Annotated in this window: 45 protein-coding genes and 3 tRNA genes (1 of these 48 running past the window's edge); 27 read left to right on the top strand and 21 right to left on the bottom strand. The window is 43.1% G+C overall.

Annotated features, from left to right (window positions below; genetic code table 11):
• The 13 genes from tuf to E0F88_RS21795 form a co-directional block, all read left to right on the top strand.
• A protein-coding gene (tuf, locus tag E0F88_RS21855; protein WP_131960416.1) for an elongation factor Tu crosses the window boundary here: on the top strand, positions 1 to 1,016 show its 3' portion. The gene continues 172 nt to the left of window position 1, outside the view; the window shows 1,016 of its 1,188 coding nt (coding positions 173–1,188); the start codon falls outside the window, past its left edge; it ends in the stop codon at positions 1,014 to 1,016.
• 101 nt (positions 1,017 to 1,117) lie between these two features.
• Positions 1,118 to 1,188 (top strand) — tRNA-Trp (locus tag E0F88_RS21850).
• A 19-nt stretch (positions 1,189 to 1,207) separates the two neighbouring features.
• Complete coding sequence (gene secE / locus E0F88_RS21845) at positions 1,208 to 1,399, top strand: preprotein translocase subunit SecE (RefSeq protein ID WP_131960415.1); 192 nt, start codon at positions 1,208 to 1,210, stop codon at positions 1,397 to 1,399.
• Positions 1,400 to 1,435: 36 nt separating this feature from the next.
• Positions 1,436 to 1,990 carry a transcription termination/antitermination protein NusG gene (gene nusG / locus E0F88_RS21840; RefSeq protein ID WP_131960414.1) on the top strand — a complete coding sequence of 185 codons (555 nt, stop codon included), beginning with the start codon at positions 1,436 to 1,438 and terminating at the stop codon, positions 1,988 to 1,990.
• Between the two features lie 78 nt (positions 1,991 to 2,068).
• Positions 2,069 to 2,518: a 50S ribosomal protein L11 gene (gene rplK / locus E0F88_RS21835; RefSeq protein WP_131960413.1), complete on the top strand. Its 450-nt coding sequence runs from the start codon at positions 2,069 to 2,071 to the stop codon at positions 2,516 to 2,518.
• A gap of 30 nt (positions 2,519 to 2,548) precedes the next feature.
• Positions 2,549 to 3,247, top strand: coding sequence for a 50S ribosomal protein L1 (gene rplA / locus E0F88_RS21830; protein ID WP_131960412.1), 699 nt, complete (start codon positions 2,549 to 2,551; stop codon positions 3,245 to 3,247).
• Between the two features lies 1 nt (position 3,248).
• Positions 3,249 to 3,779, top strand: a complete 531-nt coding sequence (rplJ, locus tag E0F88_RS21825; RefSeq protein WP_131960411.1) for a 50S ribosomal protein L10 — start codon at positions 3,249 to 3,251, stop codon at positions 3,777 to 3,779.
• A gap of 89 nt (positions 3,780 to 3,868) precedes the next feature.
• On the top strand, positions 3,869 to 4,252 hold the full coding sequence (rplL, locus tag E0F88_RS21820; RefSeq protein WP_131960410.1) for a 50S ribosomal protein L7/L12: 384 nt from the start codon (positions 3,869 to 3,871) through the stop codon (positions 4,250 to 4,252).
• Positions 4,253 to 4,589: 337 nt separating this feature from the next.
• Positions 4,590 to 8,453, top strand: coding sequence for a DNA-directed RNA polymerase subunit beta (gene rpoB, locus E0F88_RS21815; RefSeq protein WP_131960409.1), 3,864 nt, complete (start codon positions 4,590 to 4,592; stop codon positions 8,451 to 8,453).
• A gap of 80 nt (positions 8,454 to 8,533) precedes the next feature.
• Entirely contained in the window at positions 8,534 to 12,856 is a 4,323-nt protein-coding gene (gene rpoC / locus E0F88_RS21810) for a DNA-directed RNA polymerase subunit beta' (protein ID WP_131960408.1), read from the top strand.
• Positions 12,857 to 13,000: 144 nt separating this feature from the next.
• Positions 13,001 to 13,330, top strand: coding sequence for a DUF3467 domain-containing protein (locus tag E0F88_RS21805; RefSeq protein ID WP_131960407.1), 330 nt, complete (start codon positions 13,001 to 13,003; stop codon positions 13,328 to 13,330).
• A 73-nt stretch (positions 13,331 to 13,403) separates the two neighbouring features.
• On the top strand, positions 13,404 to 14,453 hold the full coding sequence (locus E0F88_RS21800) for a glutaminyl-peptide cyclotransferase (RefSeq protein WP_131960406.1): 1,050 nt from the start codon (positions 13,404 to 13,406) through the stop codon (positions 14,451 to 14,453).
• Between the two features lie 15 nt (positions 14,454 to 14,468).
• Positions 14,469 to 14,876: a Dabb family protein gene (locus E0F88_RS21795; RefSeq protein ID WP_131960405.1), complete on the top strand. Its 408-nt coding sequence runs from the start codon at positions 14,469 to 14,471 to the stop codon at positions 14,874 to 14,876.
• Between the two features lie 80 nt (positions 14,877 to 14,956).
• Here the strand turns inward: E0F88_RS21795 and E0F88_RS21790 are convergent, their stop codons facing one another.
• Entirely contained in the window at positions 14,957 to 16,399 is a 1,443-nt protein-coding gene (locus tag E0F88_RS21790) for a M20/M25/M40 family metallo-hydrolase (RefSeq protein ID WP_131960404.1), read from the bottom strand.
• 312 nt (positions 16,400 to 16,711) lie between these two features.
• Between E0F88_RS21790 and E0F88_RS21785 the strand changes: the two genes are divergently transcribed.
• The 4 genes from E0F88_RS21785 (at position 16,712) to E0F88_RS21770 (ending at position 21,048) form a co-directional block, all read left to right on the top strand.
• On the top strand, positions 16,712 to 17,173 hold the full coding sequence (locus tag E0F88_RS21785) for a (2Fe-2S)-binding protein (protein ID WP_131960403.1): 462 nt from the start codon (positions 16,712 to 16,714) through the stop codon (positions 17,171 to 17,173).
• Between the two features lie 2 nt (positions 17,174 to 17,175).
• Entirely contained in the window at positions 17,176 to 19,320 is a 2,145-nt protein-coding gene (locus E0F88_RS21780; RefSeq protein WP_131960402.1) for a xanthine dehydrogenase family protein molybdopterin-binding subunit, read from the top strand.
• Between the two features lie 119 nt (positions 19,321 to 19,439).
• Positions 19,440 to 20,408: a hypothetical protein gene (locus E0F88_RS21775; protein WP_131960401.1), complete on the top strand. Its 969-nt coding sequence runs from the start codon at positions 19,440 to 19,442 to the stop codon at positions 20,406 to 20,408.
• Positions 20,409 to 20,412: 4 nt separating this feature from the next.
• A complete protein-coding gene (locus E0F88_RS21770) occupies positions 20,413 to 21,048 on the top strand; it encodes a bifunctional 4-hydroxy-2-oxoglutarate aldolase/2-dehydro-3-deoxy-phosphogluconate aldolase (protein ID WP_131960400.1) in 636 nt (211 codons plus the stop codon).
• Positions 21,049 to 21,051: 3 nt separating this feature from the next.
• On the opposite strand, the gene E0F88_RS21765 is transcribed toward E0F88_RS21770, so the two are convergent.
• Complete coding sequence (locus tag E0F88_RS21765; RefSeq protein ID WP_131960399.1) at positions 21,052 to 23,229, bottom strand: c-type cytochrome; 2,178 nt, start codon at positions 23,227 to 23,229, stop codon at positions 21,052 to 21,054.
• 536 nt (positions 23,230 to 23,765) lie between these two features.
• On the opposite strand from E0F88_RS21765, the gene E0F88_RS21760 reads away from it, so the two are divergent.
• The gene (locus E0F88_RS21760) at positions 23,766 to 24,395 is read left to right on the top strand and encodes a LuxR C-terminal-related transcriptional regulator (protein ID WP_131960398.1); all 630 of its coding nucleotides are present in this window, start codon (positions 23,766 to 23,768) and stop codon (positions 24,393 to 24,395) included.
• 89 nt (positions 24,396 to 24,484) lie between these two features.
• On the opposite strand, the gene E0F88_RS21755 is transcribed toward E0F88_RS21760, so the two are convergent.
• The 4 genes from E0F88_RS21755 to E0F88_RS21740 form a co-directional block, all read right to left on the bottom strand.
• A complete protein-coding gene (locus tag E0F88_RS21755; protein WP_229213866.1) occupies positions 24,485 to 25,117 on the bottom strand; it encodes a response regulator transcription factor in 633 nt (210 codons plus the stop codon).
• A gap of 114 nt (positions 25,118 to 25,231) precedes the next feature.
• Positions 25,232 to 26,197 (bottom strand): nucleoside hydrolase, encoded by a 966-nt coding sequence (locus E0F88_RS21750; protein ID WP_131960397.1) that lies wholly within the window; start codon positions 26,195 to 26,197, stop codon positions 25,232 to 25,234.
• A 175-nt stretch (positions 26,198 to 26,372) separates the two neighbouring features.
• On the bottom strand, positions 26,373 to 27,575 hold the full coding sequence (locus E0F88_RS21745; RefSeq protein ID WP_131960396.1) for a T9SS type A sorting domain-containing protein: 1,203 nt from the start codon (positions 27,573 to 27,575) through the stop codon (positions 26,373 to 26,375).
• 30 nt (positions 27,576 to 27,605) lie between these two features.
• Positions 27,606 to 29,237 carry a DUF8202 domain-containing protein gene (locus tag E0F88_RS21740; RefSeq protein WP_131960395.1) on the bottom strand — a complete coding sequence of 544 codons (1,632 nt, stop codon included), beginning with the start codon at positions 29,235 to 29,237 and terminating at the stop codon, positions 27,606 to 27,608.
• Positions 29,238 to 29,671: 434 nt separating this feature from the next.
• Between E0F88_RS21740 and xth the strand changes: the two genes are divergently transcribed.
• The 4 genes from xth (at position 29,672) to E0F88_RS21720 (ending at position 32,584) form a co-directional block, all read left to right on the top strand.
• On the top strand, positions 29,672 to 30,463 hold the full coding sequence (gene xth / locus E0F88_RS21735) for an exodeoxyribonuclease III (RefSeq protein WP_131960394.1): 792 nt from the start codon (positions 29,672 to 29,674) through the stop codon (positions 30,461 to 30,463).
• A 584-nt stretch (positions 30,464 to 31,047) separates the two neighbouring features.
• Positions 31,048 to 31,266, top strand: coding sequence for a helix-turn-helix domain-containing protein (locus E0F88_RS21730; protein WP_229213865.1), 219 nt, complete (start codon positions 31,048 to 31,050; stop codon positions 31,264 to 31,266).
• Positions 31,266 to 31,595 (top strand): HipA N-terminal domain-containing protein, encoded by a 330-nt coding sequence (locus tag E0F88_RS21725; RefSeq protein ID WP_131960393.1) that lies wholly within the window; start codon positions 31,266 to 31,268, stop codon positions 31,593 to 31,595. The genes E0F88_RS21730 and E0F88_RS21725 overlap by 1 nt, the downstream gene beginning before the upstream one ends.
• Positions 31,592 to 32,584: a type II toxin-antitoxin system HipA family toxin gene (locus E0F88_RS21720; RefSeq protein ID WP_131960392.1), complete on the top strand. Its 993-nt coding sequence runs from the start codon at positions 31,592 to 31,594 to the stop codon at positions 32,582 to 32,584. The genes E0F88_RS21725 and E0F88_RS21720 overlap by 4 nt, the downstream gene beginning before the upstream one ends.
• 438 nt (positions 32,585 to 33,022) lie before the next feature.
• On the opposite strand, the gene E0F88_RS21715 is transcribed toward E0F88_RS21720, so the two are convergent.
• The 8 genes from E0F88_RS21715 to E0F88_RS21680 form a co-directional block, all read right to left on the bottom strand.
• Positions 33,023 to 34,243, bottom strand: coding sequence for a site-specific integrase (locus E0F88_RS21715; RefSeq protein WP_131960391.1), 1,221 nt, complete (start codon positions 34,241 to 34,243; stop codon positions 33,023 to 33,025).
• Positions 34,244 to 34,493: 250 nt separating this feature from the next.
• A tRNA-His gene (locus E0F88_RS21710) sits at positions 34,494 to 34,569 on the bottom strand.
• Positions 34,570 to 34,688: 119 nt separating this feature from the next.
• Entirely contained in the window at positions 34,689 to 35,294 is a 606-nt protein-coding gene (locus E0F88_RS21705; protein WP_131960390.1) for a superoxide dismutase, read from the bottom strand.
• Between the two features lie 64 nt (positions 35,295 to 35,358).
• Positions 35,359 to 35,811 carry a nucleoside deaminase gene (locus E0F88_RS21700; protein WP_181956106.1) on the bottom strand — a complete coding sequence of 151 codons (453 nt, stop codon included), beginning with the start codon at positions 35,809 to 35,811 and terminating at the stop codon, positions 35,359 to 35,361.
• A gap of 90 nt (positions 35,812 to 35,901) precedes the next feature.
• A complete protein-coding gene (locus tag E0F88_RS21695; protein ID WP_131960389.1) occupies positions 35,902 to 40,524 on the bottom strand; it encodes an Ig-like domain-containing protein in 4,623 nt (1,540 codons plus the stop codon).
• 77 nt (positions 40,525 to 40,601) lie between these two features.
• Entirely contained in the window at positions 40,602 to 43,658 is a 3,057-nt protein-coding gene (locus tag E0F88_RS21690; protein ID WP_131960388.1) for a serine hydrolase domain-containing protein, read from the bottom strand.
• A gap of 186 nt (positions 43,659 to 43,844) precedes the next feature.
• Positions 43,845 to 44,555, bottom strand: coding sequence for an ATP-binding cassette domain-containing protein (locus E0F88_RS21685; RefSeq protein ID WP_131960387.1), 711 nt, complete (start codon positions 44,553 to 44,555; stop codon positions 43,845 to 43,847).
• Between the two features lie 68 nt (positions 44,556 to 44,623).
• Positions 44,624 to 45,739: an acyltransferase family protein gene (locus E0F88_RS21680; RefSeq protein WP_131960386.1), complete on the bottom strand. Its 1,116-nt coding sequence runs from the start codon at positions 45,737 to 45,739 to the stop codon at positions 44,624 to 44,626.
• Between the two features lie 287 nt (positions 45,740 to 46,026).
• On the opposite strand from E0F88_RS21680, the gene E0F88_RS21675 reads away from it, so the two are divergent.
• A complete protein-coding gene (locus E0F88_RS21675; RefSeq protein ID WP_131960385.1) occupies positions 46,027 to 46,431 on the top strand; it encodes a hypothetical protein in 405 nt (134 codons plus the stop codon).
• A gap of 212 nt (positions 46,432 to 46,643) precedes the next feature.
• Here E0F88_RS21675 and E0F88_RS21670 read toward each other — a convergent pair whose 3' ends face one another.
• The 5 genes from E0F88_RS21670 to asnS form a co-directional block, all read right to left on the bottom strand.
• Positions 46,644 to 48,326, bottom strand: a complete 1,683-nt coding sequence (locus E0F88_RS21670) for a complex I subunit 4 family protein (RefSeq protein WP_131960384.1) — start codon at positions 48,324 to 48,326, stop codon at positions 46,644 to 46,646.
• 63 nt (positions 48,327 to 48,389) lie between these two features.
• The gene (nuoL, locus tag E0F88_RS21665) at positions 48,390 to 50,342 is read right to left on the bottom strand and encodes an NADH-quinone oxidoreductase subunit L (RefSeq protein ID WP_131960383.1); all 1,953 of its coding nucleotides are present in this window, start codon (positions 50,340 to 50,342) and stop codon (positions 48,390 to 48,392) included.
• 62 nt (positions 50,343 to 50,404) lie between these two features.
• Positions 50,405 to 51,616, bottom strand: coding sequence for a serine hydrolase domain-containing protein (locus E0F88_RS21660; RefSeq protein WP_131960382.1), 1,212 nt, complete (start codon positions 51,614 to 51,616; stop codon positions 50,405 to 50,407).
• A 98-nt stretch (positions 51,617 to 51,714) separates the two neighbouring features.
• On the bottom strand, positions 51,715 to 52,848 hold the full coding sequence (locus E0F88_RS21655; protein ID WP_131960381.1) for a T9SS type A sorting domain-containing protein: 1,134 nt from the start codon (positions 52,846 to 52,848) through the stop codon (positions 51,715 to 51,717).
• Positions 52,849 to 52,935: 87 nt separating this feature from the next.
• Positions 52,936 to 54,372, bottom strand: coding sequence for an asparagine--tRNA ligase (gene asnS, locus E0F88_RS21650; RefSeq protein WP_131960380.1), 1,437 nt, complete (start codon positions 54,370 to 54,372; stop codon positions 52,936 to 52,938).
• A gap of 266 nt (positions 54,373 to 54,638) precedes the next feature.
• Between asnS and E0F88_RS21645 the strand changes: the two genes are divergently transcribed.
• The 3 genes from E0F88_RS21645 (at position 54,639) to E0F88_RS21635 (ending at position 56,348) form a co-directional block, all read left to right on the top strand.
• The gene (locus E0F88_RS21645) at positions 54,639 to 55,277 is read left to right on the top strand and encodes a hypothetical protein (RefSeq protein WP_131960379.1); all 639 of its coding nucleotides are present in this window, start codon (positions 54,639 to 54,641) and stop codon (positions 55,275 to 55,277) included.
• 88 nt (positions 55,278 to 55,365) lie between these two features.
• Complete coding sequence (locus tag E0F88_RS21640; protein WP_131960378.1) at positions 55,366 to 56,145, top strand: enoyl-CoA hydratase/isomerase family protein; 780 nt, start codon at positions 55,366 to 55,368, stop codon at positions 56,143 to 56,145.
• A 129-nt stretch (positions 56,146 to 56,274) separates the two neighbouring features.
• Positions 56,275 to 56,348: transfer RNA gene (locus tag E0F88_RS21635), tRNA-Arg, on the top strand.
• A 171-nt stretch (positions 56,349 to 56,519) separates the two neighbouring features.
• Here the strand turns inward: E0F88_RS21635 and E0F88_RS21630 are convergent.
• Positions 56,520 to 56,732: a hypothetical protein gene (locus E0F88_RS21630; protein ID WP_131960377.1), complete on the bottom strand. Its 213-nt coding sequence runs from the start codon at positions 56,730 to 56,732 to the stop codon at positions 56,520 to 56,522.
• A gap of 334 nt (positions 56,733 to 57,066) precedes the next feature.
• On the opposite strand from E0F88_RS21630, the gene E0F88_RS21625 reads away from it, so the two are divergent.
• The gene (locus tag E0F88_RS21625) at positions 57,067 to 57,381 is read left to right on the top strand and encodes a GNAT family N-acetyltransferase (RefSeq protein WP_131960376.1); all 315 of its coding nucleotides are present in this window, start codon (positions 57,067 to 57,069) and stop codon (positions 57,379 to 57,381) included.
• Positions 57,382 to 57,388: 7 nt separating this feature from the next.
• Here E0F88_RS21625 and E0F88_RS21620 read toward each other — a convergent pair.
• A partial coding sequence (locus tag E0F88_RS21620; protein ID WP_181956071.1) for a transposase occupies positions 57,389 to 57,671 on the bottom strand: 283 nt, incomplete at its 5' end.

Raw genomic sequence — 57,671 nt, 5'->3', positions numbered from 1 at the left:
AACGTGGTATCACAATTAATACATCCCACGTTGAGTATTCGACAGCAAACCGTCACTATGCTCACGTTGACTGTCCAGGTCACGCGGATTATGTAAAGAACATGGTTACTGGTGCTGCCCAGATGGACGGTGCTATCATCGTAGTTGCTGCTACTGATGGACCAATGCCACAAACTCGTGAGCACATTCTTTTGGCACGCCAGGTTGGTGTTCCTCAGCTTGTTGTATTCATGAACAAAGTGGATATGGTTGATGATCCTGAACTTCTTGAACTTGTTGAAATGGAAATCCGTGAGCTTTTGAGCTTCTACGATTACGATGGAGACAACATTCCTGTAATCCAAGGCTCTGCTTTGGGTGGTTTGAATGGCGAAGAAAAATGGGTTAAAACTATTGAAGAATTGATGGATGCTGTTGACAGCTACATTCCAATTCCTCCACGTATGACTGATCTTCCTTTCCTTATGCCTGTTGAAGACGTATTCTCGATCACTGGTCGCGGTACTGTTGCAACTGGTCGTATCGAACGTGGAGTAATCAACTCTGGTGAGCCTGTTGATATCTTGGGTATGGGTGCAGAAGGTCTTAAATCAACCGTAACTGGTGTTGAGATGTTCCGTAAAATCCTTGACCGTGGAGAAGCTGGTGATAACGTAGGTCTTTTGCTTCGTGGTATCAACAAAGAAGATATCCGTCGTGGAATGGTAATCTGCAAGCCAGGTTCAGTTAAGCCTCACGCTACTTTCAAAGGCGAGGTTTATGTACTTTCGAAAGAAGAAGGTGGACGTCACACTCCATTCTTTAACAAATACCGTCCTCAGTTCTACTTCCGTACCACGGACGTAACTGGCGAAATTACACTTCCTGCTGGTGTTGAAATGGTTATGCCAGGTGACAACATCACTATCGACGTGAAATTGATCAGCAAGATTGCTATGGAAAAAGGTCTTCGTTTCGCGATTCGTGAAGGTGGACGTACCGTAGGTGCAGGTCAGGTAACTGAAATTATCGACTAATCACGATAGTTAATATTAAAACAAGTGCATTCTTAAGAATGCACTTGTTTTTTATAAATTAATCGTATCTTTGCAGCCCGAAAGAATGGTTCGCGGGAAATACGGGTGTAGTTCAAGGGTAGAATAGCGGTCTCCAAAACCGTTGATGGGAGTTCGAATCTCTCCACCCGTGCATAATGTAAAAAAGAAAAATGGAAAAGTTTACTTCTTTTTTGAAAGCATCCTGGGAAGAAATGACTCAGCATGTAACCTGGCCTCCCTTTAACGAGCTGCAGGCCAACACAACTTTAGTGTTAGTGGGATCCCTGATTTTTGCCTTTGTGGTAGGAATAATGGACCTTGTTTTTGAAAATGCACTAAGGCTGTTTTATCAGTCTTTCTAAGGCTATTATTATTGTAGTGGTAATCCCCAGAATGGTATGAGTAGTCTAAATTGGTTTGTATTGAGAGCTGTGTCGGGACAAGAGAAGAAAATCAAGTCCTACATTGAAAATGAAATAACACGGCAAAAACTCACTGAATTCGTTCCGCAAATTCTGATTCCTTCGGAGAAGATTTACGAAATGCGTAATGGAAAGAAAAGAGTTCGGGAAAAGAACTTCTTCCCTGGATACATTATCATTTCAGCAGACCTTTCAAAAGGAGAAGTTTTGCACATTATTACCAGCATACCCGGTGTAATCGGATTTTTAGGAAATTCAGAAGGAAATTCCAAAGTGCCGGTTCCTTTGCGTCAGTCGGAAATCAACAGAATCTTAGGACGCGTTGATGAAGCAGAACATCACGAAGAAGCACCAAGCATGTCCTTTATAAAAGGAGAAACTGTTAAAGTGGTCGATGGCCCTTTCAGTGGATTTATCGGACTTGTTGAAGAGGTATTTGATGAGAAGAAAAAACTCAATGTAGTTGTAAAAATATTCGGGCGTAATACACCCGTGGAACTCAGTTACGCACAAGTAGAAAAAGATAGTTAATCGAAACAACGGGCAGGGTAAGCTTCCACTTGCATGTGAGCCGTTAGATCAATTAATGAATCGACAAATTCCAAAACAATGGCAAAAGAAATAGGTGGATACGTCAAACTACAGGTAAAAGGTGGCTCTGCCAATCCTTCACCTCCGATTGGTCCTGCATTAGGATCTAAGGGTTTGAATATCATGGAGTTTTGTAAGCAATTCAATGGCCGTACCCAGGATAAACCTGGTGTGGTATTGCCGGTAGTTATTACTTACTACAAGGATAAGTCTTTTGACTTCGTCATTAAGACCCCCCCGGCCGCGATTTTGCTTCTGGAAGCATCAAAAGTAAAAGTTGGTTCGGCTCAGCCAAACCGTCTTAAAGTAGGTTCTGTAACATGGGATCAGGTTCGTACGATCGCTGAAACTAAAATGCCGGATCTAAACTGCTTTACAATTGATTCAGCCATGAAGATGATTGCGGGAACGGCTCGTAGTATGGGTATTACCGTAGCTGGCAAAGCCCCGTGGGAAGAAAACAACTGAGCGTTTAAAAACGCCTAAGAAACAAAGAACATGGGAAAATTGACCAAAAAGCAAAAGGAAGCTCTTTCGAAATTCGACGCAAACCAAGTCTACTCTCTTGAGCAGGCAGCGGATGTACTTAAAACGATTTCCTATACTAAATTTGATTCTTCTGTGGATATCGATGTCCGTCTGGGCGTAGATCCACGTAAAGCTGATCAAATGGTACGTGGCGTGGTAACATTGCCACACGGAACCGGAAAAGAAGTTCGTGTATTGGTATTGTGTACTCCCGATAAGGAGGCAGATGCGAAAGCAGCAGGAGCAGATTATGTTGGACTTGACGAATATATCACTAAGATAGAGCAAGGCTGGACAGACATCGACGTAATCATCACTATGCCGTCAGTAATGGCGAAAGTGGGTAGGTTAGGTAAAGTATTAGGTCCTCGTGGTCTGATGCCGAACCCTAAATCAGGTACAGTGACACCAGATGTTGCTAAAGCTGTAAAAGAAGTAAAAGCTGGTAAAATTGATTTCAAGGTTGACAAAACCGGTATCATTCATACCAGTGTAGGTAAAGTTTCTTTCGGAACAGATCAGCTTGCACAGAACGCAGTTGAGGTAATCAACACGTTGATCCGCCTTAAGCCTTCGTCTGCAAAAGGTACCTATGTAAAGAGCATTCACTTGTCAAGTACGATGAGCCCGGGTGTTACTATAGATAAAAACACGATTCCAGGATTATAATATGACACGGGAAGAGAAAGCAGTAATTATTGACGAGTTAAGTCAGAAATTCTCGAACACGCCATACTTTTACATTACCAGTGCCAACGGAATGTCTGTTGGAGAGGTAAACATACTTAGAGGCCTTTGCTTCGAAAAAGGTATCGAGTATCGTGTAGTTAAGAATACCCTGATTAAGAAAGCACTAGAAACATTAGATACGGATTATTCATCATTTGATGAAGTTCTTAAAGGATTTTCCGGTATCATGTTTCACCCGGAGTCAGGTAAAGTTCCTGCACAGTTAATTAAAGAATTCAAGAAAAAATCAGGCAGCGACAAGCTTAAATTCAAAGGAGCTTCTGTTGATTCATCTGTTTTTGTTGGTGAAAGCCAGCTTGACGTTCTGATCGCTCTTAAATCCAAACAAGAAATGGTTGGAGAGATCATCGGACTGTTGCAATCACCTGCCAAAAATGTTATCGGCGCCCTTCAGAGCGGTGGAAACAAATTGGCTGGTATTCTCAAAACTTTATCTGAGAAAGAAGACTAATATAAATAGCCAGGCTGAGCTCTCCGGGTTGATAAAAAATGGAGCTTTTAAAATCATCTTATTGTATAATCACAAAATCGAAAATAAAAATGGCAGATTTGAAAGCTTTCGCGGAACAGCTTGTTAACCTTACGGTTAAAGAAGTGAACGAATTGGCTACAATTCTTAAGGACGAATATGGTATCGAACCAGCAGCTGCAGGTGCAGTAATGGTTGCAGGTCCGGCTGGTGGAAGCGGTGACGCTCCGGCAGTAGAAGAAAAAACGTCTTTTGATGTAATTTTGAAAGCAGCAGGTGCCAGCAAATTGGCAGTTGTGAAATTGGTTAAAGACCTTACAGGTCTTGGACTGAAAGAAGCGAAAGAACTAGTTGACGGCGCTCCAAAACCAGTTAAAGAAGGTGTTACTAAGGACGAAGCAGAAGCTTTGAAAAAACAACTTGAAGAAGCTGGTGCTGAAGTTGAAGTGAAGTAATTTGCTTTGCAACAACAACATCCTATAATTCTAAGGAAATAGGCCTGACATTCGTCAGGTCTTTTCCTATTTTGTGTATAAACCAAACAAATTGCATTTCTCATCGTTAGGTTTATATGCGTCAGGACGGACCAATATCGTTCTGGCTAATTTCTTCACACCGAAGAACTTGCCTGAAACACTTCTTTACTCGTAGGAAAGAAGAACAGGGGCGGTACTTCCTAATGTTCTACGAGGCATACGATTAAGGTTTTAAACCAATTAGTACGATTGCGTGTTGTAGAGAGTTACACCGTCGCTTTATTTTTCGTTCTACTAACCCAAATCAGACATAGCCTTGGCTACAATTAAAGCAACACCCAGAAAAAATTTCTCCAGGATTAATCAGATCATCGATTATCCGGATTTGCTAGGAATTCAGGTACAGTCGTTCCGGGATTTCTTCAGTCTTGATACATCGGTAGAAGATCGTTCTGACGAAGGATTGTACAAAGTTTTCGCAGAAAACTTTCCAATTGCAGATTCACGTGACAATTTCGTTCTTGAGTTCATTGATTATCTTCTTGAACCACCGAAATACTCGGTTGATGAATCTATCGATCGCGGATTAACCTATGCGGTTCCGCTAAAAGCAAAATTACGTTTGATATGTAATGATGCGGATCACGAAGAATTTGAAACCATTGAACAAGAGGTATTTTTAGGAAATATCCCATACATGACCGAGCGTGGGTCATTTGTAATCAATGGTGCTGAGCGTGTAATTGTTTCTCAGCTGCACCGCTCGCCGGGTGTGTTCTTCTCAATGAGCAAGCACACAAACGGCTCTAAATTGTATTCTGCACGTATCATTCCTTTCAAGGGTTCATGGATTGAATTCTCGACGGATGTGAATAATGTCATGTATGCATACATCGACCGTAAGAAAAAATTCCCGGTTACAACGTTGTTAAGAGCCATTGGTTTTGGTTCTGATAAAGATATTCTTGACCTTTTTGGTTTATCCGAGGAAATCGGAGCGACGCCTGCTAACCTGAAAAAGGCAGTTGGACGTCGTTTGGCAGCAAGGGTGCTTCGTACCTGGACTGAGGATTTCGTGGATGAAGATACCGGTGAGGTTGTTTCTATTCAGCGTAACGAAGTATTGCTTGAGCGTGATTCCACAATTTCTCCTGAAGATATTGAGGTAATTCTTGAATCAGGTCAGAAATCAGTTATTCTGCACAAAGAGGATATGAATGTGGCGGATTATAATATCATTTATAATACGTTGCAAAAAGATAGCTCTAACTCGGATAAAGAAGCGGTTGAGCAGATTTACCGTCAGCTTCGTAATGCAGAAGCACCTGATGAACAAACAGCAAGGGATGTTATTCAAAGCTTGTTCTTCAGTGACAAACGTTATGACCTGGGAGATGTTGGCCGTTACAGGATCAACAAAAAATTAGGTTCTGACACAAGTCTTGACGTTCGTGTTCTGACAACAGGTGATATCGTTTCAATCGTTAAGTATCTGATCGGTCTGATCAATGCAAAAGCAGTTGTCGATGATATAGATCACTTGTCAAACCGTCGTGTTCGTACCGTTGGTGAACAACTTTATGCTCAGTTCGGTGTGGGTCTTGCACGTATGGCGCGTACCATCAAGGAACGTATGAACGTACGTGATAACGAAGATTTCAAGCCTGTTGATCTGATCAATGCGCGTACGCTTTCTTCTGTTATCAACTCTTTCTTCGGTACCAACCAGCTTTCTCAGTTTATGGATCAAACGAATCCATTGGCTGAAATTACCCACAAAAGACGTATGTCTGCGCTTGGGCCTGGTGGTCTTTCCCGTGAAAGAGCTGGTTTCGAGGTTCGTGACGTTCACTACACGCACTACGGTCGTCTTTGCACAATCGAAACGCCGGAGGGACCAAACATTGGTTTGATTTCTTCGCTTTGCGTATTTGCAAAAGTTAACGGAATGGGTTTCATTGAAACTCCATATCGGGTAATCGATGGTTCAGGTAAGCTTACAAATGAGCTGATCTACATGACAGCGGAAGAAGAAGATTCCAAATATATCGCTCAGGCAAATGCTTCTGTTGATAAAGAAGGAAACTTTACCGTTGAAAAAATCAAGACACGTTTTGAAGGTGACTTCCCGATGGTGGATCCTTCTCAGGCATCTTATATGGACGTTGCTGCTAACCAGATTGTATCTGTGGCGGCATCTCTGATTCCGTTCCTTGAACATGATGATGCTAACCGGGCCCTGATGGGATCGAACATGCAGCGTCAGGGTGTTCCTTTGCTTCGTCCGCAGGCACCGATTGTTGGAACAGGTCTTGAAAAGCGTGTTGCAATGGATTCACGTGCTTTGGTTGTTGCCGAAGGTGACGGAACAATTGAATACGTTGATGCGAAGAAAATTGTTGTTAAGTATGACAGGACGGACGACGAACGTCTGGTTAGTTTTATCGAAGACAGCGTTTCTTATGATCTTGTTAAATTCCGTCGTACCAACCAGGATACATGCTTAAACCTGCAGCCAATGGTTCTTAAAGGCCAGAAGGTTTCTAAGGGAGAAGCACTATGCCAGGGTTATGGTACAGAAGGTGGAGAACTTGCATTGGGTCGTAACCTTTTGGTTGCTTTTATGCCTTGGCAGGGATACAATTTTGAGGATGCGATTGTAATCTCAGAAAAAGTGGTTCGTGATGATATCTTTACTTCTATTCACATTGAAGAATTTGAATTGGAAGTTCGTGATACAAAACGCGGAGAAGAAGAACTTACTGCTGAGATTCCTAACGTAAGTGAGGAAACTGTTAAGAACCTTGACGAAAATGGTATTGTTCAGGTTGGAACGGAAGTAAAAGAAGGTGATATTCTGATTGGTAAAATCACTCCAAAAGGAGAATCTGATCCAACTCCTGAAGAAAAACTTCTTCGTGCAATCTTTGGAGATAAGGCAGGTGATGTGAAAGATGCTTCGAAAAAAGCACCGCCATCTATGAAAGGTGTGGTTATTGATACTAAACTTTTCTCCCGTCCTACAAAAGAAGAACGTGCGAAACACAAAGACGAACTACGTGTTTTGATGAAAAAATACAGCCGTGACCTGACAGCACTTCGCGGACGTATCATCGAAAAACTGGTAGCGCTTGTAGATGGTAAAACATCTCAGGGTGTTAAACATAAATTTGGTGATGAGTTGATCTCAAAAGGAATGAAGTTTAATGTGAGAAATATCTCAGAAAACTTGTTCCCTGCAAATAACCCATACCGTGACGAAAGCCAGTACGCCGTTGTTGAGGAAGTAAACCTTATCGGTGATGTACTGACTGATTCATGGACGGAGGATGCAGTTACCAACAGCCAGGTTTCATTAGTTTTGAAAAACTTCCTGAACTCCCGCAGTGAATTGATGGGCCGTTTCAAACGCGATCGTTTCGCGCTTGAAGTTGGAGATGAACTTCCTGCAGGTATCGTTAAACTTGCGAAAGTATATATCGCTAAGAAACGTAAACTGAAAGTTGGGGATAAAATGGCGGGTCGTCACGGTAACAAAGGGGTTGTTGCCCGTATTGTTCGTGATGAAGACATGCCATTCCTTGAGGACGGAACACCAATGAACATCGTGTTGAACCCGCTTGGGGTACCTTCACGTATGAACATCGGACAGATCTATGAAACCATTCTTGCATGGGCTGGTCAGAAACTGGGTCGCCGTTATGCTACACCGATTTTCGATGGAGCTACGGAGGCAGAAGTTGCAGCTGAATTGAAAGAAGCCGGTTTGCCGGATTGGGGACGTACTTATCTGTACAATGGTTTGAGCGGAGAGCGTTTTGATCAGCCAATTACAGTTGGTTTGATGTACATGATGAAACTGGGTCACTTGGTTGACGACAAAATGCACGCGCGTTCTATCGGGCCATACTCACTTATTACACAGCAACCGCTTGGTGGTAAAGCACAGTTCGGTGGTCAGCGTTTTGGAGAAATGGAAGTGTGGGCTCTTGAAGCATTTGGTGCATCTCACATTCTTCAGGAAATCCTTACCGTGAAATCGGATGATGTTGTTGGACGTGCCAAAGCATACGAAGCAATCGTGAAAGGTGAAAACCTTCCGAAACCAAATATTCCGGAGTCATTCAACGTACTTGTTCACGAACTTCGTGGATTAGCATTGGAGATTACGCTGGACTAATTTTTAGTCGTGGCGCCGAAAGGCGCCAGAAATGAAATCTTTTTTTGAGTTTCGACTAACAGACAAACGACTTTTTAATTATGTCTTTCAAAAAGAACAAAAAACTTAATAGTGATTTTTCCAGAATGACGATCAGTCTGGCTTCACCTGAGTCTATCCTTGAGAGCTCTTTCGGTGAAGTTACCCAGCCTGAAACCATCAACTACCGGACCTACAAACCGGAGATGGGTGGTTTATTCTGTGAGCGTATTTTCGGTCCGGTAAAGGACTGGGAATGTCATTGTGGGAAATACAAACGTATCCGTTATAAAGGTATCATCTGCGACCGTTGTGGTGTAGAAGTTACTGAGAAAAAGGTGCGTCGTGAGCGCATGGGACACATTGAACTTGTAGTTCCTGTGGCACATATCTGGTACTTCCGTAGCTTACCTAACAAAATCGGGTATCTGCTGGGATTGTCTACCAAAAAACTGGATCAGATCATTTACTACGAGCGATACGCTGTAGTTCAGGCTGGTGTTAAAGAAGAAGATGGTGTTGGTTACCTGGACTTCCTTACAGAAGACGAGTATCTTGACATCGTTGACAAATTGCCTCGCGAAAACCAATTGCTTCCTGACACGGATCCAAACAAGTTTATTGCGAAAATGGGAGCGGACGCTCTTGAAATGCTTCTTAGCCGGATAAAACTGGATGAGCTTTCATACGAACTTCGTCACCAGGCGGCAACGGATACTTCACAGCAGCGTAAAGCGGAAGCGCTTAAACGTCTGAAAGTGGTTGAAGCTTTCCGTGACGCAAATACGCGTATCGAAAACCGTCCTCAGTGGATGGTGATCAAAATGGTACCTGTTATTCCACCGGAACTTCGTCCGTTAGTACCTCTTGATGGTGGTCGTTTTGCAACTTCTGATTTAAATGACCTGTATCGCCGCGTTATCATCCGGAATAACCGTTTGAAACGTCTGATCGAGATCAAAGCACCGGAAGTTATTTTGCGTAACGAAAAACGTATGTTGCAGGAAGCGGTAGATTCGCTTTTTGATAACAGCCGTAAAGTGAATGCGGTACGTTCTGAAGGAAACCGTGCCTTGAAATCACTTTCAGATATGCTTAAAGGTAAGCAAGGACGTTTCCGTCAAAACTTGCTTGGTAAGCGTGTAGATTATTCTGGTCGTTCTGTAATTGTTGTAGGACCTGAATTGAAACTGCACGAGTGCGGTTTGCCGAAAGATATGGCAGCTGAATTATTTAAGCCGTTTATCATTCGCAAGCTTATCGAACGCGGAATTGTTAAAACTGTAAAATCAGCCAAGAAAATCGTAGATCGTAAAGATCCTGTGATTTGGGATATTCTGGAAAACGTGTTAAAAGGACATCCTGTTCTTCTTAACCGGGCTCCGACTCTTCACCGTTTGGGTATCCAGGCATTCCAGCCTAAGCTGATCGAAGGAAAAGCAATTCAGTTGCACCCACTTGTGTGTACTGCATTTAACGCTGACTTTGACGGTGACCAGATGGCCGTTCACGTTCCATTGGGTCAGGAAGCAGTTCTTGAAGCATCTATGCTGATGTTGTCTTCGCATAACATCCTTAACCCTGCCAACGGTGCACCGATTACGGTACCATCACAAGACATGGTTTTGGGTCTGTATTATGTTACAAAAGGCAGAGTAAGTACGCCGGAATATCCGATCGATGGAGAAGGAATGATTTTCTACGGTCCTGATGAGGTAATCATCGCGATCAACGAAGGCAAGCTTTCGAAACATGCGAACATCAAATGCCGTTTGCGTGTTAGAAACGATGACGGAACTTTTGAAATTAAATTGGTTGACACTGTTGCCGGACGTATTCTGTTTAACCAGGCCGTTCCTTCTGCAGTAGGTTATATCAATGAATTGCTTACGAAGAAAAAACTTCAGCAAATCATTGGTCTGGTATTCAAGCTGGCGGGTGTTGCCCGTTGTGCTCAATTCCTTGATGAGATCAAAGAACTTGGTTTCCAAATGGCCTTCAAAGGTGGTTTGTCAATGGGATTGAACGATGTAATGGTACCGGACGAAAAAGTGAAACTGATCGAGCAGGCGAAAGTAGACGTTGAAAACGTCTGGAGTAACTACCTGATGGGTCTTATCACTGAAAACGAACGTTACAACCAGGTTATCGATATCTGGACACGTGTTAACTCACGTATCACAGAAACGTTGATGAAACAACTGGAAACGGATCAGGGTGGATTTAACTCCATCTACATGATGATGCACTCAGGTGCCCGTGGATCACGTGAACAGATTCGTCAGCTGGGTGGAATGAGGGGGCTTATGGCTAAACCTCAGAAAAACATCGCGGGTGGTGCAGGTGAAATTATTGAAAACCCGATTCTTTCCAACTTTAAGGAGGGGCTTGACGTTCTTGAATACTTTATCTCAACACACGGTGCGCGTAAAGGTCTTGCGGATACAGCCTTGAAAACGGCTGATGCAGGTTACCTGACACGTCGTCTTCATGATGTTGCCCAGGATGTGGTTGTGATCGAAAACGATTGTGGTTCACTTCGTGGTATTGCTATCTCTGCTTTGAAAGACAACGAGGATATCGTTGAACCTTTATCTGAGCGTATCCTTGGCCGTGTAAGTGTTCATGATGTATTTGATCCTTTATCAGGTGAAATCATTCTTACTTCCGGACAGGAAATTACAGAAGAGATCGCTTCTTATATTGATGAAACAAGTATCGAAACAGTTGAAATTCGTTCAGTATTAACTTGCGAAACACGTAATGGTGTTTGTGCGAAATGTTACGGACGTTCACTTGCTTCGGCACATATGGTTAACATTGGTGAAGCTGTGGGTGTAATTGCATCTCAGTCAATTGGTGAGCCAGGTACGCAGCTTACACTCCGTACATTCCACGTCGGTGGTACTGCATCCAACATTTCTGTTGATGCAAACATCAAGGCGAAATTTGACGGAACAATTCAGTTTGAAGAATTACGTTTGGTTGATTCTGTTAATTCGGAAGGCGATCCGATTACAGTTGTAATGGGTCGTTCAGGAGAGGTTAAAATTGTTAATGTAGAAACTGGTCAGCTTTTGATCTCAAACAACGTTCCTTACGGTGCTCAGCTTCTTGTAAAAGACGGTCAGAAAGTTACCAAAGGAACTGAACTTTGTACATGGGATCCATATCACGCAGTTATTCTTTCTGAATTTACCGGTGTCGTTTCTTTCGATGCTATTGAAGAAGGAATTACATACCGTGAAGAATTTGATGAGCAAACAGGTTTCCAGGAATCAGTAATCATTGAAACACGTGATAAAACCAAAAACCCTGCATTGGTGGTAAAAGGTAAAAGCACGTTGTTGAAAGATCAGACTGAAAAAGGATATAACCTTCCGGTTGGGGCTCGTTTGGTGGTGAAAAATGGTACAGCAATTAAAGCCGGTCAGCCATTGGCAAAAATCCCTCGTGTTGTTGGGAAAACCCGCGATATTACGGGAGGTCTGCCACGTGTAACGGAATTATTCGAAGCACGTAATCCATCTAACCCTGCAACGGTTTCTGAAATCGATGGTGTTGTATCTTATGGTGGTGTTAAACGTGGTAACCGCGAGATTCATATCGAATCAAGAGATGGTACACAACGGCGTTACATGGTTGCTCTTTCGAAACACATTCTGGTTCAGGATGGTGACTTTGTGAAAGCGGGTGATCCGTTATCCGATGGAGCGATTACGCCAGCTGATATCCTGTCTATCAAAGGGCCAACAGCGGTTCAGGAATATCTTGTGAATGAAATTCAGGAGGTATACCGGCTGCAAGGTGTGAAGATTAACGATAAGCATATCGAGTGTATCGTACGCCAGATGATGCAGAAAGTTGAAATTCTTGATGCAGGTGATACAAACTTCCTGGAAATGCAGCCCGTTGACCGTGTTGTGTTCCGTGAAGAAAATGATAAAATTCTTGACTTGAAGGTGGTTGAAGATGCTGGTAGCTCCGAGACACTGAAACCAGGTATGATCATTTCTGTTCGCCGTCTGCGTGACGAGAATTCAAGCCTGAAACGTCGTGACCTTAAACTGGTGACTGCACGTGATGCTCAGGCAGCTGTTGCGAAACCTACTTTGATGGGTATCACACAAGCTTCTTTGGGTACCGAAAGTTTTGTTTCTGCGGCTTCGTTCCAGGAAACAACCAAAGTACTTTCCGAAGCAGCTGTTCGTGGTAAACGCGACGAACTGAAAGGTCTGAAAGAAAACGTGATCGTTGGTCACTTGATCCCGGCCGGAACAGGTATGCGTCAATACGAAAACCTGATCGTTGGTTCGAAAGAAGAATTCGATGCATTAGCTGAATCCCGTGAAAAACAATCACGTAAAAAACGTGAATTGGCATAATCGGAATTTAAAATGATAAAAAGAGCCGGTTCTGCGCAAGTGGGACCGGCTCTTTGTTTTACATGCTGTATAATTTTAGTATTTTCAGCCTTCAAATAAAACAATCGTCGGTTTCTGAAAGTACCGAAAACTCAAAACCTACAAATGGAAGATACTAGTAAAGAAAACGAACAACAGATTAACGTTGAGCTATCAGAAGAAATGGCGGAGGGGGTTTATTCCAATCTGGCCATGATCGCCCACTCTAACAGTGAATTTATTTTAGACTTCATCAGGCTGATGCCCGGAGTTCCAAGAGCGAAAGTGAAAGCAAGAATCATCATTACGCCTGAACATGCTAAACGTCTTATTGCAGCGTTGAAGGATAATATAAATAAATATGAAGACCAGTATGGTCCGATTCAAAGCTCACAGGATAGTGAACCTACATTTAACTTCCCAATTAGTTTTGGCGGACCGGGCGGAGAGGCCTAATACATTATTGTACTACAATCCTGATATTTAGATCAGGATTTTTAGTTTATAATCATCAACTCAATCTGATCTTTTGAAAAATATTTTTCCAATCCTGCTTTTAGCGATCATTTGCTTTCATTGCAAGCAGGAGAAAAAGGCAGAAAATTCGCAGGTTACCGAAGAAATTCCGGCAACGGCTGCGTTAGCGAAATCCCGTTATACTGTCGGCGATTCAGTTGGGATCGGCTTTGCCGGTCAGGCAACCAAAGTAAATGTAAGTCTGGATGGTCAGCTCCTTTTAAAAGAGCAAAACGGAACCGATACGCTTCGAATTGCTACTTTAACAGAAAAAACAGGATGGCATCAAATTGTTGTCAGCGGAATCAACGCGAAACAAGCTTTTTTTTCCGACACAATCGCTATGGAATTATTATCAGACGTCGTTCCTCAGGAAATCAAATTTACCGTTCTCGGTCAATTTCCTCATTTAAAAACCAGTTTTACCGAAGGACTTGAATTCTACAAAGGCGAGCTTTATGAAGGAACGGGTGAGAACGGGAAATCTCAGTTGCTCAAAATTGACCTGAAAACAGGTGCAGCTTTGAAATCGCTTAATCTTGATAAGCAATATTTTGGAGAGGGAATAACGATAGTTAATGATAAAATCTATCAGCTGACCTGGCAATCCGGGGTGTGTTTCCAATATAATCTGGACTTTTCGCCCGATAAAACTTTTACTTATTACTTTCAGGGTTGGGGATTGACACACAGAGACACAACACTGATGATGAGTGACGGATCCAATAAAATACATTTCTATAATACGGATTACGAGAAAATCGACGACCTCGAAGTATATGACCATAACGGTCCCGTGAGAAATATAAATGAGCTGGAATATGTAAACGGCTTTCTTTACGCCAACATTTTTGAAACAACCAAAATCATCAAAATCGATCTGAAAACGGGGAAAGTTGTTGGATTTCTAAATATGGATAGTATGATACCGGCCGGGATTGATGCAAGAAAGGACGTTTTAAACGGAATTGCTTACCACCCGGCAGAGCAGGCATTTTATTTGACAGGCAAGAACTGGCCATTAATGTTTAAAGTAAAAATTAACGACTCCCGAATATTATAATCAAATACTAATACTATGGACAACACGCGTCGCAAATTTATTTCAGGCTCACTTGCGTTGGCAGCCGGAACAGTCGCTTCGGTAGCGGTTCCGCTTCAACCCGAAAAAAGTAAAACTCCATTGGTCCATCATGTGTTTTTCTGGCTTAAAAATCCGGGTTCCACTGCGGATCGCGACGGGATCGTTGAAGGTTTGAAAACGTTGAGAAAGATCGGGGCGATTAAAGAACTTCGAATCGGTGTGGTCGCCAGTACGGAGAAAAGGGATGTCGTTGACAATAGCTGGGCCGTATCCGAACTGATGTTTTTCGAAGACCTTGCTGGTCAGGCTATTTACCAGGATCATCCTATTCACCAGAAGTTTATCAAAGACTGCAGTCATCTTTGGGATAAAGTAATCGTTTACGATGCCATGGATGTGTAGTTTTTAAAGCTATACCTTTTACATATAATATGCCGGAGGTAACGAATCTTGCTTCCGGCAAATTTTTTACTCCAGTTATATTAAAGTCTCCAGTCCTTCAAAAACTGATAATAAAAGCCAATCCCCTTTTTGTAATCTTCAACACTGATACGCTCGTTAATTCCGTGAAAACCCTGGGGATCAGTAAACGGAATAAACCGGAAAACCTGATTCGTAAGTCCGCTGAAATGGCGCGCATCTGTGGCGCCTAAGACAAGATAAGGAGCCACAATTAAGTCTTTGCTCAGCGAATTCAACGTGTTTTGTATAGACTTAAAGGTTGGATGTCTCACGTCCGCAACTTGTTTTGGCTCACTGCTCCCAGGCCTGGCAGTTATCTCAATTTTATCATTAGCTATAATCTTTTTGACATAACCAATCACATCTGCTTCCGTAGTCCCTGGCTGAGTTCTAAAATTAACCGTAGCAAAAGCCTGGCCCGGAACGACGTTCTCTTTTATTCCGGAATTAAAAATCGTGGTTGCCGTAGTGGTTCGGATCACAGCGCTCCCAGTTGCCGATTTTGAATAAGTGCTGAAAATTAGCGGCTTGAAAATAGATCGGTTTGCCATTGCCATTTTGCTGATAAACGGCATTTCGGGACCCACATAGTCAAGAAAAGAATTTAAAACGTAGCCCATTTCAGGCGGAAAAGGATTCTCTTTTAGTTTTACGATTGCTTTTGCCATGTCATCCAGGGCGGTTTCTTTTTCTGGCATAGAAGAATGCCCTCCCGGAATGGTAATCTGCAAGTCTAAGGTTACGTAGCCCTTTTCTGCAATTCCAATTACTGCAACCGGTTTTGTAACGCCAGGTATCTTGTTGGTTGTGATAATTCCACCCTCATCAAGTATCATCGAGGGTTTGATGTTCCTTTCTTTAAAAAGCTTGGCTATGGCAACAGCTCCGCGTTTTCCGGAAGCCTCTTCGTCATGGCCGAAAGCAAAATAGATATCTGTCCAAGGTACATATCCTTCGTTTATCAAGGCTTCTACACTTTCCAAAATGGCCATCAGGCTTCCTTTGTCGTCAATAGCTCCCCTGCCGTAAACAAAACCGTCTTTAACCTGTCCGGAAAAAGGTGCCGCAGCCCAACTTTTCAAAGTTCCTTCTTCAACCGGAACAACATCCTGATGAGCAAGCATCAGTAGGGGGTTCGCTACGGTCTTACCTTTCCAATGCAGAATGAGGCTGTATTTATTTACTCTTTCGACTTCAACGGTTTTAAATGTTTTAGGAAATGCTTTTGTCAAAAATTTTTGGAAGCTCAAAAATGAGGTGCTATCCAGTTTATTTGTATCGTCATAGGAAACGGTTTTGAATCGAATTGCCTCCTGAAGCCTGGTTATACTTGAATCTCCGACCTGCAGATATGACTTAGGTGACACAGTAAGTTGGTTGCTTTTAAATGTCAGGGTTTTGAACAATATAAAACCAAGAAACAGTAAAAACAGAACACCTATGGCGGACAGGACTTTTTTCATAATTAGCAGAATAGAATCGGAGAGAAAATTAAATCTTAATATGCGAAATTTATTCTTGAACTAATAATATCCCGGTCACTTTCAAGCATTTATATTCGATATATTTTTCTGGCTATATCGATGTTATGGTTTGATTATCAGATAAATACAAACTTAAAATTTGTTTGTTTAGCGATGATTATCTGTAATATTTTGTAAATTCGGCATCGAACTGTTTTATGGATTTCACAACTCCATATTTTGACCTGAATCATTGAGTATTCAGCCCGTATTCTAAGATTTCTAAATCTTTTCAAGAAACAATTATTCACCATGGCGTTATTTAAATTAACAGTTAACAATCGTGCGCTGCAGGCAGAGGTGGAGGGAGATACTCCGCTTTTGTGGGTATTGCGTGACAATCTGGGTCTTGTCGGAACCAAGTACGGATGTGGAATTGCCCAGTGCGGAGCATGTACGGTTCATCTGGATGGCAAAGCGGTTCGCTCCTGTGTGCTCCCAGTCTCGGCAATCGGAAAAGGAAAAGTTACAACCATTGAAGGTTTGTCGGAAAAAGGAGACCATCCGGTACAAAAAGCCTGGGATGAAGTGGATGTGGCACAGTGTGGTTATTGCCAGGCTGGCCAGATCATGACCGCCGCCGCTTTACTAAAAGAAAAGCCAAAACCAACAGATGAGGAAATCCTGTCGACCATGAGCGGTAATATTTGCCGCTGTGGAACTTACCACCGTATACGTGAAGCAGTAAAAACCGCGGCCTCTAAAACCAAATAATCATGGAAACATTAGATAATACATCGCGGCGAAGTTTTATGAAACTGGCTGCTACGGCTGGTGGTGGTTTGTTTTTAGGTTTTAATTGGACAAATTCTTCAGCCTTGCCAGTTGTTGTCAGCACGAAACAAGTCGCGGCAGGTTCGGTGAATTTCAATAGTTATCTTTCCATTGGGACTGATAATTTCATCACAATCATATCGCCAAATCCTGAAATCGGGCAGGGCATTAAAACGGCCTTTCCTATGGTTGTGGCCGAGGAACTCGATGCGGACTGGAAACTGGTAAAAACGGTTCAGGGCAATCTGGATCCCGGTGCTTTTGAGCGCCAGGTGACAGGAGGAAGCGGCGCCGTGCCTCACTCATGGGACCGTTTGCGGAAGGCGGGAGCCACTGCCCGTTACCTGCTTGTTGAAGCTGCGGCAAATCGCTGGAAAGTGCCTGCCTCGGAATGTACTACAAGTGATGGTAAGGTTTATCATAAAGCTTCCGGCAAATCATTGAGTTATGGTGAGCTGGCGGAAGAGGCTTCCAAACTCACCGCTCCAAAAGAAGTTAAACTCAAAGACGAAAAGGATTACAAGCTGATCGGGCATTCGGTCCGTAACGTGGATAACCACAATATTGCTACCGGCAAGCCGCTTTTTGGCCTGGATTTTTACAGGGAAGGTATGTTATTTTCCATCATTCAGAGGCCAAAAGCTTTTGGAATGAAACTAAAATCTGTCGATTCTGCGGCAGCGAAAGCGATGCCGGGAATTGTGGATGTCGTGACATTTGATAATAGCGTTGCCGTCGTCGGAAAATCTACCTGGCAGGTAAAAAAAGCTCGCGAAGCGCTAAAAATTGAGTATGAAAAAGAAGCTGACCTGGAAAGTACTTCTGATCATAACAGGATTTTTCAGGATTTGTTGGATAATGGCAAAGCAACTGTTAGGCGTAAAAATGGGGACGTAGAAGCTGCTTTCAAAAATGCTGCGAAAATAGTGAAAGCGGAATATCAGTGTCCGTTCCTGCCGCACAGCCCGCTGGAACCAATGAACTTCTTTGCCCATGTTCGTGAAGATGGCGTTGAACTTATTGGTCCTACCCAAACGCCTGATCGTGCCCGTGGTGAAGTTGCTAAGCTGACCGGTTTTCCACAGGAAAAGGTAACAGTAGAGATTACCAGGCAGGGCGGAGGTTTTGGTCGCCGGCTTGCAGCAGATTACGTAATGGAAGCAGCCAAGGTTTCCAAACTGGTAAAAGCACCTGTGAAAGTAATCTGGACGCGGGAAGATGATATGACCGGAGGAACATACAGGCCTGCGGTGCGCTACCGTTTTGAGGCTGCCCTTGACAAGGACGGACAGATGATCGGGTATAAACTGCGGGGTGTGGGAATGAATGCGGGTAACACAACAAGAGAGGATAATTTTCCTTCCGGTTCGGTTGATAACCTGTTAATTGATTCGGTAGATCATAAATCGCCGATCACAACCGGTCCATGGCGTGCACCGATCACCAATTTTTTGGCATACGCAGAGCAATCGTTTTTAGATGAAGTGGCGGAAGCAGCAGGAAAAGACCCTATACAGTTTCGTTTGGAGCTCTTAGAAAAAGCAAAAAAAGCGCCTGCCGGTGACGTGAAATATGATGTGGATCGAATGATCGCAGTAATTAAACTAGCTGCCGAGAAAAGCAATTGGGGTAAGAAAAAAGGTGTTTCGCAGGGATTCAGTGTTTATTTTTCTCACCGTTCATATGTGGCACAGGTGGGTGAAGTGATTGTGGAAAAGGGAAAACCTGCTTTAAAAAATGTAATCGTTGCAGTCGATTGCGGAATTGTAATCAACAAAAGCGGTTCATTGCAGCAGGTTAGAGGAGGCGTTGTGGATGGCCTTGGTCACGCAATGTATGGGAATCTAACTTTTAAAAACGGAGTGCCCGACCAAAGTAATTTCAATGGTTTTCGCTTGATCCGTATGAATGAAATCCCGGAAGTGGATGTACACTTTGTCAATAACGGTATTTCTCCAACAGGTTTGGGCGAACCGGCTCTGCCTCCAACAGGCGGAGCAGTTGCCAATGCTTTTTACAAAGCGACAAAACAGCGTTTAAGAAATCAGCCATTTATGGAAGATGCCGCGTTTAAAAGCATTTCATAAAGATTAGGCCGTGATAATGAAAATGGGAAATGTGCGTCGACATGTTTCCCATTTTTTTTAAGTATAAAATGAATTTTGCTGTTTTGTAATTGGTATAAGTGATTTGAAATAACATAGTGATGAAGAAACTATTGGCAACCGGTTTGCTGCTTTATTTATGCTGCGGAATGATTTCGTCTGCTGACTTTCCGATGGCCAGGATTTCAAACGGGCTTATTGAGGCGGATTTATATCTGCCAGATGCGGAATCAGGTTATTACCGGGGAACAAGATTCGACTGGGCGGGCGTCATTCCGAAGCTGGAATTTAAGGGACATAATTTCTTCGGGCAATGGTTTTCTAAATATGATCCTAAATTACATGACGCCATCATGGGGCCTGTTGAGGAATTTACCGCAATCGGATTCGAGGAAGCCCAGGTAGGAGCAGAGTTTCTAAAAATAGGCGTGGGGACGTTGGTCAGACCGGACGAAAAGGTTTATTCTTTTTCTAAAACCTATGAAATAAAAAATCCCGGAAAATGGAAGATAAAGAAACGTAAAGACAGAATTGAATTCACACATGAGATTTCAGATGCCGCCGGATATGCCTATCAATATCGTAAAACCGTAAAATTGAAGAAAGGAAAACCAGAGCTGGTGCTTGAACATACGATAAAAAATACGGGAAGAAAGGCGATTGAGACGAATGTTTACAATCACAACTTTTTCATGATTGACAACGAACCGACAAACCAGAACATAAAAACCACTTTCCCATTTAAGGTTGTTGCTGAGGGTAAGAATTTTGGAAACATTGCCGTAGTTGATAAAGAATCTATAACTTATGCGAGAACCCTGGAACAAGGCGAGAATGTGTTTAGCAGCGGTTTGCAGGGATTTGGAAAAACGAAGAAGGATTACAATATTTTTATCGACAACCAAAAAAGTGGAGCTGGCGTAAGGATTACGGGTGATCAGCCATTAGAGAAAATTGTGTTCTGGGCATGTCATACCACTTCCTGTCCTGAACCTTACATTAAACTTTCTGTTAAACCCGGTGAAAAGATCAGCTGGATAATCAATTATGAATTTAGTGTAACGAATTAAAATTATGAGCGGGAATATATTTCGTTGGGAACTTTTTAAAAAAGCCCCAATTGTCGGCATTGTCAGGAATTTGTCCCTGGAAGAGGTAAAACACATTCTTCCTGTCTTCAGGGAAGCCGGACTAACCACCATTGAGATTACCATGAACACGCCCGGTGCTGAGAATATCATTCGATATGCGTTGGAAAATGAGCAGGATGGATTGAATATTGGTGCAGGAACTGTCTGTACAAAGGATGACCTGGAACCGGCTTTGGATGCCGGAGCACAGTTTATCGTAACGCCGATTTTGAATAAAAAAGTAATCAAGTATTGTGTCAAAAAGGGCATTCCCATTTTCCCCGGCGCATTCACTCCTTCTGAGATTTATAATGCCTGGACGCTGGGTGCGGATATGGTAAAAATTTATCCTGCGACTTCGCTCGGTCCGGATTATATCAAAGATCTGAAAGCGCCAATGGGCCAGTTAAAACTCCTGCCGACGGGTGGAGTTGGGTTGGAAAACATGTCTGGCTTTTTAAAGGCCGGAGCCAATGGATTAGGGATTGGCGGACAATTGTTTGACAAAAAGCTGATTCAGGACAAAAACTGGGCCGGACTAAAAGATCATTTCCGTCAGTTTGTTGAGAAATTGAGTTAATTTTCAGTCCGGAATCTGATTCAGCGTGTACCAGGTTTCCGACGACCAAAGCGATTGCCCTGACTGGCTTTGCATGTTGTCGGGAAGGCGGAAATAGACCACACGGCCTTTTTTCAGGTTTGGTAATTCCAGTAATAACTTTTTCCGGTCATTTGAAATTGTCATTTTACTAATACTCAGCGTTTCCTGGTCCATTTTTGGGCCGCCGTATTTTTCTGTGGGCAAGTACCACCATTGCTGAATCGTAAATTCTCCCTCCGGAACTTTGTACCCGGCTTGCAGCGGCTGTGTGAATTCTATTTCAAAACCATTTCTTTTAGCTCGGACAGCCAGCATTTCAAACGCCGTTTTACCATTGGATTTCAATTTTTGTAAACCAAAAAGCTTTTCATTCCAGCTCCATCCGCCTCCGACCATGCCCACTTCTCCTACGTAGAGTGCGCCATCCGGACCGAAACGCATACGGTTCACACCCGCTTCCAATCCCTGGCTGAAACGAAAAACAGCTCCCTGGTATTCGCCTTTTACTTTTTCGAGAAAATCCCGCTGAATTCCTCCATAAGTTACATCTCCATGAAGCAGCTGACCTTTGTAAAGGCCTTCTTTTAATAAGACCGGTTCAGAAGGAGAGTTGCCGATTTCGTTTTCAGGAAGCCAGATTGCCGGAGGCGACATCGCAGGTCTTTGTTTAGGATCTGTTACATCCCATCCCATACCCAGATATTCTCCTTGTTTGATATGAATCAGTTTATTGGCAGGAAGCCATTGGCCCTGATTATCGGTCAGGAAAATTTCGTTATCCGGTCCCAGGCCAATGCCATTGGGCGTACGAAGGCCATAATTGACTATCTCAAAGGTACCGCTGCGACTAACTTTTAATGTTTTACCACGATCTGTAAGTTGTTTCTCTCCTGGTTTTAATCTCATGGCCATAGAAAGTGTAACATAAAAATAGCCGTCTTTATATACCAGCCCGAAAGCAAATTCATGAAAGTCGGCCGATACAGTCCAGGTATTACAAACTGACTTATATTCATCAATGATCTCATCGCCGTCGCGGTCAATAAGATGTGTCAGCTCCTGTTTTTGAAGGACATATATTTCACCATCCACAACTTCGATTCCGAGTGGTTCAGCAAGTCCGGTAGCAATCCGTTTTACTTTTATTTTACTACTCTTTTCCAGCCCGTCCACGATATACACACCACCTACCTGATCCCAGGTTGTCAGCAGTAAACGTCCGTCAGGCAAAAACGCCAGTCCGCCAACTTTGGGTTGAAACTGATCATTGTGCAGCGTCGTTAAGTCAAAAGCCGGATGAACGCCTGTCAAAGCTGCTCCATATCCCGGTTTTGTTGTTCTTTGGGGCGACTCATCTTTTTTCTGCACCGCAGCGACCTTAACCGGCGTTTTTGGAGTGAGCGTCAAAACGTAAGTTGTAATGGTTTTAAGCTCATCATCAGAAAGCAATGGGTGCGGGTTCATCACGCCGTTACCCCATGTGCCGGAGCCGCCTTCTCTAATCTTTTTGGTCAAATAGTAAACGGCATTTTTGTCGTTTTGATAACGTTTTGCTACTTGTTGAAAAGCGGGTCCCACGGCATTTTTATCCAGCTCGTGGCAGGTAAAGCAGTCACTTTTATCCATTAATTCCTGGCCTATATGCGCATAGATTTTCCGAAAAACGGGTGGGAATTGTTCAGGCAGAGGTTGGTACGAGGTTAGGTGCTTTGTAATGGTATTGGCGCCCAGGGCAATCGAATTTTCGGAAGATCTTAAAGAGATGGTAACGCCGTGCGGTACCTGGCTTGTTTTAAATACCCTTTCCAGGCCGGGATTGCCTTTTTTATCTGGTACAAACTCCGGACGTTCTTCTATTAAAATGGTATCACCGGAAGTAAGGGTCAATGCATATTTGAGATAAATCTGATTTTTATCAAAATAGTAGCCTCTGTTAAAGATTTTAATAAAAATATTCCTGCCGTTTTGTTCCGCAGTCCATTTGTAAGTTTTGGTAGAATCTGAAAAATAGTTAGCGCCCCAGGACGTAGGCTGAACATCTTTTTTACCGGTAAACGGAGCTCCGTCCATGGAAATACCGCCTTTCCAGACTTTACGCAGCGTGCAGCCTTGTAAGTCATAAGCAATATAACATGAAGTATCCAAGGCAATAGTAAGCATGCGCGGTTGTTTATCCAAAACCGAACGAAATGCCCAGATTTCAAGAGGACGAATTATTGTTTCCGGTTGCTGAGAAACGGCCGCAATTGTAAAACAGAAAATCAGAAAAACTATGATTGCTTTTTGCACAGAAATATTTGCCTTAAAGTCTTGATTGAGAAGAGACGCGCGATATCCGGATGCTTTTGCATACTTATCTAAAGAGATTGGAATCTCAAACTTTTACTCTTTTATAAGCCGGGATACGAGAGCTGCGTATAGACGATGCGTAACTATCTGAGAAAGTACCAATAGTGCAATTCTTCGAATTTGTAGAGATAATTCTATGATATGTTTAATTTTTCAAGTGTGAATTTTAAATTTTTTTAAAGACATTAAAATTTATTGTTGCCCAAAAAAAGATCCTTGGTCTACTTTTGTATTGTAATTGCCTCCCTGCCAGGGTAGTTAATAGAAGTATCTTTCTAAAAACACTTCATTAGAAGGCAGTAGATTTATCTGAACACACTTTCAAAAGTAGATTTATTATCACCTGAATGACAATTGTTCTCATTGACCAGCATCCTGTCCTGCGAAAGGGCATGGCATTATTTCTTGAAGCATCTTTTAAAAATCTTAAAATTATTCAATGTGATAATCTTTCCGCCTTTCACGACTTCCACAAAGATGAAAATCCTTCGCTGATCATTCTGGGCCAGGCGGAAAACGGTTCCGGTATTGATCTGAATTTAATAAAGACAGTCAGAAGGAGAAGACCAAATGCGGAAATGATGATCTATTCGGGTGATCTGCAGTATCATGCGGCGATTGCCGGTCTGGCTTCGGGGGTAAAAGGATACATGCTTAAGAGAAATCCCCTCGAAGAATTTCTAACATGCATCAACAGCGTTCTGGCAGGAAGGCGATATATCTGCCGGGAAATCATGGAAACCCTGGTTGACGAATGTCTGGATCTGGCAACGGAAGAAAACATGTATGGTTCTCTTACCGACGCTGAATATACAATTGCAGACTATCTTGCGAAAGGTCTTAAGACCAGCGAAATCGCCCGAAAAATCGGACGGGCAGAATCTACTGTAAGTTATTGTAAATCAAATATATTCAAAAAGCTTGGGGTAAAAGACGTTGTGCATCTAAAAAATGCCATGATGCAAACCTGGTCCTAGCATAATAAAATTCTGACAACGTTGAGTTAAATGCTTTCAGCCTCCGGGCTCTGTCCGGAGGGTTGATTCGTTATGACACATTATATTATTTAGCGGTTAAGTTCGAAATACGTGGTCAGTTCCACTATATTACTTACGCCCAGTTTTTCAAAAATCTTTGCTTTGTAAATGCTGATTGACGAAGGAGAAAGGTGTAAATGTTCGCTGATTGCTTTGGTCGACTGTCCTTTGACGAGCAATCCTGCAATCTCCACTTCCTTGTCGGAAAGCTTGCTAGAAATCGAGTCAGGGCTATTTTTTGAATTAAATAAAATTCCAAAAGCATTTTGTAACACCGAAGGGCTGGCATAAATCCTGTTATTCATCACGCTGTCTATCGCAGTTTTAAAGTCGCCATTCGGCGCAGATTTTGATATGTAACCATTGGCGCCTGCTTTAAGAAACGGAAGTGCGTAAAGCTGCTCATCATAGCCTGAACAGACGAGAATAGGAATGTTTGCCTGTTTCATGCGGATTGAATTGATCATGCCTACCTTATCTCCGCCGGGCAGGTTTATGTCCATAATCAACAGGTCAAACTGTTGCTTTTCGAGCATCTGAAGTGTCTTGTCGAAATCATCTACCATTGAAATTACCGCGTCAGGTAAGTGACTCAAAAGTATATGATGTATACCCATTTGAACCAGTGGATGGTCTTCTGCTATTAAGATGTTTTTCCCCACGGCCTGATTTTTAACGAGTTTGTGTGGCTTAGAATTTAACGCTTTATCCAAATATAAAGAAAGCTAAGTGTAATTAGTAATAATTCTAATGCAAAACATTTATAATTTTCTACACTAACGGCTTTGCATAAGGTGATCAATTCTCTGGCTGATTTCCTGAACCGGCGATTTGATAGTCAAATACCCATGGTTATAACTACGCACATTTTCGTTCCATAGATTACTTCCGTCCGGAGAAACAACACAGTTTCCGTTTTTAACAACGGAAAAGTAGGTTTCCGGTCCTTCAATTGCCTCTAAAACTGAGATTTGGTCCCAGCTTGCGCGTCCTTTAAACTGATTGTAAAGTTCATAGGCACGGTAAACGGGGCTGGATGGATTTGTGTTTGTTTTGAGAGAGGCACCTCCTGTAACAATTTGATTCCCAACTTCCCATCCGGCAAAAGTAACCGGAAGTTTCCAGGCTGCCAGGCAGGCGACTGTCGAAGCCGGATCGGGCCTGTAAAAATTTGCCTCTTTACCTGACGGAAACTGTCCGCCCATACATGACCAGGCCTTTACTTTGAGGGCAACCAATGCTTTGCCGCTAAGTTTACTGATTGCATCAGGAGGCGAGCTAAGTAATTTATTCAAACTGGTAAGATGTCCTATGGTGACGATTACAACGCTGTGATCGGGCTGGCCGGCGAGTAATCGGCGGTAAACTGCAGTACCGTTTTCGGCAACGGCATTGGAAGTTATGGTATGTGGAAATTCGGAAGCTATCTTTTGAGTATATTTTGAAAAGCTTTTTAGCGAATCGTTTTGACTGACGCCGATCGGAATGTCCTTTCTTCCGAAATACGTATTGATCGCATCTGTACATGCCGCGCTATACAAATCATCACTGGTAACAATTATTCCTAAAATACGTGCTTTCCCCTCGCGTTCGTAAGCGTGCAGCATGGCCAGAGCGCCGACATCATCTACGTCCGAGTCCATGTCCGTGTCCAGTATTACCATTACAGGTTTTTGAGCCAGTACGTGCAGATAGCTTATCAGCATCAAAACACAGAACAGCCAAAGGGAAAATCTTTTCATGAAAAGGGGTAACAATGTTGAAAGGTGCTGATTGTAAAAAGCGGGATTTTGTTGTAACTACTGAATACTTATTCGTCAGAAAAGTTAATTTTTTAAATTTGGAAAAAGAAAATCCTGCAAATCATGGACTTGCAGGATTAATAAGAGAAGCGTTACTTTTTCATAACATTGAGGTTTATTTACTGATTACAACCTTGTGTGTGCTAAGCGAACCGTCGGTTTTGGTTATCTTGACGATATAAATTCCATTTTGAAGATAACCTACCCTGATGCCCGCGGAGGAAATGGGGTTGCTTTTCCCGAGTATGGATTGATAAACCGTAATACCGCCTGCATTGGAAATAGTTACTTCTCTCACATTTTTCAGATCGGTTTCTTTTAGAAAAAGGACGTCCGATACCGGGTTTGGATATAAAGCTAAATACGATTCGAAACGGGCACTTTTTATGTTGCTGTAAGCAAACTTTGTGTCCTTGTCAACCATCTTTAAACGGTAGTAATTTATGCCGTCAAGTGGCGAAGCATCTGTAAACGAATACTGCAGCTGGGTTTTGCTTTCTCCGGTGGCAGCTTTTTCACCTATTGTAAGCCAGTCTTTGGTATCCGCACTGCGTTCAATATCAAAATAATCTGCGTTGGTTTCTTCTGCAGTTGCCCAATTCAGGTTTGCAGTTTTACCTTCTTCAGCAACCGAAAAAGATACCAGTTTCACAGGCAGCGCAGAATTTACGCACAACTCGACCGGTTCACTGGTGTCGGCGCAACCGCCTCCAATGGCCGAAATGTTTGTTCCGGCGGTAAGTGTCGGAGAGGCGTTTCCGTATGCAGTGTTGTAATTCACAACATAAATTTTGTACGTACCGGGCTGGGACGGACTGGTGATCGAAGTGGACGTGCCGCTCGATATGATTGCATCTGCCTCACTCGTTAACACATAGCGTGTTTGGTATCCTGCAGATGTATTTTGCCCGATCGCTGTAAACGATATGAGGCTTCCGGTGGATATACAGCCTCCTGATACGCAAAACCCCACTGGCACGGCTCCTATTGAAACACAGGTGCCATTTGCTGTACTTATGTTTGTACCGCGCGTAAATGCTGGTGGGAAAGCATCACTGTAATTGACGGTATAAATTTTATACGAACCGTCGACAGTCGGAGCAGAGAATCCGCTAACAACCGCAGCGATGATCGTTCCGTCATTTTTGGTAAGAATATTTTTTGTTGTATATCCGGCTGTAAGATTATTTCCTGTTATAGAAAAACCGATTGGTGTCCCAGGGCTCAGGCACTGTGCGAAACCGTTGAGCGCAAAGCTCATGATGACCGCCAAAAGTGCTAACCGATTCCAAAGCACCCATATTTTAGAGTGTATCATATTCGATGATATTAAGTGATTCGAGATCGGTTAAGGATTTAGTGTAATGCTACCTGCTGCTGGTTCGCAGCATGTAGCCGGTACGACATTCACTGTTACCGAAGTGGCAGCCGATGTTGTGCAGGCATCTTTGATAATTACCTGATAAACACCTGGAGCTAACCCGCTCTTCACATTACTCGCCTGGTAAGTAGCACCGTTGTCAAAGCTGTAGGTTTGACCAGCCACCGGGTTGCTAATTGTGACGGTACCTGAAACGACGGCACAGGTTGGCTGCGTTACAGTAGTTACCGCAGTTGCAAGTGGTACACAGCCGGCAAAGGTGAAGTAGGTAGTGCCGGTAGCCCACTGAATGGGTACGGAATAATAATCAACACCGTTTACAGTTACAATTGTGGTGTTAAGAGCAATAATTGAAGCCGAAGCCGTTGTTGCCGTGCTGCTTCTCAGCACATAAGGTGTTGAATATGCAGCCAGTTCACTCACCGGATACAACAAGGTTACCGCTTGTGAGATCGAGCCTGCATTTTCCAGTTTCCACCATTTGCTGAAGCGGTTGTTAATGTTTGTAATACCTGATACCCCGGTAGTTCCGGTAGCGTTGTCGTCTCCCCAGATAATATACCTTCTGTCAAAGCCTACTGCACCTGCGTTGAGTGCATTACTGGCCTGAGGTAAACCATTTAAGCTCATCATCACCTGCGGACCCGGGTTCGAACTCAGGCTTTGTTTCTGAAGCAGCTGAGAAATATCGTCGCGTCCTACACCGGCTATGTTATGTCCGTAACCAGCTACTGTGTACGGAATAGTTACACCATCCGATGAAACATAATCGTAAGGAAGGGTTTTGCCATATTTGATGGCAAGGTAAGTTTCAACCTGCTGACGCTGAAGGGTAGTGAGATCTTCTTCATAAACAATCAATTCAAACATATCCCCGTTCCATGGCTGGGTATTGCCGATACTGCTGCCTATTCTCAAATCTTTTCCCAACAAACTGTAAGATGGGATACCACTGTTCGTCGTTACAACGGATGTTCCGCTTTTAAAAATCTGATGGTTAAAGGCCGGAATTGCCGTTGTGCCTGTTCTGAACGTCCAAAGTGAATTGGTGTTATAATCTCCCGGAGTCATGGCATGGCTTATTCTGCCGCCAAAGGCATTTCCCATATCATAATAGACAACATTGCCATTTGGGAAATGGACGTTTAGCCTCACGGCACTGTTATCCGATGAGCCCCATAAAACGCTGGTCAGTGAGCTGCTGTTTCCCAGAATCTTAGCGGCTATAAACGTAGAGTTCGCACTTACAGCATCAGCTCCAAAAACGGTGTTGTTGATAAAAAGATCGGTGGAGCCGTTAAAATTAACGACCGGGTTGAAATTCGCCAGTTTGTTCACTTCATCATAGTATGTGGCTGCACCCGTAAAGTTCTTGCTGCCTGGCTGAGACGTCCAGCTGTTGATGGTGCTTCCGTTGGTGGTTGAGTTGCTGATACTATTTGCTTTGAGCCAAACCATTGCTCCGGTTACACCTCCGGGCGACTGAGCCTGACTGGACGCTGAATGAATCAACAGGATTGCCATGAGCAAATGGTAAAACATAAAAGGGGTGATCAGCCGTTTTGCGCGGCCGCGAGTTTTGATAAAAATTTGTTTCATAATCGGTTTTTGTACTTTGGAAATAATTAAAAATGGTTGGATCAGGCATGGCGGTCCAGTATAGATCCTGGTGGATTTATAAGGTTGACGTCATAGGTTTTTAATAGATACGGAACTTACTCTGACTGTAAAATCACACTCAGTTTGATGTAAATTGTGTTTGACTGGTAATTGAGTATAAGAAAGATTAATTAAAAGGTTGGCCGCAAAGGTATGCGTAAGACGCTTACGAAAGCTAACTGGTATACGTAGAAATATATCTGGATCAGCGTAGATTTTAATTACGGTTAGCCATATATGTAAAGAGGTTATCGAAATGAAAAAACTCCTTTTTTTATGATCAGATGAAAGTTTTTGAATAGCCTTGGAGCCTTAGAACTTTGAGTATGATTCTTTTAAATAAATCATTGATAAAACCATAGCCAATTTCAACCATGAGAATCGCAACATACAATGTAAACGGAGTGAACGGACGCCTGCCGGTGTTACTTCGCTGGCTTGAGCAAACAGCTCCGGATATCGTTTGTTTACAGGAATTGAAAGCGCCACAGGAAAAATTTCCTGAAAAGGCGATTTTGGAAGCCGGTTATCACGCGATCTGGAACGGACAGAAAAGCTGGAACGGCGTAGCGATTCTTTCCCGGCTGGACAATATACAGGAAGTACGCCGTACACTTCCCGGCGATGAGGAAGATACGCATAGCCGGTATATTGAAGCAATAATTGACGGGATTTTGGTTGGCTGTCTTTATCTGCCAAACGGTAATCCTGCGCCGGGACCGAAGTTTGATTACAAGCTCAGCTGGTTTGAACGGTTTAAAACACACGCAGCTTATCTGCTTTCCGAGGAAGTGCCGGTGGTGCTGGCCGGCGATTATAACGTGATGCCCACGGAACTGGATGTTTACAAACCCGAACGCTGGCTAGATGATGCGCTATTCCGCCCCGAGACAAGGGAAGCCTATAAAACACTGGTCGATCAGGGCTGGACTGATGCGCTGAGGAAACTCTATCCTGATGAAGTAATTTATACCTTTTGGGATTACTTCCGCAATGCCTACGGCCGAAACGCCGGTTTACGTATCGACCATTTCCTGCTCAGCCCTCAAATCGCTCCTCGCCTGAAAGCAGCCGGCGTAGACCGCGACGTCCGCGGCTGGGAAAAATCAAGCGACCATGCACCGGTTTGGGTGGAGTTATCTGCGCTGGTATGGAATTCATCATAGCTAAACTCAGAGAATACATATTGAGTAATCAAGAGAAAAGCACCTATACTAGCAGCCAACCCAAAAATCATAATGAACGAAATTGCCTTGTTCTTCAATACATTACGCCAGGCAACCTTAATGTAATTTTGTATCATAGCAACGTGAATTTAATCAGACAATAAGCTTGTGCTCTATCTAAATCACAAAAACTCAAATGTACAACTTATTAATTAGTTAATAAACTAATTAATAAGTTGAATTAATGTTGCACTATTGTTACTAAAATTAAAAAATGTAAATTTTTTAATTTACAAATCAGTACTTTAACCTTCTAAGACATCTTATGCATCGTCCTGTATAAAAGCTTGCGGCGGTTTTAATTACAGCTCATAGATCAGCGGAGATGAGTTCTTCCACTAAGCTGTGAAACCCTATCCCCGAAGGAGCTAAAATTAAAAGGGATTTATAATACCTTTTTTATAGAAATTTCATGAGTTGTAAGAAGTTACTAACAGTTTCGGAATTTTATTGCCGATTTTGATGTATAGCTATTAATGTAAAGTGTATTTTACCTAAAACGGCAGTTTAATTCCCATTTATTTATGGATATAGAAATGCAGCAAAAAGAGAATATTGGAAGGATTATTCAAAAAAGACGTAAATCCAGGCATATCATCCAGGCAGACTTGGCGGATATTGCCGGAATTTCGCCAAGAACCCTGCGAAACATAGAAAAAGGCCTGGCCAATCCTGAACTTGAAACCCTCATGCGCATTTGTAATGTTCTTGGCATGGTCATTAAATTAGAAATAGTTAAGTGATGGGAAGAAAGGCCGAAATCTACAATAACGGAATACTGGCTGGCACTCTTGAGAGAACAGATTCTCAGCAATATGTTTTTACATATGACAATGCCTACTTCGAGGATTCCAACCAATTTGCTATAAGTCTATCGCTACCAAAAACACATCAACAATATTATTCTGATGTTCTCTTTCCTTTCTTCTACGGATTGCTTTCCGAAGGGGTCAACAAACAGACTCAATGCCGCCTACTACGTATCGATGAAAATGACCATTTCGGTCTTTTATTAGCAACAGCAAAATCAGATACAATAGGATCAATAACAGTTAACGAAATTTTATCATGAATTGCTCTGGATGTTTTAAAGAGGTAGCCGTTGATGGGTACTGTAAAAAGTGTCTTAAAGAATTATTTGATGGCGAGAAGGTGAGTCACATCCTGCCATTTCATTCTCCTTACACGGAAGATTCAGACCTTTTCAACGATTTGACCAAAAAAATGTCGATATCAGGAGTTCAGGTGAAATACTCACTGAAACTGGCAAAAAGCCAACTGATTCTCACGGACAAAGGAGGTCAATTTTTACTGAAGCCTATTCCAATAGGTCAGTTTAAACATCTGGATCAAGCCCCTGCCAATGAGCATTTGACGATGCAACTAGCAAGGCAACTTTTCAGGATCGCAGTCCCGCCCAACGCGATTATTTATTTCAAGGATCGAACACCAGCTTACCTGGTAAAAAGATTTGACGTTAAGCCAGACGGCAGCAAGTTCCAACAAGAAGACTTCGCACAAATTGCCCAAGTCACAGAGATTACACATGGAAGAAATTTCAAATATGATCTTTCCTATGAAGAAATAGGCGCATTAATGAAAATCCACGTTTCATTATATCCGGTAGAAATTGAAAAATTCTTCAGATTGATACTGTTCAACTATATTTTTTCAAACGGTGATGCACACGTCAAGAATTTTTCTGTTATTCAAATTGAAACAGGTGACTACGTTTTCACACCGGCCTACGATTTGCTTTGCACCCGCATACATTCGCCTAGTGAGTCAGACATGGCGCTCATGCTTTTGAAAGATCGCTTTTCGGACGCCTATGATGCCCAAGGCTTTTATACTTACGATGACTTCTTACAGTTTGGGAAGGTCTTAGGAATCAAAGAGAGCCGGATTATTAAAATCATTTCGGAGTTTAACGGAAAAGAAGAAAAAATCGATTTTCTGATTGATAGTTCTTATTTAAACGAACCAATAAAGGCTGAATACAAATCATACTATAAAGACAAAATTAAACGAATTAATATGGAATGGCCGCGGAAATCATGATATGGTAAAAACCCGCGTATGGGAAAATACGATTTATATTATTAATATGTTTTACGACAGCTGGACGTTGAACCGAGAATATCTCAGCCAACGAATGAGCGTCAAGCCATACGGTGTCTTCTCCAAATTTTACTTCTATTTGAGTTTGTCCGTCCTGGCTTTGATATATTTCTATTTGATTTTTCATTTTCTGGATTTAGAATTCAAGTTTACAATAAATTTATAATTCTTCTGGAGCCAGTAGCAGCCGAGGCTGATTGGTCAACACGTTGCGCTCAGAAGTCTTTATATTTCAGAGAAAGTCTTCGATTCTTTCTCTGCCACCTCCCACGATAAAAAACGGCTCATGAAAGCCATTAAGGTATGAGCAAGATATTTGTAATTATAACACTACCAATGTATCGCAGGCATACTAGCGCCGCCTGCGATACATTGGTCTTAGGTGTTTCTCAACCGCTCCTTTAGCGCTTTCATATCCTCACTGATCTTCACATCCAGAATCTTAGCATAAACCATCGTCTGCTTCAAAGATCGGTGTCCAAGCATTTTTGACACTGTCTCAATTGGAACTTTGTTACTAAGTGTAACTGTCGTCGCAAAAGTGTGACGTGCGATATGAAAAGTGAGCGTTTTTGAAATTCCGCATAAAGTCGCAATTTCTTTGAGGTAGGCATTCATCTTCTGGTTGCTTAAAACCGGAAGCACAACTCCCCGGTTACTACACAACGGATCATCTTCGTATTTCTTCATTATTTCCAAAGCTGTCGGAAGCAGTGGAATTCTGGTGGCTGAATCCGTTTTCTGTCTAGTGGTATCGATCCAAAGATCCCCATCCATTCCTGTAACGATATCGCTACGCTTTAACTGCTTTACATCAACATAAGCAAGGCCGGTATAACAGCAGAAAAGAAAGATGTCACGAACATTGTTGAGGCGATCCATTTCAAATTCCTTTTCCGTCAGGCGTTGGAGCTCTGCCCGCGACAACGGATTTTTTACAACTTCCTTTTTAGTCAGTTTGAATCCCTGGAAAGGGTCTTTTTTCAACCATTTATTATTAACACAGATGAGCACAATCTTTTTCAGATTCGACATATACTTAATGGCCGAGTTGTGATTACAACCGCGTGCGCTGCGAAGCCAGAAAGAGAACTCGGAGATGAATTCAAAATCAAGGTCGCTGATCCGTCGGTCATCCATTTTGTATTTCCACTGGATAAATGAGCGCGTATGCTCGAGCGCAGTTTTGTATCTGCTTAGTGTAAGCGGAGCAAATTCTTTTCCAACAAGTGCTGCCATCTGCTCATTGTGGTACTGGAAAACTTCCAGAATGGTTCTTGTTTCAGTACTCTTTCCCAAAAGAACATTTTTGAGTGCTTCCGCGGTGACTTTTATGTCATCTTCGATAAGCATCTTTTTAGCCTGATGAACCTTTGCTGCTAGCATGTCCAGATAGGCATTAAGCGTTCTGGTGTCTTCCTTGTTGCCGGTCGCTCTTCCAGCTATGGAATTCCAATGTTTGGTATTCCATAGCTTTTTTGTGGATAGCTCTGCAACTTTTCCCTGGACTGTGATCCGCAGATACACATATCTGATATTTCCCTTTTGATTTTTGGCGGGCTTTAAATAAAAAAGCAGGCCGAAACTCTTTTCCAACATAACACAAGCGTTTAAGATGAATAAATATCGAGCCGCCGCGCTTGTAAAACAAGATGTTTATCTCTTGAACATCTTGTAAATCAATGACTTAACCCCACTTCAGTGAGTCTTTTTTCAAAAATGAGCGAACTACACGAATTACTCACTGAAACATTGAGAATTTTTGCATATTTTGGGATATCCCGGAAAGCAAAAATGCCCGTAAATCATTGATTTACAGGCATTTTGTTGATTTTAAAAACTTCTAAATGGGAGGGAGACGGGTCTCGAACCCGCGACCTCTAGAACCACAATCTAGCGCTCTAACCGACTGAGCTACAACCTCCGTTTTTGCCTATTCGGGCAACCCTGTTCGGGGATACAAAAGTATGAAAAGGTTTGAAGCTTGCAAGACTATTTTCTAGTTTTTTTACAAACTTCAAACCTTTTTATATTTTAAACCTGATTATTTGCCCGCAACATAAAGAGCATCAGCAGCTTTCCAGTCTACTACGTTCCAGTATGCGTCTATATAATCAGGACGTTTGTTTTGGTATTTCAGGTAATAAGCGTGTTCCCACACGTCAAGACCGATGATCGGAGTACCTTTTACTTCGGCAATGTCCATCAGAGGATTGTCCTGATTTGGCGTTGAAGTGATCGCAACACCATCGCCTGTTTTGATAAGCCACGCCCAACCGGATCCAAAACGTCCGATTGAAGCTTTTTTGAACTCATCCTTAAATGCAGAAAAAGAACCGAATTTAGCATCGATTGCTTTTGCCAGTTCTCCTGTTGGTTCTCCGCCGCCAGAAGCAGAAAGTGACTTCCAGAAAAAGCTGTGGTTCCAGTGTCCACCTCCGTTGTTACGAACGGGAGCCGGAGCTTTGCTGATATTCGCTATTAATTCCTCTATGCTTTTACCTTCCAGTTCAGTACCTGCAACAGCGGCATTCAAATTGGTAACATATGCCTGATGATGGCGATCATGATGTATTTCCATTGTCAATGCATCGAAGTGCGGCTCCAGTGCATTATTGGCGTAGGGTAACGGGTCCAGTGTAAATGCCATTTTAATTTAAGGTTTAATGGTTATTGAATGTAATAGATTAGTTTGCTAACAGCAGAACAGGACTTTATGTTCTTAATGTCTTAAAAAATTTGAGAAGCAGTGTTCTCGATTCTTCACCCAGAATTCCGGTTGTCAGCTGTGTTTTAGGATGTAAAATTCCTGTGCCAAGTCTGGAAAATCCTCTCTTTTCGTCTGTTGCTCCAATCACCACTCTTTTCATTTGTGACCAGTAAAGTGCTCCTGCGCACATCACACAAGGTTCGAGGGTGACATACAAGGTGCAATCCTGCAGGTATTTTGCTCCCAGGTAATCTGAAGCGGCGGTGATGGCCAGCATCTCCGCATGGGCAGTTACGTCATGCAGTTTTTCGGTTTGATTGTAGCCTTTTCCAATGATACGTTCACCGATCACCACTACTGCGCCGACAGGAATTTCGCCGTCTTCGAATGCAAGCTGTGCCAAACGCATGGCTTCCGCCATGAAGTATTGATCAGCGATATCAGCTTGTATGTCCATGTTTTTATTTGAAATAAGATTACAAAAATGGGATATTCATTGCCTCCGCAACAAATATCCCATTTTATATTCCGGTTAACGATATTGTTATTAACGCTTCATTACTTTATTCACAGAACGAAGATTTCCGTTTTGTACCCGCAGCAGATATAATCCGGACGGGTATTTAGAGAAATCCAGCTCGGTTGTTTTCTGACGAATAACCTGTTCAAATACCGGACGGCCTGTCAAATCAATCACCTCGACTTTTGCATCCTTTGGAGATAAGGCCCCTGAAATTTCAACGGTACAAAGCGTTTCAGCTATGGTTGGATAAACAGTTACCCAATTCGTCACAACAGGCTCAACAGCCAGGATTGGATCTACCTGAACTCTTGCGGATCCGGCACCTTTACCTATACCACAACCGTTGGTTGCAGAAGTGATCGTATATGTAGTCGTCGCTTTTGGTGTTATTTTAAATGTATAAGAAGCAGTCGTGGCGGTAATCAGCGAATCTTTCACACCATTGTTAAGGCTAAACGTCCATGGCGATTTTCCCGTAATATCTACCTTCAATGTTGCCGGATCTCCCATTAACACCGTTTGCGCTCCTGAAATTGTTGCGACTGGCAGAGGGCTGGCAGTGATGCCCAGCGGACTAACGCTTCCTCGTACAAAAAACGCAGGATTTGTTCCTGAGCTGACAACACGGACAAAATAATTGCCGCCCGCAGTGGTGTCAGGGAATGTAGCCGTTATCAGGTTTGAGGTTGCAACAGACGGGATCGTGTAGAATTTAGCATCTTCATTAGTAAGTGCTATCTGGACCTTAAATGTATTGCCTGCCGGATAATCTCCTGATTGCTGGAATGGGACAGTAAAAGTTTTACCTGCGCAAGCTTCGGCAACAGACGGACTGCCGGAAGTAATCGTTGGAATTCTTACCGTAACAAGCACAGTACCGACAGGCGATCCCTTCCCACAAGAGTTGGATATTTCGGTTACGAAATAGGTAGTTGTAGTTAGCGGCGTTACCTGTTCGGTCACTGTTGATTGTGTCGTAGTGTTTGTTACACCATGAGAAAGTATATATTTCCAGGGACCGTCACCTGTAAAGGCAAGAGATAGCGTAGCAGACTGTCCCAGGTCGATGGTTGTATTACCTGTTAAAGTTGCAGATGGTAAAGCTTTGATATGGATTTTAATTTCCTGTTTAGGGCTTTCACATTTATTTTCAAGTCCTGTCTGAGTAACAAAGAACGAATAGTCCTCTACTTTTCCGGTGTAGGGCGTGTATGGATATCCCTGCCAGTCATTGGGTCCTCCGTCTGCGGTACGATACCATTTCAATACAGTTCCTGTCGCATCCAGAATTGGCGCCGTTTCGTTCTGACAGTAAGCCAGTGAGGTTTGTGTAACAGGTAAAGGAGTTGTGTTGATTTTTACATCAATTTTTGTCCTGTCGCTTGCGCATGCTTCCAGAGTTTGGGCAACATAATAGGAGGTCGTACCGCCATTTGCTGTTGAAGGCGTTGGTGCAGTTCCGGAAGCAGTTCCTCCGGCAGCACTTGTTCCATACCAGTCGAGCGTTGCGTCGGATACGGGTGTTGCTGACAAAGGAGAAGCAGCTACAAACTGGCAGTATTCAATCAGCGCGGCAGAAATTGATGGAACAGCAGGAAGTGGTTTAACTCTTATTTTGATTGCGGCACGAACAGGACTTTCGCAGCCTGTTGCGGTAATCACCTGAGTTGAATAAAAAGTTGTTTCTCCGGCATTCTTTAAATTTACAGTTGGAGGCACAGCGGTTTCTTTGCTTCCGCCTGTAAGTGCCGAATACCAAGAGATCGTATTTCCTAATGTGGGCGTTGCAGAAAAAGTATATGTTTTATCTGCACGTTCCTGACACAAGGCCTCAGAAGCTGCAGTCAAGTTTGCAGGTAATGGATTTGTAATTACATCCAGTTTAGCACGAGGTCCTTCACAGGATAATCCGGTATAAGCAGTTGTCTGGCTAACATAATATGAAGCTGTACCAACCGTTGCAGTTGATGGTACAGGTGCAGCTGTTAAGGCTGTTCCTCCGGTTAAACCGTTATACCATTTCAGACCTGTTCCAGTTGCGGTAAGTGCTGTGGCATTTGTCACATCCTTACAGTAAGGGACAGCGGCTACTGTCGGTGCGGCTGGCTGTGCCTTTACATCCAATGCCAATATCGCCCTTGTTGCGCTTTCGCAGCCGTCTGCGGTTTGTGTTACATAGTAATTTTTAATACCAGCCGTGGTTGTGACAATAGCAGGTACCGATGAGGTACCCGTGCCACCTGTGGCGGCTGTATACCAAAGCAATCCGGTCTGAGGAGTAACAGCACCGGAAAGAACTGTTGAAGCTACTGTTGTATTTTCACAAACTGCGGCAAGTGTTGTAACAGTTGGTACAGCAGGTAAAGTTTTTATTTTAACATCAATTCTGGCTCGGTCGCCTTCACATCCATATAGAGACTGACTAACATAAAAAACCAAATTTCCGGCTGTCGTTGTAACCGGAATTGGGGATATTTCCGTGGTGCCGGTTGTAGAAGCATACCATTTTAAAGCAGTACCGGTTGCTGTCAATGCGGTTGCTGTTGAATTTAAACAGTACTCAACAACGGTTGAGCTTACAACGGGAAGAGGCGTTTTGTTTATAATTATTTCAATGAATTTTTTAGGGCTTTCACATTTACCGGTTTCGGTTTGTGTTACGTAAAAAGTTTGAACTTCTGAAACACTTACATTCCCGTTTGGTACTGCAGAAGCAATGAGTCCACCTGAGGCGTTATACCATTTAATGGCAGTTCCCGTAGCTGTTAATGCTGGGATTGCAGCTGTAGTGGCACAGTAGGTCGTTGCTGAAGTAATAGTTGGAGCTGCTGAAAGCGCACATGCGCTGACTGTTACTGTTATCTGCGCACGTGGACTTTCGCAAGCTGATACCGTTTGTGTTACCCAAAAATTCTGAGTTCCAGCCGCAGTTGTTGTTGGTGTCGGAGCCGTAGCCGAACCTGTTCCGCCCGTTGCTGTTGTATACCAGAGCAAACCTGTTCCTGTTGCTGTTAGAGCGACAGGGGTTTGTCCAACTCTGTAAGCAACCGGTGCTACTGTCGGCGCCGGTGGAGGCGTACATGCGCTGACTGTTACTGTTATCTGCGCACGCGGACTTTCACAGGCCGATACCGTTTGTGTCACCCAAAAATTCTGAGTACCTGCCGCAGTTGTTGTTGGTGTAGGAGCCGTAGGAGAACCGGTTCCTCCTGTTGCGGCAGCGTACCATAATAAACCAGTTCCTGTTGCTGTTAACGCGACGGGTGTTTGTCCTACTGTGTAAGCAACCGGTGCTACCGTCGGTGCAACAGGTGGTGTACAAGCGGTAACTGTTACAACGATATTAGCACGCGGACTTTCACAGGCCGATACCGTTTGTGTCACCCAAAAATTCTGAGTACCTGCCGCAGTTGTTGTTGGTGTGGGAGCCGTAGGAGAACCTGTTCCGCCTGTTGCGGCAGTATACCATAATAAACCAGTTCCTGTTGCTGTTAACGCGACGGGTGTTTGTCCTACTGTGTAAGCAACCGGTGCTACCGTCGGTGCAACAGGTGGTGTACAAGCGGTAACTGTTACAACGATATTAGCACGCGGACTTTCACAGGCCGATACCGTTTGTGTCACCCAAAAATTCTGAGTACCTGCCGCAGTTGTTGTTGGTGTCGGAGCCGTAGGAGAACCTGTTCCGCCTGTTGCGGCAGTATACCATAATAAACCAGTTCCTGTTGCTGTTAACGCGACGGGTGTTTGTCCTACTGTGTAAGCAACCGGTGCTACCGTCGGAGCAGGAGGAGGAGTACATGCGCTCACTGTTACTGTTATCTGCGCACGTGGACTTTCACAGGCTGATACCGTTTGTGTTACCCAAAAATTCTGAGTTCCAGCCGCAGTTGTTGTTGGTGTGGGAGCCGTAGGAGAACCTGTTCCGCCTGTTGCGGCAGTATACCATAATAAACCAGTTCCTGTTGCTGTTAACGCGACGGGTGTTTGTCCTACTGTGTAAGCAACCGGTGCTACCGTCGGTGCAGCGGGTGCGGTGCAGGCAGTAACGACTACGTCAATTTGTGCTCTTCCACTTTCGCAGGTGCCCACTGTTTGGCTTACAAAAAAACTTTGAGTGCCTGCGGCGGTGGTCGTTGGTGTGGGTGCAGTAGCTGAACCTGTTCCGCCTGTAGCCGCCGAATACCATAATAAATTGCTTCCTGATGCAGTTAACGGAGCCGCTACGGCACCTGTAACATAAGAAGGTGGTGCTGTGAAAGTTGGATTTGCCGGAATCGCATTAACCGTAAAAGCAGCGCTCGGCGTCATTGTTGCTGCAACAGGATTACTTGAAGTAACCCGTATTGTATATGCCGCCCCTGGTACCGTTGCAGCCGGAACAACCGCTGTCAGAGGAGATGCTGTTCCTGTTGTAGCCAGAAAAGTGCCCGGGAATGCGCCTGCGGCAGTTGATAATTCAATTGTAAAAACATTACCTGCAACAAAGGTGCCGGTTGTTGTGAATGGAACTGATATGCTGTTTCCTGCACATACTGCTGCCGGGCTTACCGCACCTGTCGTGATCGTTTGTGCAAATGATGAAGCTGCTGCTAAAATCGCAGCGATGCAAGCAAAAAGTCTTCTTTTAATAAATGTTTTTTCCATGTATCCTACTAATATCTATTCTCTTACCTTTTCAACTGGTAAAGTTAGAGATATTTTTCAAATACATTCCCACACTATTAATGCAGAACTGCTTTCCTTTCTTTTATTGATGTGTAGACAACATCCTGTATCCTTCTGCGGGTTCGCTGAGAGGTTATTGCCGCATTTTCCGCATCAGGATTAACACGGTTTGACAAAAATATAAATAACAAATCTTCATCCGGATCCACCCAAACCATTGTTCCCGTGAACCCCGTATGCCCGAATGAATTCACAGAAGCCTGAGGAGAGACATAGGAACTGTTGCCATCGGCAGGCACTTTATCCCAGCCAAGTCCGCGATGATGTGTCTCATCATAAACCCTGGAGAAAAGAGGTACGGTTGCTGAATTAAAGTAGTTTCTCCCGGCATAATTTCCTTTCCAAAGATTCATTTGAAAAAGAACGGCAAGATCCCTGGCTGTTCCAAACAGTCCGGCATGGCCTGAAACTCCTCCAACTTCGGCCGCCATCTGATCATGGACGGTACCCTGTAAAAGCTGTCCGCGGTAACGATAATCCTGCTCGGTTGGGGCAATTTGTTTTTCGGGGAAACGGCGTAAGGGGTTGAATCCCAGGTAAGACAGTCCCAGTGGCTCATAAACATTGGAAGCAACAAAAATATCAAGTGGTTGGCCGGTAACCTTTTCCACAATTTTTTGTAAAGTCATAAATCCCAGATCACTATACAAATAACCGTACTGGCCAGCTTTATCCTTTCTTAAATTCAGGGGAGATTTTACAACCCATTTCCAAACGGAATCACGTAAGGCTCCTTTGGCAAAAAGCTTGGGAGCTACTTGCAGGTAATGGGCACTATCCGCTTTTGAACTATAATATTGCGGTAGCAAACCGCCGCCGCCGGTTTTTGTCCTGTCCCATAAAGAAGGATAAAAAGAAATCAGGCCCGAACGGTGCATTAGCAAATCACGCACGGTAAAGTTCTCTTTATTGGTAGCCAAAAGCTCCGGCAAATAATGTGACGCTCTTTCATCCAGATCAATCTGCTTGCGGTCGTACAGCAGCATAACAGCCTGCAGGGTTGCTGAAACTTTTGTCAGGGATGCCAGGTCATAAATCGTTTCCTGATTTACCCGATCCGGAAACCGGTAGTTTAAACCTCCGAATTGTCTGTCGTAAACAATCTTACCTTTTCTGGCAACCAATACCTGGCAACCCGGAAACACATGATCCTGAATAGATGCAGTTGCGATTTCATCTATTTTTTTCAACATCAGTCCATCCATTCCAACACTTTCCGGAGTGCCAAATGCGATACGGTTCATGGCGGATGTTGTGACACCGTCTCCTGCTTTGTATGAAAGTACAGAAACCGGCAAACGGCCCTGCGAGGAAAGCGCGCCAAAAATGATTTGAGGAACAATTTCCTGCTGATCCTTTCCATCCTGACTTGCGCAAATCAACGCGTCTGTTTCAGGGAAAAACTGAATACTATATGGTGTTCCAAAAAGGCAAAGAATAATTTTTTTTTCCTGCTGTTTTAACTGCGTTACAAAATCTATCATGCCTGGCGTAACACCATAATTTCGCTTGGGATTGGACGCAATTCCATGTACATCCACCACGACTACTTCATAAGGCTGAAGATAATTCAGCATTTCGGTAATCTGTTCAGGCGTTGACGGACCGTCATAAAAGCTAAACGAACGCATGGGTTTGTAGGTTGTCAGCATTTTTTGAAAAGTGGCATTGCTCCCTTCTCCAATACTTACAGAGGCCATTTTGTTATCAATAACTGACCCGATCGGTAAAATGCCGTTTTCATTTTTAACTACCGTAACCGAGGCTTCACAAAGTTCGCGGTAAAGCTGTTTGCTGTTTTCGGTATTTAGGTCGGCATACAAATTAGTTGTTTCAATCGGCTTATACTTGCTTAGTCCTGCCCAGTATTTAGCCTGAAGTATTCTTTTTACTTTATCATCAATTATTTTTTCACTGATAATCCGTTGGGCAATTGCATCCTTGATTTTCGTAATCGTTTCGGCTACATTTTCAGGATACAGCAAAACGTCATTTCCGGCAACCAGCGCTTTCATATTCACCTCCGGAGCACGACCCGTTTTTAATACGCCACGCATATTCATCGCATCGGTGAAAACAAGGCCACGGAAACCCAGTTCTTTTCTAAGCAAACCGTTAATGACTTTTTCTGAAAGTGAGCTGGCAAGCTGGGGAGAACTGTCCAGTGCCGGAACATGCAAATGACCGCTTAAAACACCCATCAAACTATCCGCAATCATTTGTCTGTACGGATAAAGATCAACTTCAGACAGCTGTTCAACAGAATGTGTAAGAACCGGTAATGTAAAATGCGAATCGGCATCTGTATCACCATGTCCGGGAAAATGTTTCGCAGTTGCGATAACGCGGTTGTGCTGCAGGCCTCTCATGTAAGCCACTGCCTTGCGTGTTACATTTTCACGATCTTCTCCAAAGGAACGTATGCCAATTACCGGATTATTCGGATTGCTGTTGATATCCGAAACAGGGGCAAAATTAATGTGGATACCCAGTCTCCTGCATTGTTTGCCAATATCAGCACCCATGCGGTAAATGAGCTCATCATTTTGAATTGAGCCTAAGACCATTTGTTTTGGAAATGAAATCGTGCTGTCCAGTCTCATGCCTAGTCCCCATTCGCCGTCAATTCCAATAAAAAGCGGCGTTTTGGAATGTGACTGGTATCTGTTGGTAAGCTGCGCCTGGCCAACCGGACCGCCCTGAAAGAAAATAAGGCCTCCTATGTGGAAATCGTTGATTAGTTTGTCAATGTAGCGGTAATGTGTTTCGTCACGATTGGAGAAAGTCGCCACCATAAAAAGCTGGCCGATTTTCTCATCGATTGTCATGGTTTGTAGCGTGCTGTCGACCCAGTAATTTTCAGGCAAAACGAGCACAGGTTCCCTTCTCTTTTTAGGAGCTTTGGTCTGTTCCTTTTTGCTTTCAGGCAATACAACAACTGCCTCATTTCGCACAGAAATTATTTTCCATGCTACTGAAACAACAGACGTTAAAACCACCAATAAGACAATACCTGCGACAACCCCGAAACGGCTGACAAACCAATTTTTCATTTTCAAATCCACTGACTTTTATGAGGGAACAACAACAATTCTAATTCTGACATTTTAAACAGAGTTTACCAAACATTACAACAATAACAATTTCGCAATTAAATAAATGCAAAAAATCTATGTTTTAAGGCAATTCTAATAATTTATCACAATGTATGTTATTACGGTTTTTCACTTAAAAAGTAACTACGCCCCCGTTAGACTTCTAAAGATATCTTCCAGCGACTTGCCCGATTCCCGCAGCGTTTGCAATGAACTGTCGCTGACAACTTTACCTTTATTGATAATAATTACCCTGTCACAGAGGGCTTCCACCTCCTGCATAATGTGGGTTGAAAAAAGCACCGTTTTGTTCTTTCCGGCCGTTCTGATCAGGTCACGTATTTCCAGAATCTGGTTTGGGTCAAGACCCGTTGTAGGCTCATCCAGTATCAATACCGAAGGATCATGTAAAAATGACTGGGCCAGACCAACACGCTGGCGGTAACCTTTTGAGAGTTGTCCGATCTTTTTATGCTTTTCAGATTCAAGCCCGCACATCCGCACCATTTCATCAACCCGGGATTTTAGAGAATCGCCGCTTAGGCCGTAGAGTTTTCCGGAAAATTGCAGGAACTCACGCACGTACATATCCAGGTACAAAGGATTGTGTTCGGGCAGATATCCGATTGATCTTCTGGCGGGCATAGGTTGTTCAGCTACATCAAAATCTGCGACCTGCGCACTGCCCGATGAAGCTTTAAGGTAACCTGTCAGGATTTTCATGGTTGTGGATTTTCCGGCACCGTTCGGTCCGAGAAAACCCACAATTTCTCCCGGTCTGAGGGTAAATGATATACCATCAATAGCACGCTGCGCTCCGTAAACTTTGGTAAGGTTTGTAACCTGAATAGACATTGAAAAAAAATTAAAAGCTATTTGCGATAGAAGCCCCTGATGGCTTACAGCTAATACCCAACAGCTATTTAAACTTTGAGGAATAATTTGTTTTTGTACAACAGATACATAAATGCCCACTGAACCATAATGAAGGCAATTACTTCGCCTACTGCTGCGACTGCATCCGGGAAAAAATCTAAAACACCACCGAACAAGGCTTCTGCTGTGTATCCAAAATTAATATAATCTCCAATCATGTAAATCACAATTGAGTTCATTCCGATTACCACAAAGAAAAAAGTCCATTTCCGATAGTTCATCACATCTATGATCCAATAGAAAAGTGCCAGCAGCAAAGTACTGAAACCTCCCGCACATAGCACGAACGAACTGGTCCATAAATTCTTATTGATTGGGAAAAAGAAATCCCATACAAGACATAAAAGTAAACTGACAATACCGGCAGCAAACAAGTAGACAACTTTATTATTTCTTGAAATGATCTCATCATTCACGCGAAGAAGTTCGCCGGCAAATATGCCCATGAGTCCCGTTGCAATGGCGGGAATGGTAGAAACAAGTCCTTCGGGATCGTGTATTTTAAGGTGAAGACGGCCGGGAATAAGCAATTTATCAATATAACTGGCAGGGTTACAATCGATTGTGAGCATACCTGCGCCGCAGCCCGGTACCGGAAACCAGACCATAAATGCGTAATAACCAATCAGTAAGCTGGCAAACCAGATCCATCTTGCTTTTGGTCCGGTATACAAATAAATAATCTGAGCAAACATACCTGCCAAACCAATGCGGGCCAAAACGCTTGGGTAACGCATGTTATGCCATTCGGTATGAAAAATTCCATTGTTGTAAATCACTCCCAAAACGACAAGAATAAGTCCCCTTTGAATCACTTTTCTTATCAGCTCAGAAGGCGGAACTCCTTTATCCAAACGGCTTCCTAACGAAAATGGAGTTGAAACGCCGGCCATAAAAAGAAAGGTCGGGAAGATCAGATCATAGGCGCGGAAACCGTTCCATTCGGGATGAGAAAACTGGTGCGCCATAAATATTGCCCACGACCAGCCGGTAACTTTTGCCAGCACTGCAAAGATCTCTTCTCCTCCGGAAATCCAAAACATATCAAAACCGCGGAGTGTGTCCAGAGAAAGCAGCCTGTGCGAAGTAGATTTTTCTTCCATTTTGTAAAATAAGGGTATTGTAAAATAAGATTTGGGTTTGTATGCCCCGTGTGAAATAAACAGTAATTACAATTACAGGAAACTTTGATAAAAATACTATCCGTTCAATTGGCAAAAGTACATTTATTTGAATAAACATATCATTGATAAGGAAAGTGAAAATAACCTCGTGAACGAAGCCGTCTGATAATCAATGCACTGATTATTTTAGGATAAAGGTTTATATACATTCTGATGAGTCAGTCGTTATTAGCTTCAAAATTTCAACTCATACAAATTACTTATCCATGAAAAAACTCTTAATGATGTCACTGCTGCTTTCCGGACTGTTGTTTACCGGCTGCGCTACATCCAACAGCTCCGCAAACAATGACGATTCTTTTCGCGATGAGCAGCCTGTTGCCAACAGCAAACTGAACAACCGCAGGCTGGAAAAAAACCTGGGGCGTTTTAATGACGAACTGAATCTGACCAAACGCCAGCAAAAACAATTGAAAAAAATTGATAAAAGGTATGCAAGGCTGGACCGCAAACTTTCCAGAAATGAAAATGCCAAACGCAGGGATCACCGTGAGCTTGACAGCCAGAAGCGTGAAGAGATTTTGGAAGTATTAACCGGCGAACAACAGCAAAAACTGGAAGCAATGGTTAAAAAAGGAAGATTCAGTTTTGATCAGTTATTTGGGAAGTGATTGATTGTTTAGTCACGAAACGTTCCTACGGAACGAAGGTGTTATCTTGAAATTGATTATCTACCAACGAAATGTCCCTCCAGGACATGATAGTGCATAAGTTGCTTTTCGAAACTTATATGTTGTATGCTGAATATTCCTTAGGAACATCTCGTTGGTAGAAAAAATGGGATCTGAGTTACAACACGTTCCTTCGGAACGTCTGGTGAGAATCAGCGCAATCCCTCAATCCAGGCTTGTACCGTTGGGCCGGTTATGTCAAACAACAAACCTGGTAATATTCCCAATAACAAAGTTAGGATAGCAAGTGGAACCAGCAGCCAGGTTTCTCTGGAAGTTAAGTCTGTCAGTATGTGGGTGGTTGTGTGTGTGGCATTGTCGTTTTTGTACCAAAAAGAACCGAAAAACATACGCTGATAAGTCCAAAGGAAATAAGCTGCTGCCAGAACAATCCCCAGCGTTGACAAAGCCGGAATCCACACCGGCAGGTTATCCGACTGAAAAGCACCCATCAACGTGAAAAGCTCGCCTACAAAGCCCGAAAAACCCGGAAGTCCGAGTGAAGCAAAAAACGCGATTCCTGTTAGTACCGTATATCTTGGCATAACAGAAATTAAACCCCTGTAATTTTCAATCTTACGGTCATGCGTACGGTCATAAACGACACCTGCAAGTAAGAATAACATGGCAGAAAGTACACCGTGACTGACCATCTGATAAATGGCTCCATTGATTCCTTCCGCTGTAAAAGCTGCAATGCCCAGCAAGACAAAACCCATGTGAGAAACGGATGAATAGGCAATCATCTTCTTCAGATCACTTTGTCCCAACGCGTTGAATCCTCCGTAAACAATGGAAATCATACCCAGAACTGCCAGCGGAATGATACTGTATTGTGCCTCAACAGGAAAGAAACCGTCGACGATCCTTATAAAACCATAACCCCCGATTTTCAAAAGTATACCAGCCAGGACGACTGAAATTGGCGTAGGTGCTTCTACGTGTGCATCGGGCAGCCAGGTATGAACGGGAACAACCGGTAATTTGACAGCAAAACCAATAAACAAAAACCAGAATGCCAGAAGTCGTACAGGAATGTCGAGTATATAAAAATCAGAAGCAACACTCAAAACCGAACCAGGAATATAATTCCCGGCATCAGCGAGGTAAGCAAAGCGGAATGTATGAACGAGCTGTTCAGGAGCAATTTTGCCTTCTGCCAGCCATTGCTGTAGTTGCAGAATAATGTCTTTTGTAGCTATATCTTCTAAACCTAAAACACCAACAACTCTGGCCGTTTCGACGGGATCGATAGCAGAAAGATAAAGACAGATCATCACGATCAGGATCAGCAGTGAACCTAAAAACGTGTAGACAAAGAATTTCAGTGCTGCATATTCACGCCTCGGGCCTCCCCATAAACCGATGAGGAAATACATCGGAAGCAGCATAAATTCAAAGAAAAGATAGAAAAGGAAAAAATCCTGTGCCAGAAAACAGCCAATTACGCTCCCCGTTAGCAACAGATATAAGGCAAAATAACCGCGCGTTCGCTTTCCGATATTCCAGGAGCTTATCACGCCAACGAAAAGTACGATTACGGCCAGAAGTACCAGAGGAAAACTGATGCCGTCAACTGCGAGCGCATAGTCGATGGATACAATACCCAGCGAGCCAATTGGAAGTGTAATCCAGTCAACACTTTCACCCAATTGAAAACCGGATTGCTGCTTGTCAAAAAAAGCATACATCGAAATGGCTACAAGAATTTCCAGGAGCAAAGCAACCAGTGCAATCATCCTGTAATTTTCCGGACGCTCGCCGGGCCAAACGGCAACGGCCAGCGCACCCAGCAGTGGTATGGCAATCAGTAAAGTAAGTATATGATCAATCATTTATCAGAATCTGTTAGCAATTGCAGCGTCGTACTGCTGTTCGCTGTTTTAAATTATATTCAATTAAATCACCACCAGCCACAAAATCAGCAAAAATAACCCTGCGACGGTAACCAAAAAATAAGACTGGATTTTGCCATTTTGCAAATTTCTCACTCCCTGCCCGGCAGAACGAATAGAATAAACGGTCAGTTTCACACCGCCATCAACTACATTGCGGTCGCCCCAGCTCGCAAAATGTGCGAAAACCACACTTGCTTTTGTTACAAAATTGACAAAAGCGTCGATTACTTTTTCCTCAAATAATTTTGAAAAATTGGTGATGTATGCAAATGGGGCCAGAAAATATTTTTCGTTGGAAAATTCATTAAGCCATGAAAAAGACTGTTTCAGTTCTTTTTGATCAGAAACAATTTTAAAAGGATTGGAAGCGGTGGTCTGTTTGTATGCAAGAAAAATAGAGACAATCGTAACGGACGTAGCTACAAAAGGAACCCAAATCAAGTGTTCAGATTCTGTAACGCCGATAAAGGACAAAAACCAACCCGAAGCCGCGTCCAGAGGATTCCATGAAAACCAGGTAAACAGAGAAAGTACAGCAAGTAAAATCATGGGTGTATACATGATTGCCGGCGATTCGTGCGGATGGACAGCATGCGAAACCTGATATCGTTTTTCTCCAAAAAATACCAGCCAAACCTGTCTGGTCATGTAATAGGCAGTTAATCCGGCGGAAAATATAATGACTATTGGAAAAACATAACCCAAAATCCCATATTCGGCGGCCCAAAGAAATCCTTCGGTAATGATAGCATCTTTGGAAAGAAATCCGGAAAAAAACGGAAGTCCGGCCAGCGCAGAAGCACAGATTACAAAACAGACAAAAGTAACTGGCAAAGCGCTGCGAAGACCACCCATCGTTCGCATGTCCTGCGGATCGAATTTCGGATCGTTTTCCGATGGCGTTACAGCATGAATGACAGAACCGGCTGAAAGGAATAACCCTGCTTTAAAAAAAGCATGTGTAGTCAGGTGAAAAAAAGCAGTCTGCCAGCTTCCAAGTCCGACTGCCATTACCATCAGCCCAAGCTGAGACATGGTGGAGTAGGCCAGTACCCGTTTGATATCCCAAACATTCATTGCCTTTACGGCGCCCATCAGCATGGTAATCATTCCGATTATGGTAATGACAAGCCTTGCATCAAAAGTGAGCAGAAAAGAAATTCTTGCGAGTAAAAAAATGCCGGCCGCAACCATGGTAGCCGCATGGATAAGTGCTGAAACCGGAGTAGGACCTTCCATGGCATCAGGCAGCCATCCTGACAAAGGAAACTGGGCCGATTTACCCATACATCCTCCAAAAAGACACAATCCAATCGAGGTCAAAATTCCGGAACTAATGGAATCTGTCTGAACAGCAAGCACTTCAAAGTCGGTAGAACCAATATAGTAAAAGAGCATTAAAATACCAGTCAGCAAGGCGGCATCACCAATGCGGTTCAGAACAAACGCTTTTTGCGCAGCCCAAACCGGACGCGGTTTATGATACCAGAAACCGATTAGCAAATAAGAAGAAAGCCCGACAAGCTCCCAGAAAATATACATCACCAGCAAACTCCCAGACAGCACAATGCCAAGCATCGAGAAAAGAAATAACTGGACAAAGGCGAAATAACGATGAAGATTTTCGTCGTTATGAAGATAGGAAACCGAATAGAATTGAACGAGCAGCGCTACAAGATGTACCACCACAAGCATAACACAGGTTAGGGCATCAAAACGAAAAGAAAGTTCTATTGGAAGTGAGCCAATAACCAGCCAGTCGAAACGGATGATGTGCAGTGTATTTGGCTCTGCGTATAAGATACTTATGACAAGACCTGCAAAGGTTAGTGCTGCCCCCAGATACCCCGCTGATTTATTTAATTTTCTACCACCAAGCCAGAATGCCAGAAAGCCCAAAAACGGCAAGCCCAGGAGTAAAAAAGCAGGTACAAGGTATGCAGAATCGGGCATAGGAGGCAAATATTCGTTTGTGGGGCAAATATCCTGAATTAGCGGCCGAATATCAAACGAACCTAGATGTCTTTCTCAATTTCTGCAATCTTCTCATCGCCATGTATAACCTGCAAAAGCTCGCGAAGGTCATAAGTGGACCGGTTGTAGGAATTTCCAAGTACGATAATTACGGCTTCATCTTCCGGACAAACCCAAAGCATGGTGTTGTAACCTTTCCACCAGCCTCCGTGATACAAGAAGCGCGCAGTATTGTCTTCTTTGATGTGCATCCGGAAGCCGTAGCCATAATTTCTGATCCCGGCCCGCTCGAAACTTCTTGGTTTGAAGGCTTCATCTAAAAGCTTTTTGTCCAGAAGAAGGCCTTTTGTTAAACCATTATAAAAACGGTAAATATCAGTAGTTGTGGAGTAAAGGCCTTTATCTCCGACCACACCATCATAATAATCTTTTTCAAGCCGGCGACCAAACTGGTGACCAACTGTGCGGTTTTCAACGGCTGCGCTGGAAGTGTCCGTTACCAAAAACGTTTCGGTCATTCCCAGAGGAGCAAATATTTGCTGATTTAAAAACTGTCCGAAAGGCTCTCCGGTCACTTTTTCGACAATGCCTGCCAATACGCAGTAATTGGTATTGCAGTAATTAAAAGATCTTCCTGGCCGGTTATATGGTGTAGGCGTTGGAATTACTTTCCCATACCATTCGATCACATCCAGATTGGAAGGGTACTTTTTGCCGTGGCGGATGCTGTCAGGAAAAGAATAAATATAGTTGGGAAGACCGCTGCGGTGACTTAAAAGCATATCCACTTTCACACCGTGATAAGGAAATTCGGGGAAAAACCTTTGAACTGAATCGTCCAGACTTACCCTGCCTTCCTGGATCAGTTTTAAAATTGCAATAGCCGTGAATGGCTTTGATAAAGAAGCAAGCTGAAAACGCGAATGGACAGTTAGTGAATCTTTTTCTTTCAGATGTGCAAAACCAAAAGAGTTCTGGTATAAAACCTCGCCTTTCTGCACAATCAAAACATTGCCGTTGAAACCGGCATTTTTCTTTCTGCGGAAAATGTCCTGTATTTTTTCAATTTTCCTGGCTGTAACTGCGTCAGGATTTTTGATAAGCGATGGATCAAGCTTGGCAAATGCCTTGCGTTTAATCGTTTCTGTTTCTTTGGCCGTGTGGCTCCTGCGTATCAATCCCCACGAAACTAAAAAAATAATCAAGACGGCTGCTACCGCCCCCCACACCTTCGGCTGCACTTTTTTCAACATAGGCTTTTGGCCATTAAATTTTTCAAACGTTGTAAGCTAACGAACGCCCTTTACAGTTATTACTTATTAAATGTATTACAAATTAAGCTATCAAAACTTTACGGAACTAATACTTTCGTATGTACTTGTTTGCCGTTTTGTAATAATGAAATAACGTATATTCCCGGTAAAAGCGATTGGTCGGGCAGCAGGCCGATGTATCCGGGTTCGGATTGTTGTAAATTAAATTTAAAATTCTGGCCAAGAATATTTCGTAAAATAAGCTTTGCAGGATCAATATTACTTTTCAGAATTCGAATGTTGCCCGGCTGAGCAGGGTTGGGAGAAACGGTAAGAATCGGCTGGTCGTAATGAATTTCTATATCCCGGATTTTGGAGTAGGCGGCCCGCAAATCAGTGTCAACCATTTTTAAACGGTAGTAACTGGCACCCGCAAACGGCAGTTCATCCTGAAAAACATACTGTGCTCTTTCTTCGGTTTCACCTGCTGCGTTAACGGTTCCAATCGCCGAAAAATTTATCAGATCAATACTTCTTTCGACAATAAATTCCTTACTGTTTTTCTCCCAGGACGTTTCCCAAAAAAGGTTTACTCTGTTTTCTGTGCTTCTTGCATTGAAGTAGGTAAGATTAACCGGCAAAACGAAACTGGTTACCTCTCCGTTAAGGACAACCTGATCGATATAGAAGGTGCCTCTGTAATCTGCATTGAAGCCATAAATCCGGAAAGCAAGCCCGGTAGATAGGTTTTTAAAACCAAGCGGAACGGTAACATTGTAAAAACTCCCGTCCGAAGACAAATTAAAAGTCGACAGATTGGAGCCGAACCCGTCCATGGAAGTTCGCAGTGCCACATCGAGCGGCCCGGATCCTGATCTTTTTACCCGAAAAGAAATGGAGGATAAATTGTATTCGTGCGTGCTGACGCCATAAGAAAGATCCATGTAACGTCCTGCTGTGAATCCAGTTGGCCAGTAAACCGACACATGAGCAGAACCGCCGTTCCCGTCTGAAAGATATGGCCACAGGCTGAACGGATTAGCGCCGATCAATTCTGCGTCATCGGGTGTAAAATTATTACTCGATGAGGCTCCTGCTACCGATTCGTCCATCTTCCAGACGATCTGAAAGCTTTGTCCGGAAGCCTGCCAGGCGGCTTTAAAATTAAAAAGCAGAGCCAGCGATAAAATCAGTCCGGCCCTGCTTAAAGTTCTTGAATAGTGCTTTTTCATGGTGTGCTTTTAAAAATTTAAAAACTTCACGACAAATACACTATTCTATACGCCCGGAGTTTTAAAAAGTAACCCCTTCGGTCTCAATTAGAATTCTGCGCTTTTTGGATAACGCGGAAAAGGAATTACGTCACGGATGTTGGACATTCCGGTTACGAATAAAACCAGACGCTCAAAACCAAGTCCGAACCCTGAATGCGGCGCTGTTCCGAATTTCCGTGTTTCCAGGTACCACCAGATCGTTTCCGGATCAATGCCTACCTCATGTACACGTTCAAGCAATTTTTCGTAATTGTCTTCCCGCTGACTTCCGCCGATAATTTCACCAATACCCGGGAAAAGTACATCCATCGCGCGAACGGTTTTTCCATCCTCATCAAGTTTCATATAGAATGATTTGATCTCGCGTGGATAGTTGGTCAGAATTACCGGTTTTTTGAAATGTTTTTCTACCAGATAACGCTCATGTTCGCTGGACAAATCAATTCCCCAACCAACCGGATACTGGAATTTTTTCTCTTTATGCGGTTTCGACTGAAGTAAAATTTCAATTGCTTCTGTGTACGTAAGTCTTTCAAAAGGATTGTCAACGACGAAGCTTAGTTTTTCAAGCAACGGCAACGAGCGCTCATTTTGCGGTTTGCTTTTTTCTTCTTCTGTCAAACGGTTTTGTAGGAAATTCAAATCATCCTTACAATGTTCCAGCGCGTAGCTGATCACCGTTTTTACAAAATCTTCGGCGAGATCCATGTTATCCTGCAATTCAAAGAAAGCCATTTCGGGCTCAATCATCCAGAACTCGGCAAGGTGACGGGTTGTGTTGGAATTTTCAGCACGGAAAGTCGGGCCAAAAGTGTAAATCTTGGAAAGCGCCATGGCACCAAGTTCCCCTTCAAGCTGTCCCGAAACGGTCAGGTTTGCTTCACGACCAAAGAAATCTTCTTTGAAATTGATGGCACCTTCATCTGTTCTTGGCAATTTGTCCAGGTCAAGCGTAGTCACCCTGAACATTTCACCCGCACCTTCTGCATCAGAAGCAGTGATGATCGGCGTATGAAGATAAAAGAAACCTTTGTCGTTAAAATATTTATTGATAGCAAAAGCCAGCGTGTGGCGAATTCGCAAAATAGCGCCGAATGTATTGGTACGCGGACGCAAATGGGCGATCTCACGCAGGAATTCGAGTGAATGTTTTTTAGGCTGTAACGGATAAACCTCAGGATCTGCGGTTCCGTAAACGTGGATGTCGTCGATCTGAACTTCAACCGCCTGTCCCGAACCCATCGATTCAACCAGTTTTCCTGTGATTTTTAAGCACGAACCAGTTGTTACAGTAAGCAGCAATTCAGGAGAAAACTGACCTGGCTGGGCAACAGCCTGTATATTATTTATGGTTGATCCGTCGTTGAGCGCTATGAAAATAGCATTTTTACTTTCACGTTTTGTTCTTACCCAGCCTTTGAGGATAACGGATTGTGATTCCGGAGCTTGCAGCAATAAATCTTTGATCTGTAACGGTCCCATTGTTTTAATATGTTATCTGTTACCCGTTAATGAATTCAGTTATTATAATCGTCAGGGATTCAACAACTTATTAACGAATAATTTAATTTCGCGCAAAAATACAAATTAGACCCCGAAAACTATGGTGAAACCTGAACTAACTTTTCAGTGTTGGCACACCATTGATATGTTTTGTTGAGAGTCTGTTTAAATTTGTATTGTGGATTTTTACCAATCCTAATAAGCTTAGTTTTGTTTTTTAACATCCGATTAACGTCTTTTCTGTCTTGACTAACCGTATCGCGACATTTCTTTCAGTCGTATTTCATCCGCTCCTCATCACGACCTATCTTTTTGCATTGCTGTTTCTGGCAGCGCCTGACCTGGTCGGTGTGAGTGCTTTGGAATTGCCGGCTTTGGGAAGTTTATTGCTTCTGATCTTCCTGAATACATTTGTAGCGCCTGCTGTGATCATCTATTACTTCCATCGTTTTGGCGTTATTAGTTCTTTGCACGTCGACAACCTGCGCGAAAGAAGGCTGCCATATCTGGCCAGTGCCATTGTTTACGCAATTTCAACCTACCTGTTTGGATGGAAGTTACAGCCGATTAGTGAACTGGCACCACAAATTTCGATGATCCTGGGAAGTGCAACCTTGTCATTGATTGTTGTTGCGTTGGTGAGCCTTTTCTGGAAAATAAGTGCCCATGCTACCGGCATCGGCGGAGCTATCGGTATCATGATGGCGCTGCTGATGCGTTATGACGAAAGTTCATTACTAAATCCGTTGCTTTTTGCAATTGTTACAGGAGGTCTTCTGATGAGCGCCCGCCTGTATCTGAATGCCCACAACTTAGCCCAGATCGCTGCCGGCGTTTTTTGCGGTATTTTTATCGGCGTAGGCACGGTTTACTATTTCTTTTGAAAAAAGGAGTGGGGCACTGGTTTGGATTTAGGCAGGAATTTAAACTACATTTAGAACAGGATCTTTTTCCCATTCACTTCACCAGAACATGTACCAGAATATTCTCTTTGACAACACCAATGGCGTCGTTCGCATCAGCCTGAACCGGCCTGAGGTACATCATGCTTTAAATGCAGAATTGCTGCTTGAAATCACCGAAGCCGTTAAAGCCGCAGAAGTCGACCCGGCCGTTCGCGTTGTGGTGCTTACGGCAGAAGGTAATAAGGCTTTTTGTTCGGGTGCGGATTTGAAAGAGTCGGTGGGCGCGGGGAAAAGCGCCGGAGAACTGCTGCGGACGCGTTACAACCCGCTGATTTTAGCTTTAAGAAATATTCCCAAACCTGTTATATGCAGACTAAATGGTTTGGCCGTGGGGGCAGGTGTTTCCTTGGTTTTGGCATGTGATGTGGTGATTGCAAGTGAAGATGTTTATTTAAGTCAGCTTTTTGTGCAGATCGGGTTGATGCCTGATGCAGGTTCTGCCTTTTTTCTACCAAGATTATTAGGCCCGGCAAGGTCCTTTGAGCTTGCGTCCACCGGAAGAAAAGTTTCAGCAAAGGAAGCCGTACAGATCGGACTCATTAACCGCGCTGTTCCGGAAGCAGAACTGGACACGGCAGTTGATGATATGATCAGGTATTACCGTAATGCTCCCACCAAGGCAATCGGGACGATGAAGCTTGTTTTTAACCAGTCATACCATTCAAACCTGGAAGAAATGCTTGAACTGGAAGCTGTCAACCAGGAAATACTAAGCAAAACGGCAGATTTTGCCGAAGGTACCATGGCTTTTCTACAAAAGAGAAAGCCTGATTATCAGGGTAAATAAAAAAAATAAAAACTTTTTGCGAAATTTTGGAAGCGACTGTTTGTTCAAAACATATTCATTGCCTATCTTTGCAGTCCAATTCAGAATGTCGGTTTTATAAATCGAAACAACGAATTGGGATTAATAAATGGTTTCGTAGCTCAATTGGATAGAGCACCTGACTACGGATCAGGAGGTTTGGGGTTCGAATCCCTACGAGACCACAAGAAGGCACCTTACGAAAGTTTGGTGCTTTTTTCGTTTTAACGCACCTGGCTACGGATCAGGAGTTTTGGGCCGGGCGGCCGGTGCTGCGGTGCCGCGATCGGCTTCGAATCCCTGCGAGACCACAACATTATCAAACACTTAGCATTAATTTGCTAAGTGTTTTTTTGTTATAGCATCTGATTACGGATCAGGAGGTTTGCGCCGGGCGGCCGGTGCTGTGGTGCCGCGATCGGCTTCGAATCCCTGGGAGACAACAGAAAGAACCTTACGAAAGTTGGTGCTTTTTCGTTAGTAAGCATCTGACTACAAAGCGGACGCCGCACGGTACCCTCTCCCAAAGCTTTTTTGAGTTCATCATTCTCCTTTCTAATTACTTCCAATTCGGTTTTAGAATGTAATTCCCTTCCTTTCTAAATACCCTTCACTGCACCTGAGTTTGCTCTAAACAAACTGGTCCAAAAATTAAAGCGGGTAGGAGCAGAGTGTAGTATGGTTCGAGGTATCCTACAGGCATTTTCTATCCATTGTCGGCTAACTATGCGTAAAATATTGACTATAACTGGTGACATAAAAAATAGCAAGCGTCTAAACATAAATAATCGATTTAAACATTGCCTTTGTACACCAACCAAAGTCGATTTCCGGCTCAGGTAACAAACGATTAATTCATAGACGTCAATATGTTCAATCGTTTGACCTAAAATCACGTTAAATATGGATTTAAAATTTATAAATGCAACAATCCAAGACACCGAGAGCCTTCTTGTAACTGTTAACAAATTCTATGAATATTTAGCAGAAGAAAAAAATGAACCTTTCGATTTTAAAAAGTCCAGTTCTAAAAATAGAAGGTATATTAAAAAATTCTTACTGCAAGATAATCGTAATTATATAGTTTGTACAAGAGGCGAAGCTGTTTTGGGATATAGCTTCATAAGTATTGAAAAAGGAAATTTGCATTTAGCTTATATTAATGAATTCTTTGTAATACCGGATGAACGCAGAAAAGGTATAGGATACTTATACTAAATCCAATTTAAATAGACGTATTTCTGATATAGGGAAAACAAGTAAGTGAAATCACGTTGTCAATGGATTCTGAAATGTTCTCTACTACTTTCTGAATTTTTTGTTGTGCGAGTTCTAGGCTGTCAAAAACTTTGTTTTTCAGATACCTCCGCACTTCCTTGAAAAATCTTTCAATAGGATTTAGTTCAGGACAAGCGGGCGGCAATTTTTTAAATACTAATTTGTTGGCATCAAAAAGTTCGTCTTTATGAGCTTTCGCACCGTCGGCTATAAAAAGAGACTTTTGGTTA

The organism is Dyadobacter psychrotolerans (assembly GCF_004349265.1).
Classification (GTDB): Bacteria; Bacteroidota; Bacteroidia; order Cytophagales; family Spirosomataceae; genus Dyadobacter; species Dyadobacter psychrotolerans.
The sequence above is the reverse complement of the archived record's forward strand: the minus strand, read 5'-3'. Positions and strand labels throughout refer to the sequence as shown.

What these genes read in the sequence shown, in the direction of transcription:
- secE (WP_131960415.1), top strand. Translation starts at nt 1,208, where the DNA reads ATGGAAAAGTTTACTTCTTTTTTGAAAGCATCCTGGGAAGAAATGACT.
- nusG (WP_131960414.1), top strand. Translation starts at nt 1,436, where the DNA reads ATGAGTAGTCTAAATTGGTTTGTATTGAGAGCTGTGTCGGGACAAGAG.
- rplK (WP_131960413.1), top strand. Translation starts at nt 2,069, where the DNA reads ATGGCAAAAGAAATAGGTGGATACGTCAAACTACAGGTAAAAGGTGGC.
- rplA (WP_131960412.1), top strand. Translation starts at nt 2,549, where the DNA reads ATGGGAAAATTGACCAAAAAGCAAAAGGAAGCTCTTTCGAAATTCGAC.
- rplJ (WP_131960411.1), top strand. Translation starts at nt 3,249, where the DNA reads ATGACACGGGAAGAGAAAGCAGTAATTATTGACGAGTTAAGTCAGAAA.
- rplL (WP_131960410.1), top strand. Translation starts at nt 3,869, where the DNA reads ATGGCAGATTTGAAAGCTTTCGCGGAACAGCTTGTTAACCTTACGGTT.
- rpoC (WP_131960408.1), top strand. Translation starts at nt 8,534, where the DNA reads ATGTCTTTCAAAAAGAACAAAAAACTTAATAGTGATTTTTCCAGAATG.
- E0F88_RS21805 (WP_131960407.1), top strand. Translation starts at nt 13,001, where the DNA reads ATGGAAGATACTAGTAAAGAAAACGAACAACAGATTAACGTTGAGCTA.
- E0F88_RS21795 (WP_131960405.1), top strand. Translation starts at nt 14,469, where the DNA reads ATGGACAACACGCGTCGCAAATTTATTTCAGGCTCACTTGCGTTGGCA.
- E0F88_RS21790 (WP_131960404.1), bottom strand. Translation starts at nt 16,399, where the DNA reads ATGAAAAAAGTCCTGTCCGCCATAGGTGTTCTGTTTTTACTGTTTCTT.
- E0F88_RS21785 (WP_131960403.1), top strand. Translation starts at nt 16,712, where the DNA reads ATGGCGTTATTTAAATTAACAGTTAACAATCGTGCGCTGCAGGCAGAG.
- E0F88_RS21780 (WP_131960402.1), top strand. Translation starts at nt 17,176, where the DNA reads ATGGAAACATTAGATAATACATCGCGGCGAAGTTTTATGAAACTGGCT.
- E0F88_RS21775 (WP_131960401.1), top strand. Translation starts at nt 19,440, where the DNA reads ATGAAGAAACTATTGGCAACCGGTTTGCTGCTTTATTTATGCTGCGGA.
- E0F88_RS21770 (WP_131960400.1), top strand. Translation starts at nt 20,413, where the DNA reads ATGAGCGGGAATATATTTCGTTGGGAACTTTTTAAAAAAGCCCCAATT.
- E0F88_RS21765 (WP_131960399.1), bottom strand. Translation starts at nt 23,229, where the DNA reads ATGCTTACTATTGCCTTGGATACTTCATGTTATATTGCTTATGACTTA.
- E0F88_RS21760 (WP_131960398.1), top strand. Translation starts at nt 23,766, where the DNA reads ATGACAATTGTTCTCATTGACCAGCATCCTGTCCTGCGAAAGGGCATG.
- E0F88_RS21750 (WP_131960397.1), bottom strand. Translation starts at nt 26,197, where the DNA reads ATGAAAAGATTTTCCCTTTGGCTGTTCTGTGTTTTGATGCTGATAAGC.
- E0F88_RS21745 (WP_131960396.1), bottom strand. Translation starts at nt 27,575, where the DNA reads ATGATACACTCTAAAATATGGGTGCTTTGGAATCGGTTAGCACTTTTG.
- E0F88_RS21740 (WP_131960395.1), bottom strand. Translation starts at nt 29,237, where the DNA reads ATGAAACAAATTTTTATCAAAACTCGCGGCCGCGCAAAACGGCTGATC.
- xth (WP_131960394.1), top strand. Translation starts at nt 29,672, where the DNA reads ATGAGAATCGCAACATACAATGTAAACGGAGTGAACGGACGCCTGCCG.
- E0F88_RS21730 (WP_229213865.1), top strand. Translation starts at nt 31,048, where the DNA reads ATGGATATAGAAATGCAGCAAAAAGAGAATATTGGAAGGATTATTCAA.
- E0F88_RS21725 (WP_131960393.1), top strand. Translation starts at nt 31,266, where the DNA reads ATGGGAAGAAAGGCCGAAATCTACAATAACGGAATACTGGCTGGCACT.
- E0F88_RS21720 (WP_131960392.1), top strand. Translation starts at nt 31,592, where the DNA reads ATGAATTGCTCTGGATGTTTTAAAGAGGTAGCCGTTGATGGGTACTGT.
- E0F88_RS21715 (WP_131960391.1), bottom strand. Translation starts at nt 34,243, where the DNA reads ATGTTGGAAAAGAGTTTCGGCCTGCTTTTTTATTTAAAGCCCGCCAAA.
- E0F88_RS21705 (WP_131960390.1), bottom strand. Translation starts at nt 35,294, where the DNA reads ATGGCATTTACACTGGACCCGTTACCCTACGCCAATAATGCACTGGAG.
- E0F88_RS21700 (WP_181956106.1), bottom strand. Translation starts at nt 35,811, where the DNA reads ATGGACATACAAGCTGATATCGCTGATCAATACTTCATGGCGGAAGCC.
- E0F88_RS21695 (WP_131960389.1), bottom strand. Translation starts at nt 40,524, where the DNA reads ATGGAAAAAACATTTATTAAAAGAAGACTTTTTGCTTGCATCGCTGCG.
- E0F88_RS21690 (WP_131960388.1), bottom strand. Translation starts at nt 43,658, where the DNA reads ATGAAAAATTGGTTTGTCAGCCGTTTCGGGGTTGTCGCAGGTATTGTC.
- E0F88_RS21685 (WP_131960387.1), bottom strand. Translation starts at nt 44,555, where the DNA reads ATGTCTATTCAGGTTACAAACCTTACCAAAGTTTACGGAGCGCAGCGT.
- E0F88_RS21680 (WP_131960386.1), bottom strand. Translation starts at nt 45,739, where the DNA reads ATGGAAGAAAAATCTACTTCGCACAGGCTGCTTTCTCTGGACACACTC.
- E0F88_RS21675 (WP_131960385.1), top strand. Translation starts at nt 46,027, where the DNA reads ATGAAAAAACTCTTAATGATGTCACTGCTGCTTTCCGGACTGTTGTTT.
- E0F88_RS21670 (WP_131960384.1), bottom strand. Translation starts at nt 48,326, where the DNA reads ATGATTGATCATATACTTACTTTACTGATTGCCATACCACTGCTGGGT.
- nuoL (WP_131960383.1), bottom strand. Translation starts at nt 50,342, where the DNA reads ATGCCCGATTCTGCATACCTTGTACCTGCTTTTTTACTCCTGGGCTTG.
- E0F88_RS21660 (WP_131960382.1), bottom strand. Translation starts at nt 51,616, where the DNA reads ATGTTGAAAAAAGTGCAGCCGAAGGTGTGGGGGGCGGTAGCAGCCGTC.
- E0F88_RS21655 (WP_131960381.1), bottom strand. Translation starts at nt 52,848, where the DNA reads ATGAAAAAGCACTATTCAAGAACTTTAAGCAGGGCCGGACTGATTTTA.
- asnS (WP_131960380.1), bottom strand. Translation starts at nt 54,372, where the DNA reads ATGGGACCGTTACAGATCAAAGATTTATTGCTGCAAGCTCCGGAATCA.
- E0F88_RS21640 (WP_131960378.1), top strand. Translation starts at nt 55,366, where the DNA reads ATGTACCAGAATATTCTCTTTGACAACACCAATGGCGTCGTTCGCATC.
- E0F88_RS21625 (WP_131960376.1), top strand. Translation starts at nt 57,067, where the DNA reads ATGGATTTAAAATTTATAAATGCAACAATCCAAGACACCGAGAGCCTT.